This window comes from Pseudoalteromonas sp. 0303, assembly GCF_013349995.1.
Taxonomy (GTDB): Bacteria; Pseudomonadota; Gammaproteobacteria; order Enterobacterales; family Alteromonadaceae; genus Pseudoalteromonas.
In genome coordinates this window covers 1-40,971 of the sequence record NZ_JABVXF010000037.1, presented here as the reverse complement: position 1 = coordinate 40,971, position 40,971 = coordinate 1, and the positions used below count along the sequence as shown (strand labels likewise).

Sequence of the window (40,971 nt, the reverse complement as noted above, 5' to 3'; positions counted from 1 at the left end):
ATTATGAGCCCGCATATAAGCACGCAGTCTGACAAAATTAACGAAGGGTATTGTGCAATAGGAGGAGTCCATATAAGGCACTTCAGTGCCGAATCTAGACCATAACAAACACATTCACGGCTAAAGCCATACCTACAAGTACACTTTACCTAGAGCCTAGAGCCTAGAAGCTTCGGCAGAGGGAGACTATTACCCAAAAACCCACACTGCGCGGCTGATCGCTGACGGCTGAAAGCTGATAGCTCTGTGATGTGTTGGGTTTCGCTGCGCTCTACCCAACCTACGCCAGATCTCAAACTTTACCCTTTCTAACTCGCTAACTTTCCCCTTGCTAACTCCCAACTTGTAACTCACGAACTCGCTCAGCTACCGTTCATTAAATTAACTTTGCTTTGTTTATGGCTTTGATTTAGGATCAAATCAGTTTAAAAGCAAGAACTAATGGCCTGTGTCTAGATTACTTATTTGTTTATTATTATTATTTTCGAGTGCTTCAACTTTCGCTGTTGAGGTGACTAATTTATATCAAGATACTCTTAAAGTTGCAGACAAATCACGTGATGCTCGTTTGGCAGCAAGCCGTGAAGCACTGCTAAATGTGCTGGTGAAAGTGAGTGGTGATACAAGCGCAGATCAAAACCCTGTTGCTAAACAGCGCACACGTGACATTTCAGATTACATGCTCAAATTCGAATATGACGAAAAAGCAGATGGCAGTTTAAATCTGGTTGTTAAGTTTGAGGCAAATAAGATTAATGCATTAATCAAAGATCTTGGCTTGCCATTGTGGGGCACGCGTCGTCCTTTAGTGGCTATCTGGTTAGGCATTGAAGATAACTGGCGCCGTGAATTGGTTACTCAAGAGTCTTACCCGCAGCTCGAACAGCTTATATACGACAAAGCTGGTCGCCGTGGTTTACCTGTGGTTGTGCCATTACTTGATTTACAAGACCGCGCTATTGTTGGTATCCCAGAAGTGTGGGGTAATTTCTCAGAACCCGTAGAGCGTGCATCGAGTCGTTATAGTGCAGAGCGCAGTATTACTGCAAGAATGTACCAACAAGCTGATTCAGAAACCTGGATCCTAGATTGGCGTTTTACTAATGCAGAATTATTTGATACCAATCGTTTGATGGGTGATAAGCAGCAAATTGTTGCAGATATGATTGACAGTTTAGCGGGTGGTTTAGCAGCAGAATATGCCATTGATCCAACAATGATTGGCCAACTTGCGACAGCAACCTTCTATCTTAAAGGTATCAATAACTTTGTTGATATTGAATTTGCTAAACGCCGTTTAGAGAGCTTAAGTGTTGTTACTCGCGCTGTGATATCTGTACGTACGCCTGATACCGTACAATTTATAGTTAATCACACTGGCAGCATGAATGATTTTAGAAAAGCGTTAGAACTTGATAGTGCCTTTAAAGCGTATCAGGACCCGCGTGATTTTTATCAAGTGGTCAATAAAGATGAGCTTGAATATCAGTGGCAGGGGCTTTAATCGAAGTGCAAGAACCAATGCAAATGGCATTGCCAGTTACTTTGCCTGATGATGAAACATTTACTTCTTATTTTGGTGGCGAAAACTCTCTTGAAGTGAGTCACCTTAAAGATGCGTTCACAAAGCTCAGTAATAAATTTCAATATACCTACTTATGCGGTTTAGGTGATTCTGGTAAATCCCACCTATTGTACGCGACCTGTATTCATGCCCAAGAGCGCGGTTTATCAACCATGTTACTTTCAATGCGTGAAGTGATTGATTATGGTCCTGTTGTGCTTGAAGGTCTGGAAAATCTTGATGTGTTATGTATCGATGACGTGCACTTAGTGGCAGGCAACGATGCATGGGAGAAAGGATTATTTAACTTTTTTAATCGCTTTAATGAGCCGGGTAAATACCTTGTGGTCACAGCTGATTTATTACCTGACATGCTGCATATCAATCTTCCTGATTTAGTATCGCGTTTGAAGTGGGGCACAACATTACAAATTCGCTCAATGAGCGATGATGATAAAGCGGAAGCCCTCGTACGCCGTGCTCATATGCGCGGCCTTGAACTAACTGATGAATGTGCGCGCTTTTTATTAACGCGATTAAGCCGCGATATGCGTGCATTATTAGACGTTTTAGACAAACTTGACCATGCCTCAATGGCTGCACAAAGAAAATTAACAATTCCTTTTATAAAATCAACGTTAAAGCTTTAGTAGGGCTAGAATCTAGTCCTTGCTTTCAGTTATCATTAGCTATTACAAAAATCCTTCTGTGAAAGACCAGGTACTCAATGAACTTAGAAAATATTTTAGCGCAAGCACTTGAGGCAGTTGCCAGTGCGAATGAAATCGCGCAACTAGAAGATATCAGGGTTAATTACCTTGGTAAAAAAGGTGAAATCACCAGCTTACTTAAAACGCTAGGCAAGATTGCCCCTGAAGAGCGTAAAGAAGCGGGTCAAGTGATTAACCAAGCAAAACAAGAAGTACAAACAGCCATTAACGAAAAGCGTGAGTTACTAGCAAGTAAGGCTCTTGAAGAGAAACTAGCTGCAGAAACGATCGACGTAACTTTACCGGGTCGTGTTATGCCAACAGGTGGCTTACACCCAGTAACTCGTACTATTGAACGTATTGAAAGCTTTTTTGGTGAGTTAGGTTTTGCGGTTAAATCAGGTCCTGAAGTTGAAGATGATTTTCATAACTTCGATGCGCTAAATATTCCTGAGCACCACCCAGCGCGAGCTGATCACGATACTTTCTATTTCAACCCTAAGCTTGTGTTACGTACACAAACTAGTGGCGTACAAATCCGTACTATGGAAACTGAGCAGCCACCACTACGTATCATTTCACCAGGTCGTGTTTATCGTAACGATTATGACCAAACACACACGCCAATGTTCCACCAAGTGGAAGGCTTAATGGTTGATACAGATGTAAGCTTCACTGAGTTAAAAGGTATTCTGCACGACTTCTTACGTAACTTCTTTGAAGAAGATATGGAAATCCGTTTCCGTCCTTCTTACTTCCCATTTACTGAACCATCAGCTGAGGTTGATGTTATGGGTAAAAACGGCAAGTGGTTAGAGGTATTAGGCTGTGGCATGGTTCACCCTAACGTTCTTAAATCAGTGGGTATTGATCCAGAAAAATACACGGGCTTCGCATTCGGTATGGGTGTAGAGCGCTTGACTATGTTGCGTTACGGCGTAAACGACTTACGTGCATTTTTCGAAAACGATTTAAAATTCCTAAACCAGTTCCGTTAAGAGTGAAGATATAAAATGAAATTTAGTGAAAAGTGGTTAAGAGAGTGGGTTAACCCAGCAATCGACACACAGGCTCTTTCGGAACAGTTATCAATGGCTGGTCTTGAAGTTGACGGTGTTGAGCCTGCAGCAGCAGAGTTCACTGGCGTTGTTGTTGGTGAAGTTGTTGAGTGTGGTCAACACCCAGATGCTGATAAATTACGTGTAACTAAAGTAAACGTAGGTGGTGATGAGCTACTTGATATCGTGTGTGGTGCACCTAACTGTCGTCAAGGTTTAAAAGTAGCTGTTGCGACAGTTGGCGCTGTATTACCTGGCGACTTCAAAATTAAAAAAGCCAAACTTCGTGGTCAACCTTCACACGGTATGCTGTGCGCATTCGTTGAGTTAGGTATCAGCGAAGAAGGTGATGGCATCATGGAATTACCAAGTGATGCACCAATCGGTACTGATTTACGTGAGTACTTAAGCCTAGACGACAACATTATTGATGTTGACTTAACACCTAACCGTGGTGATTGCCTAGGTATTAAAGGCCTAGCGCGTGAAGTAGGCGTACTTAACAGTGTTGATGTAAACACACTTGAAATCGCACCAGTTGCTGCAACGATTGATGACAAAGTATCGATTGAGCTTGTGAATGATGAAGCGTGTCCTCGTTATTTAGGTCGTGTAATTAAAGGTATCAACCTTGATGCAGAAACACCTCTTTGGATGGTAGAGAAGCTTCGTCGCAGTGGTATTCGCTCAATTGACCCTGTTGTTGATGTAACAAACTACGTGTTATTAGAGCTAGGTCACCCAATGCACGCATTTGATTTAAATGCGATTGAAGGTGGTATTAAAGTACGTAGCGCAAACGCGGGTGAAGAGTTAGTTCTGTTAGATGGCAACACAGCTAAACTAAACGAGTCTACGCTTGTTATTGCTGATCACAACAAAGCGCTTGCTATTGCAGGTATTTTTGGTGGTGAAAAGTCTGGTGTAACGGAAGCAACTTCAGACATCTTATTAGAAAGTGCGTTCTTTAACCCTGTCGCTATTGCTGGTCAAGCACGTAGCTACGGTTTACACACTGATGCGTCACACCGTTACGAGCGTGGTGTCGATTTTGCACTGCAAAAAGATGCAATGGAACGTGCGACAGCATTACTTCTTGAGATTGTTGGCGGTGAAGCAGGCCCAGTTGTTGAAGCAGTCGCAACTGACAAATTACCAAAAGTAACAGAAGTGCGTTTACGTCGAGAGCGTTTAGACCGTGTAATTGGCCACCACATTGATGATGCAAAAGTAACTGACATCTTAACGCGTTTAGGTTTAGACGTGAAAATTGTTGATGGTGTATGGAGTGCTGACGTACCTAGCTATCGCTTTGATATTCGTATCGAAGAAGATTTAATTGAAGAAGTTGCGCGTGTTTACGGCTATAACAGTATTCCTAACGTTGCACCAACTGCTAAATTAAAAATGACTAACCATGACGAGTCTCATGTTGCGGTCACTAAATTCCGCAATACGCTTGTAACTCGTGGTTACCAAGAAGCAATTACGTACAGCTTTGTTGATCCAAAAGCACAAGCAATTTTACACCCGCAAAGTGATGCGCTTGTATTACCACACCCAATTTCTGTTGAAATGTCAGCAATGCGTGTTAGCTTAATGCCGGGTTTATTAGCGTCATTAGTTTATAATCAAAACCGTCAGCAACCACGTGTACGTTTATTTGAGCACGGCTTAAAATTCTTACGTGACGAAAATGCTGAAAACGGTGTAAACCAAGTGGCTGTCATTGGTGGTGTAATCTCTGGTCTTGCACACGGTGAACATTGGGTTCAAGAAAAGCGTAGCGTTGATTTCTATGACTTAAAAGGTGATGTTGAAGCACTTTTAGCAATTAGTAACGATTCATCACGTTTTGAGATAAAAGCAGAGCAGTCTGATGGCTTACATCCAGGCCAATCAGCCGTTATTTATGTTGATGGTAAAAAAGTAGGTTTCTTTGGTGCAGTGCACCCACAAGTGCAAAAGTCACTAGATATCAACAACACAGCATTTGTGTTTGAAATCGAAATGTCTGCACTAGAAAAAAGAAAATTACCAGAAGCAGTGGCAGTGTCGAAATTCCCGTCAAACCGCCGTGATATCGCGATTTTAGTGGAAGATCACGTAAAATCTGGCGATATTTTAAATGTCATAGAAAAAGTTGGCGGAAATCAATTGGTTGACCTAAACTTATTCGATGTGTATAAGGGCAAAGGTATTGAGCCAAATTATAAGAGTTTGGCGATTGCTCTAACACTGCAAGCGGTTGATAGAACGCTCGAAGAGAAAGATATCAATCAAGTAGTTGATAATGTGGTGGCCGCACTGGCCGAACAATTTAACGCATCGTTGAGGGACTAGATATGGCGCTTACTAAAGCCGACATAGCTGAACACCTATTTGAAAAACTCGGGATCAATAAAAAAGATGCCAAAGATTTAGTTGAAGCGTTTTTTGAAGAAATCCGCTCAGCGCTAGAAAAAGGCGAGCAGGTTAAGCTCTCTGGATTTGGTAACTTTGATCTTCGAGACAAGAAAGAACGTCCAGGCCGCAATCCGAAAACAGGTGAAGATATTCCTATTTCGGCGCGCCGAGTTGTGACTTTTAGACCAGGTCAGAAGCTAAAAACTCGTGTAGAAGTTGGCACAAGCAAAGCAAAATAAGAAAAGGCAGCGTTAGCTGCCTTTTTTATTTGTTAAGCATTTTACTTGCGAGTTATTAAAACCTAAAACCCGCGTGGTGATACGAAGCTTCCTTCTTGGATACTGTCGTAGGTTTTTTGTGCTAAATCATCTAAGCTGTCTAGGCTTTTGCCTGCGGCAGCGAGTTGATGCTCAATAGGTAAAATATCGACATCTTCATACCCTGATAATTGTGCTACACGTGCAAAGGTGTAGGCATGCTTATACTTTTCATGTTTGTAGAATAAGCTCACAAGAGTAGGGTAGATCTCAGGGTTGGGTGCTTCACCTGCTTTATTTAGCTCTAGCGTTTTGTAAAGCAAATCAATGGTTTTTTCATCATCAAACTTCACGTAGTAGCTTGCTAAGAAAAACTGCATTTCGGCATTTTCAGTTACGCGTTTATCTTGTTTTTCTTCAAGAGCGAGTAATTTAGTTAACGCAGACTGGTCGTTATTACGCGACCAATGGTAATACAATAAACCTGGGTGATCAGTATTTTTGGTATCTTGAAAAATTCGTGTCATTTCTTTGATGCTTGTTAAATGACCTTCAACACGAGATGTGGTTTTTTCTTTTAGTTTTATATGCTCAATCTTGGCGGCAAGCGACACACATTGATCGTATTTCTCAAAATCCTTTAATAATTGGTATTTGTTTTCGTCTGTTGGTGACTTATATTCAACATAACGTTGAATGATAACCTCGGCACGTTGCTCTTTACAGTGACTATCTTTATTTAAATCACTACAGAAACCAGGTGTTTCGTCGCACACTTTCGCCAGTGTAAGCGGATCTTCACAGCCTGCTAATGCCAATAAACCAAGCAACACGCTTGCTCTTAATAACATTCCTTAACCTCTACTTAATCTGTACTACTTTATTCTAGCGCAATGATTTGTTCTGTAACAGTGGAGAATCGTTCGAGTTTAAATTAGAATACCCCTGCCTGAGATGTGTTGCTCTCAAATCACAACACATTTTTTAAGGCTATCCGTTCAAAATTGTTTAATTAGGTAAAAAAAATGACCTCATCTCACGAGTTAGAATACACAAGCAGCTGGCAAGAACGTCAAGATTACGCAGAAAGTATGCAACCTATTATTGGTAGACTTTACCGTAATCGTGGTATCGAAATCGCTGTATATGGCCGTCCTCTCGTTAATGCCAGTACAATCGATATCATCAAAGCACACAAAACAGTTGCTCAGTTTGAAGGTACAAAACTACGTTTACGTGAAAGCTTCCCTTTCTTAGAAGCAATTAGCAAAATGGACTTAAACTCAGCACGTATCGATATTGGTAAACTAGCGTATGGTTATTTGTTTAACGATGCTGCGAAAGGTCGCTCAGTTGAAGAATACTTAACTGACGAACTAGCAGAAATCGCAAACTCAGAGCGCAAAGAGCCACGTGATGTTGTGTTATACGGTTTCGGTCGTATCGGTCGTTTATTAGCTCGTCTATTAATCGAAAAGTCAGGTCCTTATGCAGACCTACGTTTACGTGCAATCGTTGTACGTGGCGGTAAAGACGGCGACTTAGAAAAGCGTGCAAGCTTACTTCGCCGTGACTCTATCCACGGTCCATTCAATGGCTCAATCACAATTGATAAAGAGCGCAATGCAATTAAAGCTAACGGTAGCTACATTCAAGTTATCTATGCTAACTCTCCTAGCGAAGTTGATTACACAGCTTACGGCATCGAGAATGCACTTGTTGTTGATAACACAGGTATCTGGAAAGACGAAGCAGGCCTTGGCCAGCACTTAGAAGCAAAAGGCGCAGCAAAAGTATTATTAACTGCACCAGCTAAAGGCAACATCAAAAACATCGTATACGGTGTAAACAACCAAGATATCAAATCTGAAGATAAGATTGTGTGTGCAGCAAGCTGTACAACCAATGCTATTACCCCTACGTTAAAAGCACTTAACGATAAGTTTGGTATCAAAAACGGTCACGTTGAAACAGTTCACTCGTACACAAATGACCAAAACTTAATTGATAACTACCACAAAGCTGAGCGTCGTGGCCGTGCTGCTGCACTTAACATGGTTATCACTTCAACAGGTGCTGCAAAAGCGGTTTCTAAAGCTTTACCTGAGCTTGAAGGTAAACTAACTGGTAACGCTATCCGTGTTCCTACGCCAAACGTATCAATGGCTATCTTGAACTTAAATCTTGAAAAAGGTACAACTGTTGAAGAACTAAATGCGTTCTTACGTGAAACAGCACTTCATTCAGACCTTCGTGATCAAATCGATTACACAGCGTCTACTGAAATCGTATCGACTGACTTAGTAGGTAGCCGTTACGCAGGTGTTGTTGATTCACAAGCGACAATCGTAGATGACAACCGCGTTGTACTTTACGTTTGGTACGATAATGAGTTTGGTTATAGCTGTCAGGTAGTACGCTGTATGCGTGATATGGCTGAAGTAACTTTCCCAAGCTTACCTCGCTAATACCTAAGTTATAAAGAATCTAGAAGCCAGCATTATGCTGGCTTTTTTAGTCGTGAAAGTTTTTGCAAATTTTCAGCATGTGATAGGCTGTTAAGGGTCTACACCATATTACTAACAAAACGTTCTAACTACAGAGCGTTGACTTAATTCTTAACTAACAAGCGAATAGCTAAGAATTATTTTTAACCAATAGGTTTATAGAATGAAAATCACCAGCAATTTTGACAGTGGTAATATCAAGGTTATTGAAGCCGTTGATCCACTGAATATTCAATTAGAAATCAATAAAGACAATCAGTCTGATTTTTTCCAGTGGTTTCACTTTCGTCTTGAAACAACTGCGTTTCAAAACCATAAATTACACATTAATAACCTAGAGAACTCAGCATACCCTGATGGCTGGGAAGGTTATCATGCGGTTGCATCATACGACCGTCAAACTTGGTTCCGTGTACCATCTGAGTACGCAAACGGCACGCTATCATTCGAAGTTGAGCCTGAGTGTAGCAGCATGTACTTTGCTTACTTTGCGCCATACAGCTATGACCGCCACTTAGATTTACTAGCATGGGCACAAAGCCAGCATGCTTGTGAAATAGAAACATTAGGCGAAACCCTTGATGGCCGTGACATGAGTGTTTTACGTGTGGGTATTCCTAGCAGTGAGAAGAAAAAAATCTGGATCACGGCGCGCCAGCACCCAGGCGAAACTATGGCTGAGTGGTACGTTGAAGGTTTACTTCATAAATTACTTGATGATGAAGACCCGCATGCAGCGGCACTATTATCTAAAGCGGTATTCTACATCGTGCCAAATATGAACCCAGATGGCAGTGTGCGTGGTCACCTACGTACTAACGCTAAAGGTGTTAACTTGAACCGTGAATGGCAAACACCGAGCATGGAAAATAGCCCTGAAGTTTTCTTAGTGCTTAACAAAATGCGTGAAACGGGCCTTGATATGCACTTAGATATTCATGGTGACGAGGCAATTCCTTATAACTTTGTTGCGGGTAGTGAAGGTATCCCAGGCTACGATGATCGCTTAAAAGAGTTAGAAGATAGCTTTAAAGCTGCGCTTTTAACTGTGACGCCTGAGTTCCAAGACGAACATGGTTATCCAAAAGATGAGCCGGGCCAGGCTAACCTAACTGTCGGTTCTTCTGCTGTTGCGCATGAATTTAATGCATTAGCTTACACGGTAGAGATGCCATTTAAAGATAACGATGATTTACCAGATCCAGATTACGGCTGGTCAGATCGTCGCTCGTATCAATTTGGTCAAGATACGTTAGCGGCTATTGTTAACGTGGTTGATAAATTAAGATAACGAACCTTACGGGCATCAGCAAAACTGATGCCCGTAATTGTATCTGTTGACTGAAAAATGACGGTGTAGAGCAGGATGCATCAAATGTTAACGAGGTAGGTACATTTAGCATATTGAAAATTAACTGTTAACAAACTTAGTGGGTTTAAGTTAATATTCAATATGTTCAGCTGTGAAGTAACAAAATCTCATTTTTATTTCTCACAGTCATCGTGTCGCGCATTCTCACAAGCTCACGCTGAGTATCGTAACTAACAATAAAAAATATAATCATAGAGGATATCCATGGAAGCTTTAGTAAGCGCCGTTAATGACATAATTTGGAGTAGTGCACTCATTTATTTATGTCTAGGTGCAGGTCTGTTTTATTCCGTTTTAACCCGATTCGCACAAGTTAGACATTTTAAAGAAATGTGTAAATTATTGCTTAGCTCTAATAATTCAGATACGGGTATTTCTTCATTCCAAGCACTTGCTGTATCGTTATCAGGCCGTGTAGGTGTCGGTAATATTGCCGGGGTTGCTGCAGCAATCGGCTTTGGTGGTCCAGGGGCGATTTTTTGGATGTGGATAGTTGCGTTCCTTGGCGCAAGTACTGCGTATGCCGAGTCAACTCTTGGTCAGATTTATAAATCAGAAGAAGATGGTCAATATCGCGGCGGTCCAGCATTTTACTTCGACCGCTGCTTACAGCAAAAGTGGTTAGCCGTATTATTTGCAGTATCGGCGATTATTGCTTGTGGTGTGTTCCTTCCGGGCGTTCAAGCCAATGCGGTAGGTAATGCATTCACACAAGTCTTTGGTGAAGGCACATTAGTAAGCACCAGCTTTGGTGAAGTAGGTAGCTTTAAGCTTGTTGCGCTTGCAATCATCTTAATTGTGCTTGCATTTATCATCTTTGGTGGCATTAAACGTATCGCAAACTTCACACAAATCGTGGTGCCATTTATGGCGCTAGGTTACATCGTGTTAGCTTTAATCGTGGTGTTCTTGAACCTAGATAAAGTGCCAGGTATCTTCTCAATGATCTTATCTGATGCATTCACCGCGCAAGCAGGCTTTGGTGCTGCTATTGGTTGGGGTGTTAAACGTGGTATTTACTCAAACGAAGCAGGTCAAGGTACGGGTCCACATGCAGCATCAGCTGCTGAAGTTGATCACCCAGCTCAGCAAGGCTTAGTGCAAGCATTTTCTGTTTATGTTGATACCATTTTTGTTTGTACAGCAACTGCGTTAATGATTTTAATCACAAAACAATACAACATTGTGGGTGAGTTACCTGCAGGTCAATTCATTGTGCAAAACGTTGATGCTGCAACAGAAGTAGGCTCTGCTGCTTTCACACAAATGGCATTATTTAGCGTATTTGGTGGCTTTGGTGAAGCATTCGTTGGTATTGCTTTATTCTTCTTCGCATTTACCACAATTCTTGCTTATTACTATATTGCTGAAACGAACGTTGCTTACTTAAACCGTTATTTCAAAGGCAATATTCCACTGGTTATTGTTAAGCTTGTCATCATGTTTATGGTGGCTTACGGCATGGTAAACAGCTCTGGTTATATCTGGAATATTGGTGATATTGGCGTAGGCTTAATGGCCTGGATCAACATTGTCGGTATTTTGGCTATTTTCTTTGTCGCAAAACCTGCTCTTAACTGCTTACGTGATTACGAAGATCAAAAGAAAGCCGGTGGCGAAATCACTTTTGATCCAGTTAAATTAGGCATTAAAAATGCGACTTTCTGGGAAAAGCGTCTAGCTGAAAAGGCGAAACAGAAACAATAAATCAGGTTTTTGAGTTTTTGTAGTGAATTTAGTTGTGCAGGTTTTCGAATCTTCACAAATGAATGAAATTCAAATAAGACATCGACTCATAAAACAAGTACAATAAAGGGCGCCTAAAGGCGCCTTTTTTATGCGTAGTATGGAGAAAGATATGGCGATTATTAGTTGCCCGCAGTGTGCAAAATCAATATCTGACAAACATAAGCAATGCCCGCATTGTGAATGCCAAGTCACCGATCTAAGCAATGAGCAATTGCAGCAAATGCAAAAAGAAACGCGCATTCGTAGACAACAAAAGTTTATGAATCAGTCTTTCCTCGCACTGATTTTATTTTTAGGGGGCTTTTTCTGTTATTACTTTATGCACCCCGAAGCAAAGTCTCTTGAGTGGTATGCCTATACATCGGCAATGGCAGTAGGTTTTGTGTGGTATCTTGTAAGCCGCATCTATTTAGTTGTTTTAAAAAAGAAAAAGTAACATGAATATTGATCACATCGTTAAAAATATCACCCCAGAAGTATTTGAACGTCTTCAGTATGGTGCCTCAACGGGTAAGTGGCCTGACGGCACTCCTTTGTCTGAAGAACAAAAACAACAAACCGTTCAACTCGTGATGCTTTATCAAGCTAAAGTTTCGCAAAGCAATGAGCAGTTTACCATTGGCGCAAATGGTGAAATGGTGCAAAAGAGCAAAGCTCAATTGCAAAAAGAATTCGCATCAGAAAATGAAATAGCTAGGTTTAGTGAAAATGATCTTTAAACACCTGTTTACTCCAAAGTGGAAGCATCCTAAAAACCAAGTGCGTTTAGCTGCGGTAGAACGTCTTGATACAGAGCGTGACCTTAGCATCTTAAATAGCATTGCCCTTGAAGACAGCTCAGCTGAGATCCGCAAAAAAGCATTAAACAAAGTGAACGATATTGTTTTATGGTGGCAAGCATACAAGCAAGACCAAGCACTTAAAGACGTTGCAGAACAGCATATTAACCAAGCGGTTTTAAATACCGATAGCCAGCTAGATGCAAATATCAAAAATGAGTTTATTGAGCGTTATGCACCAGTCAAAACTCTTGAGAAGCTCGCCTTTGCAGAAAAAGAACTTCAAGTTCGTGTTAAGTTATTAAAGCGTTTAGCAAACCCAAGCTTAATTGATAAAGCTTTTAAAGAAGGCCGTGAAGAGCTGCAATTGCAACTTGTTGAGCTTGTGATTAATCATCAACTTGCTAAATCACTATTAAAGCATGCAAAAGGTGAGGCACACACACAACTGGCGACTCATCTTGACAATGAACGCTTAGCGATAGAAATGCCTGCCAAAGTAGAAGCTGATACACGTGTGGTTTTAGCAAAGCTTAATGCGCTTCGTGATAAAAATGACTTTCAGTTAGTGTCGATGCAACATGCTGAGTTATTACAGCAGTGGCAAGCTATCGAACTAAAATGGCTGAGCGATGAGCAAGTAAGCACGTTAGATAAGAAGTATTCAGCGATTACGCAAAAGCTTGAGTCTCATATTGCAGGTTTAAGTAAAGAGCATGAAGCCGCGCAGCAAGCGTTAGCTGAACAACAACGTCAGGTATTAGCACTGGCAAGCCTTGAAGCAATTGGCGAAGAAATTGAAAATGCATTGCAATTAGGCTTAGAAACGCCAGAGCAAATTCAGCAAGATTGGCTCGAGGCAAAAGTTGCAGAGGCAAAAGATGCGTTAGCAGAGTCGGACTTAGCTGATAACAAAACTGTGCGTGATGTAAAACAACATTTAACAAATTTATTTAACCAAGTTGAGCAGTTACCGCAACTGGTTAGTGCTATTGCTGAGTTTAAAGAGGCATTTGATCAATTAAACTCAGTTGCGACAACTGAAGACGAAAGCGAGTTTGACGGGCTAAAACAGCAGTTTGAGCAACAGCAAAAATTAGCGCGCAAAAAGCTGGCTAGTATTCCTAGTCGTTTACAAGGTCGCTTTAAAGCCAATTTAGCTGAAACAGTAAACCGCTGGCAGCAAGCGATGGCACCGCTGACCAATAAGTTTGAGAAAAATCAGCAAACAGCGAAGCGTAAAGCTCGTGATGTAAAACGCTTAATTGACCAAGGTCGCTTTAATGTTGCCTTTGGTGTGTTTAAAGGTTTTGAAGAGCTATACGCAACACTTACAGACTATTATAAGCAGCCATTAAATAGCTTGAAAGCTGATTTAGAAGCGCAATTAGCAGAAGCAAAAGATTGGCAAAAATACGCATCAGCGCCAAAGCGTGATGCATTACTTGTTGAAGTAAATGAACTTGTTGCAACCGAGTGCACTGACCCTAAACAACGCGCAGAGCAAGTTAAACAGTTACGACGTCGTTGGAATGAGTTAGGGCGTTTAGATACTGATGCAGAAAAGCAACAAGGCGAGTTATTCGATCAACAAATTGAATTACTGTTTGCGCCGTGTCGTGAGTATTTTGCAGAGCAGGAGCAGCAACGTGAACAAGCTAAAGCACAGCGCGTTGAAATAATCTCGCAAATGCAGCAGTTAACAGAGCTTGATACCTCTTCTGATGAGTTTGATTGGAAGCAGTTTGAAAGCAAGTTCAACCGTACCGCAAAAGCGTGGCGTTCTGCAGGTAACGTCGATCCTAAAACATACCGTGAACTACAAGCGCAATTTAAAGCTGCGCAATCACAAGTTCAAGGTCAACTTGCTGCATTTCATAAAGCAAATGCTGAGCAAAAAGCGGCACTTGTTGAGCAAGCAACACAGTTATCACAAAGCGATGATTTAGCTGCTGCTTGCCAGGAGCTAAAAGCACTTCAACAAACATGGCAGACTATTGGCTTTGCTGGAATGAAAGCTGAAAACACTTTATGGCAGCAATTCAGACGAGTTAATGACGACACCTTTGCTAAGCGCAGTGCCGAGTTTGAACAGCAAAAGCAAGTTCAGCAACAAAATGACGAAGTTGCCGCAGAGCAATTAAGTGAGCTTGAGTCTGCACTTGAGACCGTAGTGCACCTTGCACAGCTTAAAGATTTAACAGTGAAGCTTGCAGAGCTTGAGTACTCAAAAGCATTATCGGCACGCGTGACCCAGTTAGAGACCGCGATTAGCGCAAAAACAGCGCAAATCAGCAAACAAGCAGAGCAGTCTAAATTAACGGCTTTATTTGCAGCTCTTGAGAGCCACAGTGAACTGCCTTCGCAGTTCCAAGCTTCATTAATAACTAATCTAAACGCTGCGCAGCTGTTAACTCGTATCGAAATTCTAGCGGGCGTTGAATCGGCTGATAGTCAGTTACGTATGACAGAGCAAGTTGCGATGTTAGATGATAAACACCGTGGCGAGCACGCAGATGTTTATTATTACTTAAAGCAATTACTTGCAGTCAGTGAGGGTTCAGTTTCAGCTGACACACTAGCAAGGCTTAAAGCAATATTTGCAATTTAACGAATAAAACCGCTTTTTTAAGCGGTTTTTTTCCGTGTGTTTTTGAGGAAAACAATGAGAATTTTATTACTACTTACCTGTTTATTTTTAGGGGCATGTAAAAGTACAGATCAAGGGATGTCTGTTTACTCGTTTACCAATTCTGAAATTGAAGCAGCCCTTGCTAATCAATTACCAAAACTAAGTGAACAGATTAAGCTGATGGGCTTACCAGTTGATTTTGCAGTAAACGACCTGAGTGTCAATGTTGGCCCAGATAAGCGTGATGTGGTGGTTTTAGGAGCCGATTCTAGTGCTGTCATCAAAGCATTTGCGCTTAAGTATCCAGTACGTTTAAAGCTACAAATTGAAGGTAGCCCATTTTATGACAGCGAGAAAAAAGCGGTCTTTTTACGTAATGTAAAACTGGTTGATACAACAATCGACACCGCGGGTTTCAAGGGCAGTTTAAACTTATTAGATGACCAAGCAATGCAAGTGATTAACGGCTTTTTAGCGGTTAACCCTGTCTATAAGCTAAATATGAACGACCCTAAAGTCGCATTGTTGAGCAAACTACCATTAGATATGAAAGTATCTCAGGGTGAAATTATTTTAGTGCCCACACTGTAAAACTATTTGATATTTTAAAGCGGCTTCTAGCCGCTTTTTTTGTAATTGCTTGTTAAGCATGTTCAACCTTGTCATAATTGCTCGTGATATTTCGCGAATTGAGTGATGGCAATGATCAAGGAATTTTTAAACGACCCCACATTACTGCTAAATGCCGTAGGTGAAGGTATTTATGGCTTCGATTTATCGGGTAATGCAGTTTTTGTAAACCCTGCTGCGGAGCGCATGACAGGCTGGAAAGCAGACGAACTCCTTGGTAAAAAAATACACCAATATCATCACCATACTCGTAAAGATGGCTCACCATATCCTGCTGATGAATGCCAAATATATTGCACTATGTTCGATGGCAAGCACCGTCATGTAAACGATGAAGTATTCTGGCGTAAAGATGGAAGCTATTTTGCTGTTGAGTATACTTCAACGCCAGTTTATAAAAATGGTGCCTTGATTGGGGCAGTCGCGATTTTTCGCGATGTATCCAAACAACAGCAAACAGAAGTGGCGTTGCGTGATGCCTTAGCACAAGTTCAGCACTTATCTGAGCAGCTACAAGCTGAAAATGCTTACCTTATTTCAGAGTTAAATGAAGATTGGCAAGACTCTGGCTTAGTTGGGCAAAGTCATTCATTTCAAAGTATGCTCGAGCAAATTACCTTGGTAAGCCAAACCAATAGTACGGTTTTGATTTTAGGTGAAAACGGCACGGGTAAAGAGCTAGTGGCACGAAACCTTCACCGCTTGAGCAATCGTGCTGAGCAACCTTTCATAAAAGTAAACTGCGCGGCGTTTTCCGCCAACTTAATTGAGTCTGAGTTATTTGGTCATGAGAAAGGGGCGTTTACTGGCGCTAATGAACGCAGAAAAGGGCGTTTTGAACTGGCTGATAAAGGCACTTTATTTTTAGATGAAGTGGCAGAGCTGCCATTAGAGGCGCAAAGTAAATTACTGCGGGTACTACAAGAGCAAGAGTTTGAGCGCGTTGGGGGCAGTCAAACTTTAAAAGTTGATATCCGAGTGTTAGCTGCAACAAACCGTAACTTGTGGCAAATGGTTGAGCAGGGTAGCTTTCGAATGGACTTGTATTATCGCCTAAATGTCTTTCCTATTCGTGTGCCTGCGCTTCGTGAACGCAAGGAAGATATTCCACTACTTGCAGCAAATATTATTACGCAGTTAAACAAGCGCTTAGGTAAACAGTTAAAAGGGCTAAGCAAAGCAACACTCACTAAGTTAGCTAATTATGATTGGCCTGGTAATATTCGTGAGCTACAAAATATCCTAGAACGTGAAGCTATTCTGTCTAAGCAAGCTGTATTACAGCTGTCTGCACCTTTGAGTAACGAGCAATCAAATGAGCAGGTGGTTTCTCTTGATGCTGTACAAAAGCAGCATATTTGTGATGTGCTAAAACGCTGTAACGGGCAAATATCAGGTGAAAATGGTGCCGCAACCTTGCTGGGCCTGCCAGAAAGTACCCTTAGATCAAAGATGAAAAAGCTGTCAATAAAGCGCTAATTCGTGATATATCGCGAGTATTCGCGATATATCGTGCTTTTGAACGTTTAAATATAAATTTAATTATTTAATATCAATGACTTATTTTGAATTTGTGTTGGCCTGATTGTTGCTCTGTCAGGTGATTACCGACACAAAAGTAAGTAGCAAAATGAAATTTGATATTAAAGAGCAAGACTTAATCATCAAGCCCTACAACCAAGAAGGGCCAATTTATATTCGTGAGCAAAAGGGGTATTTCCAACGTATCCGCCGTTATTTAGGCTGGGTGCTAATGCTGACGTTCATCGCCATTCCGTGGATCCCCTATGATGGCCGTCAAGCTGTATTACTCGACGTAGCCAGCCAAAAATTTACTTTATTTGGCTTAACGCTATTACCACAAGATTTTATGATCTTAGCCATGTTATTTATGACAGGGGCGTTTGCTTTGTTTTTCGTCACTAACTGGTTAGGTCGTGTCTGGTGTGGTTACACTTGCCCACAAACAATTTGGATGCTGATGTTTACTTGGGTCGAACATAAAGTGGAAGGTAACCGTAATCAGCGTATTAAACTTGATAAAGCTGATTGGTCAGTGAGTAAATGGCAAAAGAAAATCACTAAGCATGCAGCTTGGCTGGTTATCTCTTTGCTTACATCTATGTCATTTATGGCTTATTTCATCCCCGCTAAGTCTTTATACATGAGTTTATTTACCTTAGAAATGTCTGGGATCGTCAGCTTTTGGGTATTCCTGTTCGCTTTTTGTACCTATGGTAATGCGGGCTTTCTACGCGAAAAAATGTGTACTGTCGCATGCCCTTATTCACGTTTTCAATCAGTAATGTTTGATAAAGACACGTTAGTTGTTACCTACGATCAAGCGCGAGGGGAGTCTCGTGGTGCGCGTAAACGTAAAGCCGACCCTAAAGAGTTAGGCTTAGGTGACTGCGTAGACTGTAACCTATGTGTTGAAGTATGCCCAGCCGGTATCGATATTCGTAATGGCTTGCAGTATGAATGCATAAACTGTGGCTTATGTATTGATGCGTGCGATAGCACTATGGAAAAATTCAACTATCAAAAAGGCCTTATCAAGTACGCCTCTGAAAAACAAATGGAAGGCAAAACGACCAATCCATTTAGGTTAAAACTGCTTGGCTATGGTGGTTTAACAGCGCTGTTTGTCGTTGGCATGGTTGTGTGGATGGCAATGCGTACACCTATTGAGGCTTCTGTCATTCGTGACCGTAATGCCCTGTACCGCGTTAATTTTGAAGGCTTAGTAGAAAACCCATATACCTTATCAATTATCAACAAAACACAGCATAGCTTGAACTATTCAATCGGAATCAGTGGTATTGAAGAAGCAAGCTTACAAGTGCCTGAAACGATAACTGTTGAGGCAGGTCAGATGAAGCGTGTGCCTGTCACTGTGGTTGCAGATGGCTACGAGCTGAAATCAAAAGTAACGCCTATCAGCTTTCACATTCAAGCATTAGAAGATGCTGATATCGCAATAACTAAAGAAACTAAGTTTTACCGAGATTAACCTCAATCACGGCTCTAGAAACGAAGATGGCTTGTTTTTAACAAGCCATTTCTGCAAATTCGAGCTGCTTAAGCACATAAGCCTTAGCGCTGTCTAAATCATCAAATAAACAGTCCATTATTTGAATCGGTGATTGCGCTTGCGCAATAATGCGTTTCATCTGATTAAGCACAATAGACGAGCTAAACATATAAGCGGTGGCTATACAGTTAGTGCCTTGCAGGGCACGAAATAATTGGGTAAAACCACGTTCTGCATCAGGGGTGGTAGCAAGTAATTGGGTAGAATGACTAATATACGCCCACGGCTTTCCAGCTAAAGCAGAAATATGCTTTTTTAAATCGACTGCAAAGTCATTGACTAAACGTGCGTTAATATTACCAGAAAATTGTCCAATAATAATTGGACCATCGGTGATGATACTGACACTGCCATAGTGATTCTTAAATTCCAATTTGCTTCCCTTTTGAATTAAAAAGAGCGCGAATTTTATACAATTCTATGTATGTGTCTAGTTATTTAGTATACAAATTCCAAAAAACATAACTTTTTCATTAAATTTGTATATATGTAGATTTTATCTAGCTATTTAGGTTTGAGGTGAATAAATCATTCACCTCAGATTTAAAATATAACTAACTATTCGTTAACAATATAGTTCAATGCACCGGTAATTGAGGCTACTTGTGCATCAATACAAATTGCGTCATTGGCCTGTGGGCTATCAGGGTAAACCTCTGTTGTTGTAACATATTCTGCATCGGTTAAGCCCATACATAACCCCAGCTTTTTCGCTTGGTAATTAATCACACCAAATTGAGTTTGTGGTACACCAATCAACTGGTTATTCTCATCACTTGGTGCGATGTGGGTTACTTTCTCAACTGATTTTATAATCGCTGTTTGAAATGCTTCATGCGGGCGCTCACTATCAGCGACAAGATAAAAGCCATCCGGGATGTTCCAGTTATCGTGGGTCGTTGCATCACGTGCTGCTAGCGCAGGGCGAAACTCACTATTATCAGTGTCTGTCGTTTCGTGTAGGTCAATATGCACATAAGGTGCAATAGCGTTGTCGGCTAAATACTGCATGATTGCTGCAGACTCTTCAGCCGGGCTATCTGCATAGAAAGAGCGATTTGGATCAGTGGCATTTGGATTCCAGCGGTTAATCGTTTCATAACCCCATGGGCTGATACACGGAGCCACTAAAATATTAAAATCAGCAAAGTAGTCTTTGGCACTTCTCTTAGCAAACGCTAAAGCACCATGCACACCACTTGTTTCGTAACCATGAACACCACCGGTAACCAGCACAACAGGTTTATCAGCTTGCCACTGCTTGCTCTTTAAAATGTAAAGTGGGTATTTGTCGCTGTCGTAACTTAATGCGCCATATTGCTCAATATTGAAATCGCTTGATAAAGAGTCTAGTTGCGATACAACATCATCTAAATAGCTACGCTTTACTGACTGTAATTCAAACCATGCTTTCTTATCTTCTTCGTTCCACGGCTTACCTGGGGTTCCAATAGGGTAACTCATAAAATACCTTGTTGTGACTTGCTGCAAAACGCCAAGCTTATCTAAGCTGTTAAGCTGCTGCAACTAGATAAGCTCAGTAGTAAAGTTACCTTGCTCGTACAGCTTTGCATGATGGTGCTTATGGGTCTCAAATAAGTATTTACGCAGTGCATCTTCACCCTGACACACTTGCATTATTTTTCCGGCAATTCCTTTACTGGTCGTTCGTATTGGCTTCACACTAAGAATAATGTGATCTTCAGTAGGTAAATTAAATGCCAACAGTATCTCTTTATTAAGATCGGGTGATTGACGCTTTGGCTTAAGTAACACGCCCGTACTTGATAAAGACAATATTTGAAATTGTTCGGTGTGTATTTCAAGATCTGGCGTACGCCAGCTGCGTTCGATACCTTTGGTATCTATTACTTCTGGTGCGCTAAGTACAGGGAACAGTTGGCCATTCTCGTCCTTGCTAAATTCAAGCGGAAACCACAACTGATAAATCCCTACTTCAGCCAGTAGTGTCAGTTTGGCATTGGTAAGTAAACCATTTAATTTATCAGGCAAATTAAGCCTAACAGACATTTTTGTATCGGTTGGATCGCTATCAGTCCGTTCAGCCTCGAATAAACGGTTGAAAAAAGAGAGTTCTTGTTCGGATAAATGTGCCATATAAAGCTCCTTTTAAAGCACGCTTACTTATATGTATCATAAATTGTTCAAATTATGCACGTATAATGAGCATTAATTGTGCCAGCTGCTTTGTGATTTCTTTTGCGGCGTATTTCACTTACACTGATAAAAAAACTAACAAGGATTTTATTTTGTCGAGCCTGACTGGTGTAAATAAAAGTTTAGTGATATTTGCTGCTTTAGTCGTTGTTTTAGCGGGTATTAAAGCTGCAAGTGTGATTGTTATCCCATTTGTGTTGGCAGCCTTTATTGCCATTATTTGTAATCCCTTAATTCGTTTCTTTGCTAAATACGGTATCCCTAAAGGGATTGCCGTTGTGTTTGTTATGTTGATGATTGTTGGTGTAGGGATAAGCCTTGCCGGGTTGGTTGGGCAATCGATGACAGATTTCTCTGAAAAGCTGCCTGAGTACAAAGCACAACTAAAAGAAGAGTTTGTCTGGGTGGTTAATGTTGCAGCGAGTTATAACATCCTGATTGATAAAGAACAGATTATTTCTTTATTCGATCCGGGCAAAATGATTGATGTTGCAACCAACATGCTCACAGGCCTTGGTGGCGTGATGGCGAATTTGTTTTTGATTATCCTAACCGTGGTGTTCATGTTGTTTGAAGGACCTATGCTGAGTAAAAAAGTGCATTTAGCACTGGACGATCCTGAAATGAAAATGCAGCAGGTTGACCGATTCTTAGATTCAATTAATTCTTATCTGGCTATTAAAACGCTGGTTAGCTTAGGCACAGGTATGCTTGCAGGCTTTATGCTTTGGGCTCTTGATGTTGATTATTTTATACTTTGGGCTGTAGTGGCCTTTATGCTTAACTACATTCCTAATATTGGCTCTATCATTGCCGCTGTGCCTCCAGTGTTACTCGCTTTGATCACTCAAGGCCCACTGGTTGCAGGGTTTATTGCTGGTGGCTATTTAGTTATAAACACGGTGATGGGTAATATCGTCGAGCCGCGTTTTATGGGTAAAGGGCTGGGTTTATCGACGCTAGTGGTGTTTTTATCCTTGATTTTCTGGGGCTGGCTGATGGGGACCGTGGGTATGCTGTTATCAGTTCCATTGACCATGATAGTTAAAATAGCCTTAGAGACTAGTCAAGAAGGGCGATGGCTTGCTACCTTGCTTGGCAATGGCGAAGAGCTAAAACTTGAAGATTAAAAAGGCGCTTAAGCGCCTTTTTTACTTTTCGATATGTTCAACAGTTATCACTTTAGAGGTCGCTGTAAAACCTGCACATGGTTTTTTAGGATCTCAATTTCACATTGCTTGTAAGCAATAGCGGCTTTCGTACCATTTGGCATTTTTTGTAAATAACGCCAACGACAGCTGTCTTCTAAATAACGCTCTTGGTTCTTGATGCTGCGATTAAAAATTGGTAGCAATTGGCTGTTACCAGTATCTTCTTTAATTTTCTCAAGATCCATAGTGAGCTTATTAATCCACATCTTTTGGTCACGCTGAATATCGGCGATAACTTGATCTAGACATTGAATATAGCGTTTTGTGTCATCGGTATTGTTGCTCGCAAGCTCACACGTTTGCTCTGCTTGAGCATGTGATGCACTTGCAATTAAAGCTAAAAAGCTGCCTTTTACGAGTATTGATGTTTTATTTTTTATCATGGTAATTAAACTCTAATATAAACTCAGCACCGGCTAGTTTCTCTGCGTCTTTAATGGTTAATGTGCCATTATACGAGTTGACTAAATCCGACACGATAGCCATGCCGACACCATGGCCGCTTTCGTAGGTATCGAGTCTGGTACCGCGAGTTAGTAATGATTCACGCTTGTGCTCAGGTACACCTGGGCCATCATCACTTATACTGAGCGTTAACTTTTTGTTCTGCTTAACCTTTATATCGACCTGTGAACGGCAAGCTTTACAGGCATTATCGATTAAATTACCAAGTAGTTCCATCAAATCTGTTTTATCACCTAAGAAATAGTCTTTTTCGCTGACCTCTGAGGTAAAAATAATATCTTTGTCGCGATAAACCTTGCTCATCGCGCTTAAGATTGAATCAATAACAGGCTTGATATGAGTTTGTTTCTTCCAGGTGTCAGACGCACCTGTTGCAGCGCGCTTTAACTGGTGTTCGATCATCACATTAATACGGTCCAGCTGCTCTTGTGCATCCGCATCATTGGCCAATGGGCTAGATTTAAGCACTGCCAAAGGTGTTTTTAATGCATGAGCAAGGTCGCTTAATGACGCGCGATAACGTTCTTTTTGGCGCTGCTGCGATTCAAGCAATAAGTTTAAATCGGCTTTAATAGTTTGTAGTTCAACCGGGTAAAGACCTTTAATTTGTTGGTTATCACCCGACTCAATGGCTTTTATTTCTTTGTCGAGTCGTTGCAGTGGCCTTGCACTCCAAACAAAACCGATTGCCATTAGCGCAGCAATGGCCACACCCATGACATACATCCAATTTACGAGTGTTTGCTTAAAGCCATCCATCAGCCTCAGTAGGGCATCATTACGCTTTAATAGAATAAAACGTGCATGCTCTGATTGGTCAATGTTTTCTAAAATAACGGTAAGCGTTAACTGCCAGTACACGGTATTGTTGTATTCAACACGGCGAAAATCAGCAGAGCCTGCAGGGGCTTCAAAGTTATCAGGAATAAAGTTGATATTGGTCGCCGATTCGGAGTACCAAACCGGCAAGTCACCGCGATAAACCATCGCATAGGTGTCTGAGTTTAATCTGTTTAGCTCTGGCGTTAAGATAGTACTTGGCATAACGATGCCGCGTTCAGTGAAATCGACTTCAGAGATTAATGAATATAAGTGAGCTTCGAGGGTTTTTTCGGTCGCTTCGACCAAAGAGGCGTAGTAAGCCTTACCAATTGAGAAAAACAGAATTGGTAGGGCGACTAATAAAACAAAGACAAGGATAAATCCTTGCCTTACTTTAAGCGGTATTTGCGATGCTACCACTGACTTTTTAGCCTATAACCACGGCCGCGTAATGTTTCAACTGGGTTTAGGGTACCATCAGGGTCAAGCTTCTTACGTAAACGCAATACGAAAACTTCAATCACGTTTGAATCAAGGTCGAAGTCTTGGTCGTAAATGTGCTCTGTTAATTCAGATTTAGAAATTACCTTTTGTGGATTAACCATTAGGTATTCTAAAACTTTGTATTCGTATGCTGTTAAGCTAAGTTCTTTATCGTTTACCCATACTTGCTGTGAGCGAGTATGAATTTTAATAGGGCCAGCTGTCATTTCTGGGTTTGCTTTACCTGCGCTGCGGCGGATAAGTGCATTACAGCGGGCAATTAGCTCTTCAACGTGGAAAGGTTTAGTTAGGTAGTCATCTGCACCAGCATCTAAGCCTTCTACTTTATCTTGCCAACGGTCACGTGCCGTTAAAATCAAAATAGGAATAGTAATACCTTGTGCACGTGCTTTGGTAATTAATTCAATACCATCTACTTTAGGTAAGCCTAAATCGACTACCGCCATATCTAGCGGGTATTCGGTAATATGGAATAAACCAGCTTCACCATCGTGACAAAGGTCAACGCTGTAACGCTCTTTTTCTAGGGCATTACGAAGGTTATCTGCTAAGTGTAAATCATCTTCAATAACTAAAATTCGCATTCTTAATCCTTTTTCACTTCGCCAGTTTTTTTGTTCACATGGACATCAACCACGTGGCCGTTCGTTTTTAAAATTCTTACGGTAAATACTTTATCTTGCTCTGTGATTTTTAGGGTTCGGCCGTCTTCAGATTTTTTGGCGATCGTCACAGCCTGCTTTTTAGTCACCTCTTGGGCTTGTTTCTTATTGGCATCAGCATGAAAGCTTGATAATGCAAATAAAAGACTAAAACTGAAGGCTAATAATATGCGCATGACGGGGAACTCCTAAACCAGACCCATTTAGTTTAATTAACCAATTAACTAAAATTCAAGTAATTACGTTAAATTCTGTAATTCAATAGCCAAATCTTAGTTAATAAGCCGTGAACAAACACTGAATTATTGATTCAGTTAAGTTCAGAGGTTAACCAAATACTTTTTTAAATGGTTTTACGACTGAGTTGTCGTAAACACCCGCCGCAATATACGGATCGTTTGCAGCCCATTCGCGTGCAGCTTCTAATGAGTCAAATTCTGCTACCACTAATGAACCAGTAAAACCAGCGTCAGCCGGATCTTCACTATCAATGGCTGGCAATGGGCCTGCCGTAAATAAACGGTTTTGATCGTCTAATTCTTGAAGGCGTGCTAAGTGAGCAGGGCGTGCAGATTTGCGAGCCTCTAAACTATTTTCAACATCAGTTGAATAAATCATATACAGCATGGTGTGTTCTCAATGTTATTTTTAAAAAATAGTAGCATATTCTTAGCAATAGACGAGAGATTATTCGCGTAATAATCTTTACACAAACCCATATAACTTTAACTTATAAAGCTTGAAATACGCGGTGTAACACTGGTAGAGTCGCTGGGTTGAGAAAATAATAATAAGGTTTTTAAATGAGCGAAAAACGCGAGCATTTTAGCTCCCGCCTCGGTTTTATTTTAGCGGCAGCCGGTTCTGCTGTAGGTATCGGAAACTTAGTGGGTTTTCCGGTTTCAGCTACAAAAAACGGCGGTGGTGCTTTCCTTTTAGTCTATGCATTGTTTGTCATTTTTATCTGTTTGCCAGTGATGATGGCTGAAATGGCCATGGGTCGTAAAGCGCAAAAAGATCCACTTGGTTCATACAAATTTTTAGCGGGCAATGATCCTAAATGGAACTTTGCTGGCTTTTTAGCCGTATTAACGCCATTTATGATTGCTGTTTTTTATATGGTGATCACGGTATGGATTTTCGGTTATTTATCGCAAACCGCATTTGGTAATCTAGATGCCTTGGCCCAGCCAGATAACTTTGGCACTTTTATCAATAGCTACACCGTGTTTGGTTACATGGCCGTGGTTGCCATCATCGTTAACTTGATTTTAGTGGGCGGTGTTAAAGAAGGTATTGAAAAAGCGGCTAAGTTTATGATGCCAGCTTTATTTGTACTACTCACCGCATTGGTTGTATACGTACTAACTCTTGATAACGCAATGGCCGGTGTTAAGTACTATGTTGTGCCTGACTTTTCAAAAATGGATGCCAGCGTATTAAATGGTGCATTAGCTCAAGCGTTTTTCTCGTTGTCACTAGGTATGGGTATCTTAATGACCTATGCATCGTATATCTCTAAGAAAGACGATATTGTTGGTAGTGCAAAAATGGTTGCAGTTACTGATTCGATGGTGGCATTTATTGCTGGTCTAATGGTGCTTCCAGCTATTTTCAGTTTTAACCCAGATACTGACCCAAGTACTTTATCTGACTCGTCAGTATCGATGATTTTTGTCTACCTACCAAAAATTTTATTAGCGTTACAAGCTGATATTGGCTACGTGGGTGCATCAATTGTTGCGTTTGTATTCTTCTTACTTGTCTTTTTTGCTGCAATTACGTCACTTGTATCAATTGTAGAGGTGCCAACTGCAACATTAAGTGACCGCAAAGGTATCAGCCGTAAAAAAGCACTGGCTATCTTAACCTTATCTACAGGTGTATTGACTGTGCTGTGTACCATGTCATTTGGTATGGTTGACTCGCTTACAAAGTTTGTTAGCTATGGCGGTGCAGATAAGAGCTTATTTGATATCGTTTATGATGTGTTTTACGACACAATTTTACCGCTTAATGGTTTAATGGTGTGTTTATTCGTTATGTATCGTTGGAAAAAAGCAAACTTATCGGCAGAGCTAAGCCAAGGCTGTGAAGGCTATGTTGGTAGCTTTACAGAGAAGTATGTGAACTTCTCGCTATCAACGTTTATCCCTGCCATTTTATTACTAATCTTTGTAAATACGGTGGCGACTAAGTTTTTTGCATTTAGTATTTTCGGATTTTAAAAACCAGTTTAATACTTAGCCGCGCACTTTGCGCGGCTTTTTTATACCTATTACATTAAAAGGCCCCCGCATCAAGCACATCACCCAAGCCAAGGGTAAACATCCAAAGTCCCCATAAGCTATGTTCAATCACACACACGAAGGTTGAGCGGCTTTGCGCGTACGTATAAGAAAACAACAGCCCCCCTAAAAATGCCAACAGTACGGCCAATACATTCGCATAGACAATGTGAGCTAACGCAAACACTGATGCGCTGACAATAATACGCACTGTTTTACTTGGCATAATGCGTTTATAACGATGGAAAAAATAGGTTCTAAAAATAAGTTCTTGCGGCATCACCGATAAAATGGGGTAGAGCAATAACAACATTAGCCAATCGTTAAATGAGTTTCGTGGCAGTGAAAACCAGTTTTCTTGGTTCATGATGCCGTAAAACATTCCGGAGAATAACGCCCCTAAAAAGAAGAAACTAAATAAGCGACGTTTTACCGCACTAAATTGCCCAAGGCTAGTTAAACGAAAGCGTTTAAAATGGGGATCAGATAAAAGCAACATGCCGCACACGGCCATTAAAATAATAAGGGCAGGAATAAGCCAGTTAGCGAGGTAGGCACGAAGAAAGAAGCCTAATAGCGGCAAAGAAACAAATATGAGGGTAAATTCAAGCCAGCGGTATTGGTTAGCGTTCAATGTCGTCTCAGCGTGTTTTTTGTTTACGCTAACAAGCTAAGACGACAGATTTATGACATTAAGATTGCTTTTGATCTTTCTCTTCGTCATCTTCAGGTAAGTATTTGAATAGGGTGATGATCGTTGCTAACACGCAAACAAAGGTAATGCCCATTAAGCCAAACACTTTAAAGTTAACCCAAAAATCGAGCGAGAAGTTATAGGCAATGTAGATATTCAGCGCCGAGATACCTGCAGTCACCGCAACCCAAAATAGGTTAAGTTTGTTCCAGAGCGCTTCAGGTACGTTGATTTCTTGTTTACTCTCAGAGGCATTTTCTAAAATCGAGCTAAGCGCTTTTTTCACTAGGTTTTTGCCAAGTACATAGCGGCTTACTAACAAAGTAACACTGAAAATGGCATACACAATGGTGGCTTTCCATTTCACAAACTGCTCATCGTGGAACACTAAGGTGAGGGTACCTAACACCACCGCTATAGCAAAAAACACCCAGTGACGGGTTGGCACTTTACCATCTTTAAAATAACAGTAAGCAACTTGAATTAAGGTGGTTAGCATCAGCAAGGCTGTTGCCCAATAAATATCAACTAACTTGAAAACCGCAAAAAATAAAATCAGCGGGATGTATTCAATAATCGCATGCATAAATTTATAAATGCTCTAATTTAAAAAGATACTGGGTTGTATCAAGTTATCACGCAAGATACAAGGTTGACTTAACAGCCCTGAAAGCTTAGCCTCCCGAGCCAATCTGGCCTAAACCTGCGTTTAGGTTGTTTTACCTTATCTTTTTCCGCTTAACCTCAGATGATTAAGCGGCGTATTTTGGAGCACTTTTTATGAATAAAGCCGCGTTAGTATCGCAAATGGCTGCCCACAGTGAATTAACAAAAAAAGACACTCAAGCTGCCTTAACCAGCATGTTAAATGCTATCGAAAAGTCTCTTTCTGAGGGCGACCAAGTGCAAATTAATGGCTTTGGTACGTTTGCTCTAAGTTATTACCCAGCACGCAAAGGACGCAACCCACAAACCGGTGAAGAAATTGAAATAGAAGGCGCTAACAAGCCAGTTTTTAAACCTGCTAAAGCACTCAAAGACGGTTTATAAGCAGGATTTGCAAAGCGGGTGTAGTATTTACAGAGCATAAATAGAACACTTGAAAATTTATTCAATATTTTCAATCTATTAAGTTTGGCATGTTGTCTGCTATTAATTGTTTAGGTTTACCTAAATAAGGAGATAACATGTCAAATTTAAATAGCCAACTGAATGGTAAAAAGATTGCCATTCTTGCAACCAATGGTTTTGAGCAAAGCGAGCTATTGTCACCACGAAGCGCATTATTAGAAGCTGGTGCACTTGTCGAAGTTGTGTCACTTGAGCGTGGCGATATCACAGCATGGGATGAAAACCAATGGGGTGAGCGAGTCAGTGTTGACCGTGTAGTCAGCGAAGCAGACTCTGCAGAGTATGACGCGTTACTTCTGCCTGGTGGCTTATTCAACCCAGATACGTTACGTCAAGATAGCGAAGCAAAAGCCTTTGTTGATGGTTTTTTCAGTGCCGGTAAAAACAAACCTATCGCCGCGATTTGCCACGGTCCATGGCTATTAGCCGAAATTAACAAACTACGGGAGCGCAAAGTAACCTCATACCCAAGTATCAAAACAGATTTGATCAATGCAGGAGCTAATTGGGTTGATCAAGAGGTGTGTGTAGATGAGGGCATAGTCACAAGCCGAAGCCCAGCCGACTTAGAGGCCTTTAATCGTAAGTTTATCGAAGAGATTAAAGAGGGTGTGCACCGTCATCATTAATTGTTAAGCACAAAAAAGGGCCTTTATGGCCCTTTTTGAGGTAATAAAACAAACTTACTTTGTAGCTGCTTTCATACTGGCTACAAACTCTTTTAAACCAGTTAGCATTGCTGCTTGATCATCAAGGTTTGCCTCGATGATTTTAACAACCGCAGAGCCTGAAATCGCACCAGCGGCTCCTGACTCAAGTGCTGATTTAACATCTTCCGGTGTTGATACACCAAAGCCTAATAATGCCGGTGCAGCATGGTAATCTTTTAGTTTTTTAACTAATGAATCTGCTGGCATTTGTGCCTTGGTTTCTGTGCCTGTCACACCTGCGCGTGAAAGAAGGTATGTGTAACCACGGCCATATGACGCACACTCTCGTAAAGTGTCATCATCAGCATTCGGTGTAGCAATAAAAATTGGGTCAATGCCATTTTTCATTGCTGTTTGGCGAAATAGCTTTGATTCATGTAGCGGCACGTCAGCCACTAAAATTGAATCGACACCGGCTTCTTTAGCATCTTGATAAAACTTCTCAATGCCACGTTTAAACACTAAGTTTGAATACAATAACAGGCCAATTGGAATATCGGCATTGTACTGGCGCACTTGTTTGATGATATCAAAGCAATCTTGGGTATTAATGTTTTCATCAAGTGCACGAATGTTAGCAGCTTGGATCACTGGGCCATCAGCAATCGGATCAGAAAATGGAATACCTAGCTCAAGGGCATCAGCGCCGCCATCAATTAAGCTTTTGATGATTTCTACACTCAGTGCTTTATTAGGATCGCCAATCGTAACGAAGGGTACAAAAGCACCTTGGTTGGTTTCATTTAATGTGGCGAACAGTTGTCCGTAACGGTTAGTCTGGCTCATAGTGCGCCTCCTTCTGATAAAACACTGTGTACGTGAGCCAAATCTTTATCGCCTCGGCCGCTTAGGTTAACCACTAAAATGGTGTCTTCGGTTTGTTGCTCGGCATATTTAAGGGCATATGCTAGGGCATGGCTTGATTCAAGTGCAGGAATGATCCCTTCGTTCTTAGCCAGTAGTTGGAATGCTTCAAGCGCTTCAGTATCGGTAATACCTACGTACTCAGCACGGCCAGTTTCATGCAAGTGAGCATGCTGTGGGCCAACAGCAGGGTAATCTAGACCTGCTGATACAGAGTAAGACTCTTCAATTTGACCATCATCATCTTGCATAATGTAGGTATAGGTCCCGTGTAAAATGCCTTTGGTGCCTTTACATAAGGTTGCACCATGCTGGTGGGTATCTAAGCCTTTACCTGCGGGCTCTACACCAATTAGTTTAACGCTTGGCTCATCAATAAAGTCTGTAAACATTCCAATGGCGTTAGAACCACCACCTACACAAGCAAGCACAGCATCTGGTAAGCGACCTTCTGCTTTAAGCACTTGTTGTTTTGCTTCTTCACCAATCATTTTTTGGAACTCACGCACCATGGTTGGGAATGGGTGAGGGCCTGCTGCAGTGCCTAGTAAATAGTGAGCATCTTTGTAATTTGCTGACCAGTCACGAAGGGCTTCGTTTACGGCATCTTTTAAGGTACCAGAGCCCGCTGTGACAGGAATAACCTCTGCGCCCATTAGTTTCATACGAAATACATTTGGTTGCTGACGTTCAACGTCTTTTGCACCCATGTAAATACGGCATTTTAAGCCTAGTAAGGCACAGGCTAGGGCCGTTGCAACACCGTGTTGGCCGGCACCTGTTTCTGCAATGACTTCTTTTTTACCCATGCGTTTGGTAAGGAGTGCTTGACCAAGTACTTGATTGGTTTTGTGCGCACCACCATGGAGTAAATCTTCACGCTTTAAATACAGTTTTACCTTAGGGTTTTTAACTAAGTTACGTGTCAGTGTTAATGGTGTAGGGCGACCTGCGTATTCATTTAATAGTTTTTCAAACTCAGCCTGAAAAGCAGGATCGTTTTGTGATTTATTAAACTCTGCTTCTAGTTGCTTGAGTGCTGGCACAAGCAGCTGTGGTACAAACATACCACCGAATTCACCGAAATAAGCTGGATTTTGCATTCTAACCTCAATAATTTCTGATATGCGAAAACGCATTTTGTAATTTTGTTTGGCACTTTTTACCCGCTGACGCTTCAACGCCAGAATTTAGGTCAAGGCCGTTAGCACCGCGATAAAGCGCTGCATGGATATTTTCTGGGTTTAAACCCCCGGCTAACATAAACGGCACGGTTGCCGTCTCTAGCACTGACCAATCAAATGCTTCGCCTGTGCCGCCTTTTTGGCTTTTGCTGTAAGTATCGTATAAATGGCGATCAACCCCTTCAAGCGGTTTAGGTAATTCACCTTTAACGGCTTGGGCTTTCCAAATTTCACAGCCAAGCGGTAATTGCTTTCTGAGGCTTTGAATATACTCGCTATTCTCATCGCCATGTAATTGCACGGCCGCTAATTTTAAGCTTTGTGCATAATCGACCACTTGTTCTAGAGGTGCATTGACAAACACACCTACATACGCGAGTGGGGCACTTTGCGTAACTTGCTTGGCACAGTCTATATCGACATAGCGCGGTGACTTAGGATAAAAAATTAAGCCACCATACACAGCACCACTGGCGTAGGCTGCCATCGCATCTTGTGAACGGGTTAAACCGCACACTTTGTTCTCACCTAAAATCACTTTACGACACGCGGCTTCTAAGTCGCGTTCAGCCATCAGTGAGCTGCCAATTAAAAAGCCATCGCATAATGGTGCAAGACGTTTTACATCTTTATGGGTATAAATGCCCGATTCTGAAATCACTACTTTGTCATTTGGGATAAGCTGACGTAAACGCTCAGTTGTTGCAAGATCAGTACTTAAATCACGAAGGTCGCGGTTATTGATACCAATTAGGCTGGCATTAAGTGCAAGTGCACGACTAACTTCTTGCTCATTACTGACTTCAGTGAGTACTGACATATTTAAAGAATCAGCCACCTTGTGAAGCGCTAAATATTGCTCGTCATCAAGAACTGAGAGCATTAATAAAATGGCATCACCACCAGATAAGCGTGCTAAATAAACTTGGTACTCATCAATAAAGAAATCTTTACAAATAAGCGGCTGTTCCACTTGGCTGCGCACGTATTCAAGGTACTGATAGCTGCCTTGGAAATATTTTTCATCCGTTAGTACGCTCATACAGGTTGCGTACTTTTTATAAACCGATGTAATTTCCTCTAAATTGAATGGTTCGCGAATAAGCCCTTTTGACGGTGAGGCCTTTTTACATTCTAAAATAAACTGCGTACCGGTTGCTGCTAATGCGCCTTCAAAGTCTCGCTTGGTTGGCACAACCTCGCTAATGAATGACTCAAGCGGGCGCTGTACTTTTCTTTGTTCTAATTCAATACGTTTGTCGGCAACAATTTTGTCTAACACGTTAGCCATGACTTACCTCAATAATTGCGTTCAATGTGTCCATCGCTTTGCCTGATGCTAATAATTCGCTTACTTGATCTGCGGCTGCTTTTAAATCGCTTGCTTTATCGGTTAAATAAAGAAGGGCGGCAACGTTGGCTATAATGGCTGCGTTATGCGCCATTTCACCTTGACCTTGTAAAATCGCTAAGCTTGCTTTTGCGTTATATTCTGGGCCTTGGCCTGCTAGTTGTTCAAGTGAATAGTTTGCAAGACCAAAATCGCTCGCTGTTAGCGTGTATTCGCTCAGTTCACCGTTATTAAGTTCAACCACTTTGGTTGTCCCGTGTAAGGCAATTTCGTCAGTGCCTGCACCGTGAACCACCATAGCGCGTTTTGTGCCAAGGGTTTTTAAGGTTTCGGCCATTGGTAAGCACAGCGAAGGGTCATAAACACCAAGCAATTGCACCTCAGGGGCAGCAGGGTTGGCCAGTGGCCCTAAGATATTAAAAATTGTGCGGCTTTTAAGGGCCGTACGCACACCCATCGCATGGCGTACACCACTGTGATAATGCGGCGCAAATAAAAATGTAAAGCCGGTATTTTCTAAACAATGGGCCGCTTGCTCAGGGCTCATATCTATATTGATACCCAAGGCTTTAAGTAAATCCGCAGAGCCCGAATTACTCGACACACTGCGATTACCATGTTTGACCATATTGATGCCCGCAGCGGCGGCAACAATAGCAGCCGTGGTACTAATATTAATTGTGTTTGAGCCATCGCCACCGGTACCACAGCTATCAGCAAGCAAGGTTTTGTTGGTTTGAAATGGCACTGCATTGGCGCGCATTGATGCCGCAGCACCGGCGATTTCATCACTTGTTTCGCCTTTTAGTTTTAGGGCGATAAGTGCTGCAGTTAATTCAATATCATTAAGCTTGCCATTCATGATGGCATCAAACAATTGAGTTGCTTGCGAAAACGATAAATCTTGCTTTGCTAATAATTGGTTTAACTGGGTTTGAGTTGTTGCTTCCATGTTATTCCTCTACTGCACGCGTGCGGTTAAAAATTCAATGCTTTGCTGTAATAGCAATGCGCCATTTGGCGTTAAAATTGATTCAGGATGAAACTGATAGCCAAGGGCATTATCTTGTTGATGGTAAATTGCCATCGGAATATTTTCATAACAAGCAATTACTTCAACGTCATCAGGGACTTTGATTGCCATTAATGAATGATAACGAGCAACTGGCATTTTATCGCCCATACCCGCGAATACTGGGTGCTCAGTCAACGCAATAATTGATGACTTGCCATGCACAGTTTCGCCTGCATGACCAATAACCCCACCGTAGCTTTGTGTTAGTGCTTGCTGGCCTAAACAGATGCCCAGCATAGGGAAACGGCCTTTACACAGTTCAATGAGTTCCATTAAACAACCTGCATCAGATGGTGCGCCGGGGCCAGGTGATAGCACTAGTAACACAGGTACGGTCTCTTGGCACATTTTGTCGAAGATGCTTTGTGCACTGATGTTATTACGGTATACCACTAACTGGCACCCTAACATAGAAAGTTCATCGACTAAGTTATAACTAAATGAATCAAAGTTATCTAAAAAGTAGATTTTATAGGCTGATGTTGTCGTCATTATTGTGCCTCGTAAGTCGATTGAATCGCAGTGATCACAGCTTGTGCTTTAGCGCGGGTTTCATTGGCTTCTGATTGTGGATCTGAATCAAACACAACACCTGCACCTGCTTGTACGTAGGCCGTGCCATTTTTAACAAAGGCAGAGCGAATAACAATACAGCTATCCATGGCGCCATCGCCCGTTAAATAACCCACAGCACCGCCATAGCTGCCGCGGCGTTTTTGTTCGGTTTGACGAACTAACTCAGCCGCGCGTACTTTAGGTGCACCCACTAAGGTGCCCATGTTCATACAAGCTTGGTAAGCATGTAGCGCATCGAGTTCAGGTTTTAAAGTACCCACCACGCGTGAAACTAAATGCATCACTTGTGAGTAGCGGTCTACTTTTAATAATTCTTTCGCGTGACGTGTGCCTGGTACGCTAATACGGGCTACATCATTTCGCGCTAAATCAACTAACATCAGGTGCTCGGCACGTTCCTTTTGGTCGTTGCGAAGTTCAAGCTCAATGCGGCTGTCTAGGTCTGGATTAATTTGCCCGTTAGCAAACTTGCCACGAGGGCGAGTACCAGCAATTGGGTATACCTCAACTTGTTTACTCTCTGCGCAGTATTTGAGGGCTGACTCGGGTGATGCGCCGAATAACACAAATTCTTCATCGCGCATGTAAAACATATATGGGCTTGGGTTTTGTTGTTTTAGTTGGCTGTAAGCATGAAGTGAGTCAGGGCAGGCGAGAGAGAAAGTACGTGATGGAACAACTTGGAAAATATCGCCATCAACGATGTTGTTTTTTAACTTGATGACATGTTCGCAGTATTGCTCGTCGCTAACATCAACAGAAATTGGGTTTGAGCCGGTTTGCTTTTGCCCTTGGTAGCTTTGTGCATTGTCACATACGGCATTTAAACGCTCTAACTGTTGACCAACCTCAAAGCAATTAGCATGAACTTCAGGGCCGTTAAATACATTGCCAATTAGCTCGGTTGTTTTTGCTTGATGGTCGATGACAACTAACGTTTCGGCTAGGTAGAAAACATAATCTGGGCAGCTGTTTTCGCCGTCAGGCACATCAGAAAGAGTTTCGAAATTAGCAACCATATCGTAGGCAAATACACCGCCTAAGAACACAGAAAATGGGTTGTCTGTGGTGCTTTTAATACTATTAATACAGCTACGTAGCGCACTAAAAGCGTTATCTGCTACTAATTTACTGGCTTCATCAATGTCGCTTGCTACCTCGTTGTAGGTTAACGTTAATGTGTCTTCTACAAGCTCAGCAGAGCAGTTTTGCACATGAGTTTGTAAATAAGGCAGTAATTGTTTGCCGTTATTTGACTGTGCAGTGAGTGTGACCTGTTTGCCTTGGCAAACAATACGTAGCGCTGAGTCAACCAAAATTAGACTTTTTACACTGTCTTTAGAATCAATTTCAGCAGACTCTAACAGCAGTGAATTAGGCTTATCGAGTAAACTGTATAACGCAAGTGGGCTACTGATGTAGTCGCGCACTTGAGTGATACTGGTTACTTCACCCGGTGTCGTTGTTATATGACTAAAAATCAAACCTCATTCTCCCTCATTCCCAAAAACTCTTTAAAAAACAAAACCCCGCGAAGCTATGCTTGGCGGGGTTCGTATAAAGATGCCTATAAATTAGATAGACCCTTACCGTCCCGCTAAGCCAGGCGCCACCACCAATGATGTGTAAGAGTTGCTATGTAATTCATTATAAAACCTTAAAATTTAGATATAAAAAAACCCGCTACATGAGCGGGTTTTGAAATCGTTAGACACGACAATTCGTCACCCGCTAGTTACGAGTGCCACCACCAAATTGTGATTTGAATTGTTTTGTTCATTGTTGTTTCTTATTTAACGTGTCTGAAAGTGCATACAGTAAAGCGTACCTAAGCCAATACTGTCAAGCATTAATTTACATATTAATACGTGTTGGGCATTTACCCCTCGCAATTGCCCATTTATGTGGGTATATATGTCTAACCTAAAAAGATAATCACGCCTTGGCACTAAATTTTTGTTATACTCACATCATTGATTCAAGAACTTACGTAAAGCAGTCTTTCCCTTTGATAAAATACGATTTACATAGCCACACCACATACTCAGATGGTCAGCTATCAGTCGAGCAATTGTTACACCGCGCGGTTGAGAAAAACATAGATGTGTTTGCAATTACCGATCACGACACGTTAAGTGCCATAAAACCAGCTCGCCAAGTCATAGCTGATGATAATTTACCGCTTAAATTAATTGCTGGTGTTGAAGTATCAACAAAATGGGAAAGCTTCGAAATTCATATTGTTGGCTTAAATGTTGATGATGAAAATGACTCACTGTTGTCATTATTACAAGCGCAACAAGGCAAGCGTGAAGATCGCGCTTTAGAGATCGGTCGTCGCCTTGCTAAAAATGGTTTTGAAGGCATTTACGACCAAGCAAAAACATTTGCTGAAAACGCTCAGATCACACGGGCGCATTTTGCCCGAGCTCTGATTGAGCGTGGTGTTGCTAAAAACTTTCCTGGGGTATTTAAAAAATACTTAGGGCGAGGAAAAACAGGCTATGTACCAAGTAGTTGGTGTGATATGCAAACCGCAATTACTGCCATTCACCAAGCCGGTGGGGTTGCCGTTCTTGCTCATCCTGGGCGTTATCAAATGTCTAACAAATGGCTACGTAAGTTAATTATTGAATTTAAAGACGCGGGTGGCGATGCTATGGAAGTGGCACAACCACAGCAAGCACCCAGTGAGCGCCAGTTTTTAGGTGAACTGAGTCGTGAATATGGCTTACTTGCGTCACAAGGGTCAGATTTTCATTTTCCGACCAGTTGGTTGGAGTTAGGTAAAAATTTATACTTACCAAAAGATTGCCAAGGGGTTTGGCAAGCATGGGAAGGGCAATAGGAGCGTGTAATGAGTCAGTTTTTTCATATTCATCCAGATAATCCGCAACCACGCTTAATCAGCCAAGCGGTTGATATTATCAAGCAGGGCGGTGTTATTGTTTACCCAACCGATTCGGGTTATGCACTTGGCTGTAACATTGGTAATAAGCAAGCAAAAGAGCGCATCGAACGTATTCGTGGTATTGAAAAACACCATAACTTTACTTTAGTCTGCCGTGACTTATCAGAGCTATCTACCTATGCTCGTGTTGATAATCAGTTATTTAGATTAATTAAAAATAACACCCCTGGGCCTTATACTTTCATCTTTAAAGGCACTAAAGAAGTACCAAAGCGTTTATTAAACGAAAAGAAAAAAACCATTGGTATTCGTGTTATCGAACACCCAATCACCTGTGCTTTATTGGCTGAATTAGGTGAGCCGTTAATGTCGTGTTCTTTAATTTTACCGGGTGAGCAATATACCGAGGCTGATCCTGATGAAATTCGCGATCGCATTGAAAAGCAAGTTGATTTAATTATTCATGGTGGTTATCTTCCTGAACAGGCAACCACAGTAATTGACTTGTCGGATGATGATATCGAAATCTTACGTGTGGGTTGTGGTGATACTAAACCATTTGAGTAGAGACTTCATTGACTAGCCCAGAGCTTGACGCGCCAGATAATTTACAAGAGCCAGTACAGCAAAAGCTGCCACTGGCTTTTTTGCATGGCAAAGCGGTGGTCGATAAACCTGAAGACTTATACATCCCACCCGATGCATTAGAGATCATTTTAGAAACCTTTGAAGGTCCTCTCGATTTACTTTTGTATTTAATCAAAAAACATAAACTCGATGTACTAGAGCTCTCTATTTTTAGTATTACAGAGCAATACGTTAGTTATGTTGAAATGATGAGCGAGTTTCAGCTTGAACTGGCTGGTGAATACCTTGTGATGGCGGCGTTATTAGCACAAATTAAATCACGATTATTATTACCAAAACATGAAGAGCTTGAAGAGGAAGAAGACCCACGAGCTGAGCTTGTAAGACGTTTACAAGAATACGAACAATTTAAAAAAGCCGCAGAAAATCTTGATGAGATCCCTCGCGAAGGCCGCGATATATTTGTAGCCGAAGCACTGGTGCCAGAATTGAGTGAGCGTGAGGTACTGTTACCTGACGTTGACATGAAAGACCTGTTAGTTGCACTAAGCGACGTTATGGCCCGAGCTAAAACATTTGAACACCATCATATTACCGCAGAAGCCTTATCGACCCGTGAACGGATGAGCTTAATCTTAGATAAACTCTCAGAAGCGCAATCACAGTTGCCTTTTAGTACTCTTTTTACGGTAGAAGAGGGCAGAAGTGGTGTTGTCGTTAGTTTTATCGCCATGTTAGAGTTGGTGAAAGAAAACCTGATCAGCTGCTTTCAGGTAGATGCCAATAGCCAGATTTATGTTGGTTTGGTGGAAGAAAGCGAATAGCTGGAAGTTAATAGCTTTAAGCTTTAAGCGGTAAGTTTTAAAGGCATTAGATCAATTATTAAAACTGGATCATTACTTGTTGGGGACCAGATAAATATATCAGGGCGCCAGCAATTTGCGACTGTTCAGTTCTTGTCGTTATGTTCCGACTCATTCTAAAAGGATATTTATGTCAAAAGTAACGTTGAAAGGGTTTATTTTAGTTCCTGAGTCTGACTTAGAGAACGTTAAATCTGAGTTGGTGACTAATAGGCGTCTTACCTTAGAAGAGCCTGGTTGCATTACTTTCAGTGTTACTGAACATGCAGAAATCCCACTTCGCTTTGATGTATTTGAAGAATTTATAGATAAATCGGCATTTGAATATCATCAGCAAAGAGTTAAAAACTCTTTATGGGGTAAAGTAACCAGCTGTGTTGAGCGACATTACGAGATCTTTGAGTCATCACCAGTCAAGAAATAGGTCGTCACGAAAATTTGCTTCATATTCGAATAAAAACACTTAACTTACAGAGTGTTAAACAATTGCGCCAAGTCTCAGTACCTGATAAGTTGGTTTTTCCCATTTTGGGGTAAGCCTACTATTAAGGAAAATATAATGAAAAAGTTAGGAATGGTACTGTTATCTCTCGCTGCATTTGGTGCCTCAGCTGCAGAAAGTTTGCAATTAGACCTTAACCTTTATTTGAATAATCAACTTGTAAAAACGCACGTTGTTAAAACTGAAGAAGACAAAACTCAAACAGTGACTGCAGATGATATTCTTAAATTTCAAGAACCTAAGTTAATGGTAAACCTTAATGAACCTGCAACGATTGAGGTGGGCACTGAGGGTGTTGAAGTGTACAGGATTGAAATAACAGCAAGTAAAATATAATTGCTCTAGAATATCTATACGTTTTTATAGCGGCTAACTTAAGCATGCTCCAATTAGTTAGCTGTCTATATTTAGGTATGCAATTGTAAAAATAGGCATACTCTAAGTAGCACCCTTTACAAAGAGCTATTAAGTTTTAGTTATTTTCAATTTTTTAAGGAAAGCAGATGCAGAGTAAACACTTTACAATCAAAACCATGACCAAACAGGAAGTCGAACTCATGATTGATTGGGCTGCAGCAGAAGGTTGGAATCCAGGCCTTAATGATGCAGATTGTTATTTTGCTGCTGATCCTGAAGGATTTCTGGTTGGTTTTCTAGACGATGAGCCTATCGCTACAATTTCTGCTATTAATTACCGCGATGTATTTGGCTTTATTGGCTTCTACATTGTTAAACCTGATTACCGTGGCAAAGGTTACGGAATACAAATCTGGAATGCCGCATTAAAGCGCCTTGAAGGGTTGAATATCGGCCTTGATGGTGTGGTGGAACAGCAAGAAAACTATAAAAAATCTGGTTTTAACTTGGCTTATCGCAATATCCGTTTTGCAGGAGTAGGTCACCGCAAAATGCAGATATTGTAGATCTTAATGCCGTGCCATTCGAAATTATTGACGCATACGAACAGGCTTTTTTCCCAGTAAATAGGGCAAACTTTACTAGAGCCTGGTTAAGCCAACCCCAATGCGACGCTTTGGGCGTAATGAGCAATGGGGAATTGGCAGGATACGGGGTAATTCGCAAATGTCAGAACGGCTTTAAGATTGGCCCTTTATTTGCCGACTCACCAGAATTGGCTGAATCTTTGTTCCTTGCTTTAAAATCTAAAGTGAGTGCCTCTGACGCTATTTTCCTTGATACGCCAGAAATAAATCAAGCTGCTGTCGCTTTAGCACAGAAGTACAACATGCAAGTGTCGTTCGAAACCGCCAGAATGTATACCTGCGAATGTCCGAGTTTGCCATTAAATCGTATTTTTGGTGTGACTTCTTTTGAAATCGGCTGAGTTTATTCAGTCGAGTTACCAATTTCCTTATCTGAAAATTAATGCCTTATACAAGCCAATTTCATACGTGGAAATTTATTGATTCGTATGCGTGTCTTAACTAGACAATTACAGGTTATTTGAGAGTATTAAATTATAAGAATGAAATTAGGGATAAATTAATGGTAGGTGTAGATATTAATCGTGTATTTGCTGAAGTGACGCAGGATGAGTTGAATAAAGATGATGCTTATCTATTACCGGATGGCCGGTACGACGCTAAATCTTGGGCAGAGCTAGATGATTGTCA

Annotated in this window: 42 protein-coding genes; 25 read left to right on the top strand and 17 right to left on the bottom strand. The window is 41.4% G+C overall.

Features of this window, described 5'->3' with window-relative positions; translation table 11 throughout:
* Positions 1-448: 448 nt before the first annotated feature.
* The 5 genes from HUS62_RS18770 (at position 449) to ihfA (ending at position 5,977) form a co-directional block, all read left to right on the top strand.
* A complete protein-coding gene (locus tag HUS62_RS18770; protein ID WP_062565108.1) occupies positions 449-1,504 on the top strand; it encodes a DUF2066 domain-containing protein in 1,056 nt (351 codons plus the stop codon).
* Positions 1,504-2,214 carry a DnaA regulatory inactivator Hda gene (gene hda / locus HUS62_RS18765; RefSeq protein WP_171037157.1) on the top strand — a complete coding sequence of 237 codons (711 nt, stop codon included), beginning with the start codon at positions 1,504-1,506 and terminating at the stop codon, positions 2,212-2,214. The genes HUS62_RS18770 and hda overlap by 1 nt, the downstream gene beginning before the upstream one ends.
* A 77-nt stretch (positions 2,215-2,291) precedes the next feature.
* Positions 2,292-3,272, top strand: a complete 981-nt coding sequence (gene pheS / locus HUS62_RS18760) for a phenylalanine--tRNA ligase subunit alpha (RefSeq protein ID WP_054552893.1) — start codon at positions 2,292-2,294, stop codon at positions 3,270-3,272.
* A 15-nt stretch (positions 3,273-3,287) separates the two neighbouring features.
* A complete protein-coding gene (pheT, locus tag HUS62_RS18755) occupies positions 3,288-5,675 on the top strand; it encodes a phenylalanine--tRNA ligase subunit beta (RefSeq protein ID WP_055021159.1) in 2,388 nt (795 codons plus the stop codon).
* A 2-nt stretch (positions 5,676-5,677) separates the two neighbouring features.
* Positions 5,678-5,977 (top strand): integration host factor subunit alpha, encoded by a 300-nt coding sequence (gene ihfA, locus HUS62_RS18750; RefSeq protein WP_002960690.1) that lies wholly within the window; start codon positions 5,678-5,680, stop codon positions 5,975-5,977.
* Between the two features lie 62 nt (positions 5,978-6,039).
* Here ihfA and HUS62_RS18745 read toward each other — a convergent pair whose 3' ends face one another.
* On the bottom strand, positions 6,040-6,846 hold the full coding sequence (locus HUS62_RS18745) for a DUF2989 domain-containing protein (protein ID WP_175080760.1): 807 nt from the start codon (positions 6,844-6,846) through the stop codon (positions 6,040-6,042).
* A 174-nt stretch (positions 6,847-7,020) separates the two neighbouring features.
* On the opposite strand from HUS62_RS18745, the gene HUS62_RS18740 reads away from it, so the two are divergent.
* The 9 genes from HUS62_RS18740 (at position 7,021) to ccoG (ending at position 18,677) form a co-directional block, all read left to right on the top strand.
* Positions 7,021-8,463 (top strand): glyceraldehyde-3-phosphate dehydrogenase, encoded by a 1,443-nt coding sequence (locus tag HUS62_RS18740; RefSeq protein ID WP_054561210.1) that lies wholly within the window; start codon positions 7,021-7,023, stop codon positions 8,461-8,463.
* 202 nt (positions 8,464-8,665) lie between these two features.
* Positions 8,666-9,793 carry a carboxypeptidase family protein gene (locus HUS62_RS18735; RefSeq protein WP_175080759.1) on the top strand — a complete coding sequence of 376 codons (1,128 nt, stop codon included), beginning with the start codon at positions 8,666-8,668 and terminating at the stop codon, positions 9,791-9,793.
* A 285-nt stretch (positions 9,794-10,078) separates the two neighbouring features.
* Positions 10,079-11,581, top strand: a complete 1,503-nt coding sequence (locus HUS62_RS18730; protein WP_054561212.1) for a sodium:alanine symporter family protein — start codon at positions 10,079-10,081, stop codon at positions 11,579-11,581.
* 151 nt (positions 11,582-11,732) lie between these two features.
* Positions 11,733-12,059 carry a hypothetical protein gene (locus tag HUS62_RS18725; protein ID WP_054553080.1) on the top strand — a complete coding sequence of 109 codons (327 nt, stop codon included), beginning with the start codon at positions 11,733-11,735 and terminating at the stop codon, positions 12,057-12,059.
* A 1-nt stretch (position 12,060) separates the two neighbouring features.
* A complete protein-coding gene (locus HUS62_RS18720; RefSeq protein WP_054561213.1) occupies positions 12,061-12,342 on the top strand; it encodes a YeaC family protein in 282 nt (93 codons plus the stop codon).
* Complete coding sequence (locus tag HUS62_RS18715) at positions 12,332-15,013, top strand: DUF349 domain-containing protein (protein ID WP_175080758.1); 2,682 nt, start codon at positions 12,332-12,334, stop codon at positions 15,011-15,013. Before HUS62_RS18720 ends, HUS62_RS18715 begins: the two co-directional genes overlap by 11 nt.
* A 54-nt stretch (positions 15,014-15,067) precedes the next feature.
* On the top strand, positions 15,068-15,625 hold the full coding sequence (locus HUS62_RS18710) for a DUF1439 domain-containing protein (RefSeq protein WP_054561215.1): 558 nt from the start codon (positions 15,068-15,070) through the stop codon (positions 15,623-15,625).
* 111 nt (positions 15,626-15,736) lie between these two features.
* The gene (locus tag HUS62_RS18705) at positions 15,737-17,143 is read left to right on the top strand and encodes a sigma-54-dependent Fis family transcriptional regulator (RefSeq protein ID WP_175080757.1); all 1,407 of its coding nucleotides are present in this window, start codon (positions 15,737-15,739) and stop codon (positions 17,141-17,143) included.
* Between the two features lie 151 nt (positions 17,144-17,294).
* Positions 17,295-18,677 carry a cytochrome c oxidase accessory protein CcoG gene (gene ccoG, locus HUS62_RS18700; protein WP_175080756.1) on the top strand — a complete coding sequence of 461 codons (1,383 nt, stop codon included), beginning with the start codon at positions 17,295-17,297 and terminating at the stop codon, positions 18,675-18,677.
* Between the two features lie 37 nt (positions 18,678-18,714).
* Here ccoG and HUS62_RS18695 read toward each other — a convergent pair whose 3' ends face one another.
* The 3 genes from HUS62_RS18695 to HUS62_RS18685 all read right to left on the bottom strand — a co-directional run bounded on the left by HUS62_RS18695 (position 18,715) and on the right by HUS62_RS18685 (position 20,876).
* On the bottom strand, positions 18,715-19,131 hold the full coding sequence (locus HUS62_RS18695) for a hypothetical protein (protein WP_175080755.1): 417 nt from the start codon (positions 19,129-19,131) through the stop codon (positions 18,715-18,717).
* Between the two features lie 185 nt (positions 19,132-19,316).
* Positions 19,317-20,222, bottom strand: a complete 906-nt coding sequence (locus tag HUS62_RS18690) for a M14 family metallocarboxypeptidase (RefSeq protein ID WP_175080754.1) — start codon at positions 20,220-20,222, stop codon at positions 19,317-19,319.
* Positions 20,223-20,285: 63 nt separating this feature from the next.
* Positions 20,286-20,876: a hypothetical protein gene (locus tag HUS62_RS18685; RefSeq protein ID WP_175080753.1), complete on the bottom strand. Its 591-nt coding sequence runs from the start codon at positions 20,874-20,876 to the stop codon at positions 20,286-20,288.
* A gap of 152 nt (positions 20,877-21,028) precedes the next feature.
* On the opposite strand from HUS62_RS18685, the gene HUS62_RS18680 reads away from it, so the two are divergent.
* Entirely contained in the window at positions 21,029-22,066 is a 1,038-nt protein-coding gene (locus tag HUS62_RS18680) for an AI-2E family transporter (protein ID WP_058584824.1), read from the top strand.
* 47 nt (positions 22,067-22,113) lie between these two features.
* On the opposite strand, the gene HUS62_RS18675 is transcribed toward HUS62_RS18680, so the two are convergent.
* The 5 genes from HUS62_RS18675 to HUS62_RS18655 all read right to left on the bottom strand — a co-directional run bounded on the left by HUS62_RS18675 (position 22,114) and on the right by HUS62_RS18655 (position 25,227).
* A complete protein-coding gene (locus tag HUS62_RS18675; RefSeq protein ID WP_062565116.1) occupies positions 22,114-22,530 on the bottom strand; it encodes a hypothetical protein in 417 nt (138 codons plus the stop codon).
* Complete coding sequence (locus HUS62_RS18670; protein ID WP_058584761.1) at positions 22,517-23,854, bottom strand: ATP-binding protein; 1,338 nt, start codon at positions 23,852-23,854, stop codon at positions 22,517-22,519. Before HUS62_RS18670 ends, HUS62_RS18675 begins: the two co-directional genes overlap by 14 nt.
* Positions 23,848-24,522, bottom strand: a complete 675-nt coding sequence (locus tag HUS62_RS18665; RefSeq protein WP_054552907.1) for a response regulator transcription factor — start codon at positions 24,520-24,522, stop codon at positions 23,848-23,850. Before HUS62_RS18665 ends, HUS62_RS18670 begins: the two co-directional genes overlap by 7 nt.
* A gap of 2 nt (positions 24,523-24,524) precedes the next feature.
* On the bottom strand, positions 24,525-24,776 hold the full coding sequence (locus HUS62_RS18660; protein ID WP_054552908.1) for a PepSY domain-containing protein: 252 nt from the start codon (positions 24,774-24,776) through the stop codon (positions 24,525-24,527).
* Positions 24,777-24,927: 151 nt separating this feature from the next.
* The gene (locus HUS62_RS18655) at positions 24,928-25,227 is read right to left on the bottom strand and encodes a YciI family protein (RefSeq protein ID WP_063704552.1); all 300 of its coding nucleotides are present in this window, start codon (positions 25,225-25,227) and stop codon (positions 24,928-24,930) included.
* Positions 25,228-25,403: 176 nt separating this feature from the next.
* Between HUS62_RS18655 and HUS62_RS18650 the strand changes: the two genes are divergently transcribed.
* Complete coding sequence (locus HUS62_RS18650; protein ID WP_175080752.1) at positions 25,404-26,828, top strand: sodium-dependent transporter; 1,425 nt, start codon at positions 25,404-25,406, stop codon at positions 26,826-26,828.
* A 55-nt stretch (positions 26,829-26,883) separates the two neighbouring features.
* On the opposite strand, the gene HUS62_RS18645 is transcribed toward HUS62_RS18650, so the two are convergent.
* Together HUS62_RS18645 and HUS62_RS18640 are read right to left on the bottom strand one after the other, a co-directional pair.
* Positions 26,884-27,522 (bottom strand): type II CAAX prenyl endopeptidase Rce1 family protein, encoded by a 639-nt coding sequence (locus HUS62_RS18645; RefSeq protein WP_054552911.1) that lies wholly within the window; start codon positions 27,520-27,522, stop codon positions 26,884-26,886.
* A gap of 58 nt (positions 27,523-27,580) precedes the next feature.
* A complete protein-coding gene (locus HUS62_RS18640; RefSeq protein ID WP_175080751.1) occupies positions 27,581-28,168 on the bottom strand; it encodes an inner membrane-spanning protein YciB in 588 nt (195 codons plus the stop codon).
* Positions 28,169-28,362: 194 nt separating this feature from the next.
* Between HUS62_RS18640 and HUS62_RS18635 the strand changes: the two genes are divergently transcribed.
* Positions 28,363-28,632: an HU family DNA-binding protein gene (locus tag HUS62_RS18635; RefSeq protein ID WP_054561225.1), complete on the top strand. Its 270-nt coding sequence runs from the start codon at positions 28,363-28,365 to the stop codon at positions 28,630-28,632.
* A gap of 137 nt (positions 28,633-28,769) precedes the next feature.
* Entirely contained in the window at positions 28,770-29,342 is a 573-nt protein-coding gene (locus tag HUS62_RS18630; protein ID WP_054561226.1) for a type 1 glutamine amidotransferase domain-containing protein, read from the top strand.
* Positions 29,343-29,396: 54 nt separating this feature from the next.
* On the opposite strand, the gene trpA is transcribed toward HUS62_RS18630, so the two are convergent.
* From trpA to HUS62_RS18600, 6 genes are read right to left on the bottom strand one after another with little or no spacing between them, the layout of a single operon-like run.
* Positions 29,397-30,209, bottom strand: coding sequence for a tryptophan synthase subunit alpha (gene trpA / locus HUS62_RS18625; RefSeq protein ID WP_055021153.1), 813 nt, complete (start codon positions 30,207-30,209; stop codon positions 29,397-29,399).
* Positions 30,206-31,390 (bottom strand): tryptophan synthase subunit beta, encoded by a 1,185-nt coding sequence (trpB, locus tag HUS62_RS18620; RefSeq protein WP_138619900.1) that lies wholly within the window; start codon positions 31,388-31,390, stop codon positions 30,206-30,208. The genes trpA and trpB overlap by 4 nt, the downstream gene beginning before the upstream one ends.
* Before the next feature lie 7 nt (positions 31,391-31,397).
* The gene (trpCF, locus tag HUS62_RS18615) at positions 31,398-32,762 is read right to left on the bottom strand and encodes a bifunctional indole-3-glycerol-phosphate synthase TrpC/phosphoribosylanthranilate isomerase TrpF (protein ID WP_175080750.1); all 1,365 of its coding nucleotides are present in this window, start codon (positions 32,760-32,762) and stop codon (positions 31,398-31,400) included.
* Complete coding sequence (trpD, locus tag HUS62_RS18610) at positions 32,755-33,774, bottom strand: anthranilate phosphoribosyltransferase (protein WP_175080749.1); 1,020 nt, start codon at positions 33,772-33,774, stop codon at positions 32,755-32,757. The genes trpCF and trpD overlap by 8 nt, the downstream gene beginning before the upstream one ends.
* A 9-nt stretch (positions 33,775-33,783) precedes the next feature.
* The gene (locus tag HUS62_RS18605; RefSeq protein WP_175080748.1) at positions 33,784-34,389 is read right to left on the bottom strand and encodes an aminodeoxychorismate/anthranilate synthase component II; all 606 of its coding nucleotides are present in this window, start codon (positions 34,387-34,389) and stop codon (positions 33,784-33,786) included.
* Positions 34,389-35,957: an anthranilate synthase component 1 gene (locus HUS62_RS18600; RefSeq protein ID WP_055021151.1), complete on the bottom strand. Its 1,569-nt coding sequence runs from the start codon at positions 35,955-35,957 to the stop codon at positions 34,389-34,391. The genes HUS62_RS18605 and HUS62_RS18600 overlap by 1 nt, the downstream gene beginning before the upstream one ends.
* A 524-nt stretch (positions 35,958-36,481) precedes the next feature.
* Between HUS62_RS18600 and HUS62_RS18595 the strand changes: the two genes are divergently transcribed.
* The 7 genes from HUS62_RS18595 to HUS62_RS23230 all read left to right on the top strand — a co-directional run bounded on the left by HUS62_RS18595 (position 36,482) and on the right by HUS62_RS23230 (position 40,682).
* On the top strand, positions 36,482-37,321 hold the full coding sequence (locus tag HUS62_RS18595) for an RNase RNM (RefSeq protein ID WP_175080747.1): 840 nt from the start codon (positions 36,482-36,484) through the stop codon (positions 37,319-37,321).
* A gap of 9 nt (positions 37,322-37,330) precedes the next feature.
* Entirely contained in the window at positions 37,331-37,951 is a 621-nt protein-coding gene (locus tag HUS62_RS18590; protein WP_055021149.1) for an L-threonylcarbamoyladenylate synthase, read from the top strand.
* Between the two features lie 8 nt (positions 37,952-37,959).
* Positions 37,960-38,796: a ScpA family protein gene (locus tag HUS62_RS18585; protein WP_055198728.1), complete on the top strand. Its 837-nt coding sequence runs from the start codon at positions 37,960-37,962 to the stop codon at positions 38,794-38,796.
* 169 nt (positions 38,797-38,965) lie between these two features.
* Positions 38,966-39,259 carry a putative quinol monooxygenase gene (locus tag HUS62_RS18580; protein WP_175080746.1) on the top strand — a complete coding sequence of 98 codons (294 nt, stop codon included), beginning with the start codon at positions 38,966-38,968 and terminating at the stop codon, positions 39,257-39,259.
* 135 nt (positions 39,260-39,394) lie between these two features.
* Positions 39,395-39,673, top strand: coding sequence for a hypothetical protein (locus HUS62_RS18575; RefSeq protein ID WP_175080745.1), 279 nt, complete (start codon positions 39,395-39,397; stop codon positions 39,671-39,673).
* Positions 39,674-39,840: 167 nt separating this feature from the next.
* On the top strand, positions 39,841-40,260 hold the full coding sequence (locus tag HUS62_RS23235; protein ID WP_258536814.1) for a GNAT family N-acetyltransferase: 420 nt from the start codon (positions 39,841-39,843) through the stop codon (positions 40,258-40,260).
* An 11-nt stretch (positions 40,261-40,271) separates the two neighbouring features.
* A complete protein-coding gene (locus tag HUS62_RS23230) occupies positions 40,272-40,682 on the top strand; it encodes a hypothetical protein (protein ID WP_282658491.1) in 411 nt (136 codons plus the stop codon).
* The last annotated feature ends 289 nt before the right edge of the window (positions 40,683-40,971 follow it).

Coding starts and splice junctions, on each gene's coding strand:
- HUS62_RS18590 (WP_055021149.1), top strand. CDS start 37,331: ATGAGTCAGTTTTTTCATATTCATCCAGATAATCCGCAACCACGCTTA.
- HUS62_RS18665 (WP_054552907.1), bottom strand. CDS start 24,522: ATGCGAATTTTAGTTATTGAAGATGATTTACACTTAGCAGATAACCTT.
- pheT (WP_055021159.1), top strand. CDS start 3,288: ATGAAATTTAGTGAAAAGTGGTTAAGAGAGTGGGTTAACCCAGCAATC.
- HUS62_RS18740 (WP_054561210.1), top strand. CDS start 7,021: ATGACCTCATCTCACGAGTTAGAATACACAAGCAGCTGGCAAGAACGT.
- trpB (WP_138619900.1), bottom strand. CDS start 31,390: ATGCAAAATCCAGCTTATTTCGGTGAATTCGGTGGTATGTTTGTACCA.
- HUS62_RS18730 (WP_054561212.1), top strand. CDS start 10,079: ATGGAAGCTTTAGTAAGCGCCGTTAATGACATAATTTGGAGTAGTGCA.
- HUS62_RS18630 (WP_054561226.1), top strand. CDS start 28,770: ATGTCAAATTTAAATAGCCAACTGAATGGTAAAAAGATTGCCATTCTT.
- HUS62_RS18705 (WP_175080757.1), top strand. CDS start 15,737: ATGATCAAGGAATTTTTAAACGACCCCACATTACTGCTAAATGCCGTA.
- HUS62_RS18725 (WP_054553080.1), top strand. CDS start 11,733: ATGGCGATTATTAGTTGCCCGCAGTGTGCAAAATCAATATCTGACAAA.
- HUS62_RS23235 (WP_258536814.1), top strand. CDS start 39,841: ATGCAGAGTAAACACTTTACAATCAAAACCATGACCAAACAGGAAGTC.
- HUS62_RS18575 (WP_175080745.1), top strand. CDS start 39,395: ATGAAAAAGTTAGGAATGGTACTGTTATCTCTCGCTGCATTTGGTGCC.
- trpD (WP_175080749.1), bottom strand. CDS start 33,774: ATGGAAGCAACAACTCAAACCCAGTTAAACCAATTATTAGCAAAGCAA.
- HUS62_RS18650 (WP_175080752.1), top strand. CDS start 25,404: ATGAGCGAAAAACGCGAGCATTTTAGCTCCCGCCTCGGTTTTATTTTA.
- HUS62_RS18655 (WP_063704552.1), bottom strand. CDS start 25,227: ATGCTGTATATGATTTATTCAACTGATGTTGAAAATAGTTTAGAGGCT.
- ihfA (WP_002960690.1), top strand. CDS start 5,678: ATGGCGCTTACTAAAGCCGACATAGCTGAACACCTATTTGAAAAACTC.
- HUS62_RS18675 (WP_062565116.1), bottom strand. CDS start 22,530: ATGATAAAAAATAAAACATCAATACTCGTAAAAGGCAGCTTTTTAGCT.
- HUS62_RS18710 (WP_054561215.1), top strand. CDS start 15,068: ATGAGAATTTTATTACTACTTACCTGTTTATTTTTAGGGGCATGTAAA.
- HUS62_RS18745 (WP_175080760.1), bottom strand. CDS start 6,846: ATGTTATTAAGAGCAAGCGTGTTGCTTGGTTTATTGGCATTAGCAGGC.
- HUS62_RS18735 (WP_175080759.1), top strand. CDS start 8,666: ATGAAAATCACCAGCAATTTTGACAGTGGTAATATCAAGGTTATTGAA.
- HUS62_RS18605 (WP_175080748.1), bottom strand. CDS start 34,389: ATGACGACAACATCAGCCTATAAAATCTACTTTTTAGATAACTTTGAT.
- trpA (WP_055021153.1), bottom strand. CDS start 30,209: ATGAGCCAGACTAACCGTTACGGACAACTGTTCGCCACATTAAATGAA.
- pheS (WP_054552893.1), top strand. CDS start 2,292: ATGAACTTAGAAAATATTTTAGCGCAAGCACTTGAGGCAGTTGCCAGT.
- HUS62_RS18720 (WP_054561213.1), top strand. CDS start 12,061: ATGAATATTGATCACATCGTTAAAAATATCACCCCAGAAGTATTTGAA.
- HUS62_RS18640 (WP_175080751.1), bottom strand. CDS start 28,168: ATGCATGCGATTATTGAATACATCCCGCTGATTTTATTTTTTGCGGTT.
- ccoG (WP_175080756.1), top strand. CDS start 17,295: ATGAAATTTGATATTAAAGAGCAAGACTTAATCATCAAGCCCTACAAC.
- trpCF (WP_175080750.1), bottom strand. CDS start 32,762: ATGGCTAACGTGTTAGACAAAATTGTTGCCGACAAACGTATTGAATTA.
- HUS62_RS18580 (WP_175080746.1), top strand. CDS start 38,966: ATGTCAAAAGTAACGTTGAAAGGGTTTATTTTAGTTCCTGAGTCTGAC.
- HUS62_RS18690 (WP_175080754.1), bottom strand. CDS start 20,222: ATGAGTTACCCTATTGGAACCCCAGGTAAGCCGTGGAACGAAGAAGAT.
- HUS62_RS18685 (WP_175080753.1), bottom strand. CDS start 20,876: ATGGCACATTTATCCGAACAAGAACTCTCTTTTTTCAACCGTTTATTC.
- HUS62_RS18635 (WP_054561225.1), top strand. CDS start 28,363: ATGAATAAAGCCGCGTTAGTATCGCAAATGGCTGCCCACAGTGAATTA.
- HUS62_RS18715 (WP_175080758.1), top strand. CDS start 12,332: ATGATCTTTAAACACCTGTTTACTCCAAAGTGGAAGCATCCTAAAAAC.
- HUS62_RS18660 (WP_054552908.1), bottom strand. CDS start 24,776: ATGCGCATATTATTAGCCTTCAGTTTTAGTCTTTTATTTGCATTATCA.